This window comes from Steroidobacter sp., from assembly GCF_036402275.1.
In the GTDB taxonomy this organism is placed as follows: Bacteria; Pseudomonadota; Gammaproteobacteria; order Steroidobacterales; family Steroidobacteraceae; genus Steroidobacter.
The window spans coordinates 1-57,671 of sequence record NZ_DASWTF010000052.1; the positions used below are offsets into that span (position 1 = coordinate 1).

Sequence of the window (57,671 nt, forward strand, 5' to 3'; positions counted from 1 at the left end):
CTTGTGCTTGATGATGCTCTGATTTAAAACATTCATTGCGGGGTTACTCTTCTTGGTTAGGTGATTGCCTGGTAACAACCATCGAACCGGGTAACCCCGCTCTTTGCAAGAGGGGTGTCAGATCAAGTCGAAACTAATACACCTGAGTGATGCTGCGAATCTTTCCAACGACGTCATCGACACGAGCGTCGACCGCATGAGTCGCGCCCAGCTCGGCCGCGAGAGACAACCGCGCGGGATTCTTCTCCACGGCGATGATCGTCGAGCAGCTAGCAATGCGAGCAGCCATAACGGCAGCTAAACCAACGCTGCCCGCACCGAAGATCGCAATGCTCTCGCCACGACGGGGACGCAAGACATTGACCACCGCGCCAGCCCCAGTCTGCATGCCGCATCCGAGCGGCCCCATCAGCTCAAGAGGAACATCCGTCGGAACGCGAATCGCGTTCGACTCCATCACAAGAGCATGCGTGCTGAACGCACTCTGCCCAATGAAGCGCGAAGACAACGGCTGACCTTGGCCATCGCGCACGAGCGCACTCCCATCCGCGCGCTGCCCACTGAAGTTGAGCCGAGCGCTACGTGAGCAGTAAGCCATGCGATCGTCATGGCAGTACTCGCAATCACCGCAGTAGGCATACGAAAGCACGACCGCGTCGCCCGGCCTAAGCTGAGCAACTCCCGAGCCTACTTGCTCAACGATCCCCGCCCCCTCATGCCCCAGAATGGCCGGCAACTTGAACCCAAACGATTGATCGAGCGCGCTCAGATCCGTATGGCACAAACCGCAACCGACGATGCGAACCAGCACCTCCCGCTCCCGAGGTGCGTCGATCTCGACCTGTTCGATTTCGAACGCACCCGGGCGACGGACGACCGCTGCGGTGGCAACAGGCACTAAAATGACATCCGCAGCGTGACACCATAGGTGAGCGGAGCGGACACATATCCGTTTGCGTCCGCCCCTTGAAGCGGCGAATTGAAGTGCTGGGTCACGTAGCGCTGATCGCTGCAGTTCTGGCACCACGCAGTCACCGACCAGGAATTGTCCTGCGCCTTCAAACCCAGGCTGAGATTCAGCTCGGTCTGCGCATCGCGCCGGAGATCGTTGGAAGTGGTGGTGAACTGCTCACCCGTATGTGTAGCAGCGACACGACCAGTCAGTGCCAGGCTTCCGGTCAGTGGCTGATCGAGATTGATCGAGACATTGGCCGCAAGATCGGGCGCCAACGCAAAGTCACGCCCGGAGAGATTCAGGATCAAGGCCGACTCGCCAAACTCCGCCTCCGCAAGCCACGTGGCATCCAAGCCCAACGACAGTGCATCAGTGAGCTTGAAGGTGTTCTCCATCTCCAAGCCATACACCGTCGCCTCCGGCGCATTCACAATGGTGAATTGCGTGCCGAGGAACTGCGCAACCTGCAGATCTTTCATTTCATCGTAGAACGCAGCGAAGTTGCTGCGCGCCCGGCCGCCGGCATATTCCGTCTTCAAGCCGAGCTCATAGCCATCGATGTACTCGGGCTTGTAAGTCGGATCGAGCGGCGTCGCCCCAGGGACCTCGGCCGGATTGTTGAGCCGCGTGCCGGCAGCGGTATTGTCGATGTTGACGCCACCCGCCTTGAAGCCGCGGCTGTAACTCACATAGCCCATCACGTCAGGCGTGAACTGATACTGCAAACCTAAAGTACCGGTGACCGCCTCGTCCTCCTGTTTCGCGCTGAATTCCGGGCCGGGCTGCACGCCCAGCAATCGGAACGCGGCATTCGGCAGCGGCGTAAACAAGAAGCGGCGGAACGCTCCGGTTTTGTCCTCGCGCGAATACCGTGCACCCACGATGAGCTTCAACGGATCGGAAAGCTCGATGCTCCAGTGCGTGAACGCCGCGTACGACCGGCTGCTCGCAGGCAGAACCGCGTCGCTCCAGAGACCTTCCGGTGCCGCGCCGGTGCCGGGCGGCAAGCCGGCCTGTGCGAAGAACAGCACATCGAAGAACGCCTGCGCCTGATTGCCCCAGAGCAGCTGATGCGTGGCATCGATGTCTTCATCGGCGAAGTACGCGCCCACGACGTAGTCAGCGGCCGCCAACCGGCCGTTATATGTGAACTCCTGCGAGAAGAAGTCCGTCTGAAAGCCTTCGTTGATCGTGAGTATGTTGGCGCCAGTGAAGTCCGCATCCATCCCCTGCTGTTTGATCTTCCAGCTGCGGTACGCGGTGACCGAATGCGCCGAGTTGCCGTCGCCCAGCTCCCAATCCGCCTGCAGCACCACGCCCTTGTCGGTGAGATCCTGGCGCGTGTCGTTGCTCAGCACCTGCTCATAATCATCGAAGTCGGCAGACGGAGGATTCAAGCCGCGAGCACGAACCAAAGTATCGATGAAGGGCTGCAGCGGGCCGTCGACGTCATCGACCTGACCGTAACAGCAGTTGCTTTTCTCCTCCGAGTAGTCGGCGATCAACCGTAGAGTCACCGAGTCGCTCGCTTCCACGAGCAGCTGCGCCTTGGCGGCGCGCGGCTTGCGTTCGTTGTAACTATCTTCGGTGTTGGGGTTCTCGATGAACCCATCCGCTTCAGACCACAGCGCCGCGACTCGCATGGCTGCGCGATCGCCCAGAGGAACATTCATGACACCGCGTGCGAGCAACGTATCGTAGTTGCCATACGTCAGCTCGAACTCCGAATTGAGCTCGCCCAACGTGGGTCGGGTGCTCGTGATGAGCAGCGCGCCTGCGGAGGTGTTCTTGCCGAACAGAGTGCCCTGCGGCCCGCGCAGCACTTGCAGGCCATCGATGTCGAGCCAGTTCTGCAGCGCCTGTCCGCTGCGCGTGCGATACACGCCGTCGATGAAAACGCCGACGGCGCCTTCGAAAGCACGGCTGTTGCCAACGGTGCCGATGCCACGAATACGAATGTTCGCGCTGTTGGCGGCGTTGTTGCTCGTGTCGAAGGAGATGCTGGGTGAAATCGCCTGGACGTTGGAAATGCTTTGCACGCGCGCGGCTTCGAGGGCTTCCGCTGTCACCGCAGTCACTGCGACCGGCACTTCCTGTAAGTTTTGCTGGCGACGCTGAGCGGTGACGATGATCTCTTCAGTCGGCGAAGCCGCGGTCTGAGCCGAAGGCGTCTCACTGGACCCCTGAGCCCCCGCCACTCCGGCCACACACACCAGAGCAGCCAGCGCCGCCGCCCTACGAGCCTGATCTCCAGCTCGCCCCCGCTGCCCAGACGCATTGGTCATCGCACGTCCCCCGTGACTTATGTATGAACAGGCGCCCGCCGCGGATGGCAGGACCTTTATGGCACAAGGATGCCGCCGGACGACCTGAGCCGGATTCGTCGGAACTGACGATATGAGGCCGGCAGCGACTCAGGCGATAAGGTTCAGCTTGCGAGCGACGGCGATGGCCTGAGTGCGGTTATGCACGCCGAATTTGGCGTTGATATTGCGTAAATGCGTGCGCACCGTGGTCTCGGAGACGAATAGCCGCCCGGCGATAGCGAGGTTCGACAGCCCCTCGGCGAGCAGCCGCAGGATCTCCAGCTCCTTCTTGGTCAACGCCTCGGTGGTGGCGGGACTCGGTGCGGGCGCTTCGACCTTTTCGGGGCGCTGCCCCGCCAGGCGCTTCAGATACTCGGCCAGGTTGGCCGTTTCATCCAGCTCGTTCTGCTGAGCCACCGACAATCGTTGTAGCAACCTCTGCATCGGCTCGCCTTCATCGAGGAAGATCCGGACGAAGCGCTCCCGCGCGCCCAACCGAAGCGCGTCGCGAGCCATGCGCAGGGACGCTTTGGCATTGCCCGCCCGATCCAACGCCAGCGCCAGCAGGATCCGGAGCCTCAAGGCGCGTCGATGCCGCTTGGCATTCTCGGCGCGTTCCAGCTCCTGCTTGAGCTGACTCACAGCGTCATCAGCCGCGCCAGTGTGAATCATCAAACGCAGCTGCGCTTCCAGCAGCGTATCCATATCGTTACCGAACAGGGCCCGTGACATCACGGGAGTCCAATCGACCGCCGCCCGCGCTCTTTGCAACGCCTCGCGAGCGCTCTTGGCATCATCGCGCCAAAGAGCGAGGCGCGCCCGCTCCAACTGCGCGTTGGCCACCAGGCGCGGCAGGCTCATGCGAAGACCGAAACTTTCCATCTCGGTGACAGCCAACAGCGCGCGGTCGTGATCGCCCGAGTGATGCGCGATGCGCGCCAGCGCGCGGTGCCCGCAGATGAGATGATCCGTCATCCCGAGCTCCTGCATCAGCGGCACATACACACTCAACAAGCGCTCCGCCTCGGTGAGCTCGTCCTGCTCATACAGCACTTCGGCGAGCAGGATGCCGGCCATGGCGTTGCCGTTGGTGTCGATGAGGAATTTGCGCGAGCCGACGGCGGCCGAATGTTTGAAGCGCGCGGTGGCCTGTCTCAATCGACCATGAAGCAGGTCGATCGCGCCCTCCACGCACTGAGCGAAGATCGTCATGAAGGGGCCGGCGGGAGAGCCTTGCTGCACACGACTGCGATCGAGCAGCTCGCGCGCGCTCGTGTACTTGCCCATGATCATCAACAGATTCGCATGCGAGGTCCGCAGCAGGCTGAAAGCGAATGCCTGCTCGGCAGTGACCTGGTCCAGCGCGGCCTGCGCAGCGGTGTAGGCTTCATCGAAGCGATCGAGCATCGTGAGAAGCATCGGTCGCAAGGCAAGCGCATGCGCCTGCAAATGCGGCGACAGTGGACCTTGCGCCTCGATGCGCTCGAGCAGTTGCATGGCCTCTTGACCGCCGCGCGTGAATGACAGCGACCAGGCATGAATCAACCGCAGATGCGGCCAGTTCGCGAGCTCCCGCGCCGGCACGGAATCGAGCAATCGCACGACCAGCCGGATTCGCCCGCCTTCGAGCAACTGCTCGGCGATGCGCTCCAGCATCGGCAGCGCATAGTCGTAATCGCCCGAAGCAAGCGCGTGCTCGACGGCCGGCACCGGCCGGTTCTGCGCGTCATACCATCGTGAAGCGGCACGATGCAGATCCGCGATGTCCTGAGGGTAGAGACGCTCCAGCTGAGTGCGCAGGAACCCGGCGAACAGGCTGTGATATCGAAACCACTCGCCGTCCTCGCTGATGCGCTGGACGAACAGATTCGAGCGCTGCAGGGACTCCAAAATCTCGCGACTGTCGTGTTGACCACGTACGGCGTCGCACAGCTGCGCGTTGAAGTGATGAAGCACACTCGTGCGCACCAGAAACTCGCGCACGCTCTGGCTCTGCTGAGACAGAACTTCCTCGGCGAGATAGTCCGCGACCAGAACATTCGATCCGGAGAAGTGCGCAACCAGATCGACGGAGCGTTCGCTGCGCTCGAGCGCCAGCGACGCGAGCCACAACGCGACCGGCCAGCCTTCGGTCGCGCCTTGCAAGCGCGCGATATCGGCGCCGGGGACATTCAAGCCGCGCTTCTCGCGCAGATAATCACCTGTCTCGGCGACCGAAAACCTGAGCTGCATCGGATCGATCACAAGCAGCTGTCCGCGCGCCAGCAGACGTGGCGCGCCGATGTCCAGCATGGTTCGCGAGCCGATGACGATGCGCCCGCCTTCGGGGAGGTTCTCGATCACCTGCCGGAGCACGGCGAAAGACGCCGCGCTCTGAACCGACTCCGCGTCATCGACGAACAGCACGAAGGGCGTCGGCGTGCAGGCGATCCGCTCCATCAGATCGAGCGCGACGATGCCGGCGGCGGCATCGCTCTCCGGCTCGTTCGTCGCGGTGGATGCGCCACTGAGCAATCGATCGAAGGACGCGTCCAGAAAGGCGAGAAAGCGACCGACATCGTTGTCCGCCGCATCGACGGTCAGCCAGCTGGTCGTGATTCCCTGAGCGCGCAGGCCGTTCATGACCTGGAGCATCAGCGTGGTCTTGCCGAAACCCGCCGGCGCCTGGATCAGCACCACTTTCTCACTGGCGCGGCCGACGCGTTCCTGCAACTCGTTGCGCGGAATTTGCGAAGCGGGCAGCGTTGGCGGCGTGGTTTTAGCCAACAGCAAATGATTGCGCACGCCCGAGACGTTGTCAGAACGGTTTTTCGGCAATCCCAAGTGCATCTATCGACCCGCGGCCGCTGACCCACCGATCCCCTGAAGTATATCGGCCCAGTTGAGCCCTTTTGGCGGCCGCTGCAATCGTCAGTTCCGACGAAGTGTCGCGTCCGCCCGCGCTTCAACAATACGGGATCGCTCCCCCAAGGACCCGATCATGCCAGAAGCTTACATTGTTGCTGCCGTTCGCACCGCAGGCGGACGCAAAGGAGGCCGGCTGTCCGGCTGGCACCCCGCGGACCTCGCCGCGCAGGTGATCGACGCGACGGTGGCTCGCGCCAAAGCGCCGCCGGATGCAATCGACGATGTCATCATGGGCTGCGTGAGCCAGATCGGCGAACAAGGATTCAACGTGGCGCGCAATGCCGTGTTGTCCTCGTGCTTGCCCGAGAGCGTGCCCGGCACGTCCGTCGATCGGCAATGCGGCTCGTCGCAGCAGGCGATTCATTTCGCGGCCCAGGCGGTGCAGTCCGGGGCCATGGATGTGGTGATCGCCGCCGGCGCCGAAAGCATGTCGCGCGTGCCCATGGGCTTGTCTGTCACGATGCCTCAGAAGCAGGGCTTTGGCTTTTATGTCAGCCCGGGAATGGCAGCTCGTTATCCCAATGTGGAGTTCAGCCAGTTTCTGGGTGCGGAGATGATGGCGCGCAAGTATGACTTGTCGAAGGATGAGATGGATGCGTTTGCGCTCGTGAGTCACAGCCGCGCCATCGCGGCCACGCAGGCGGGCGCGTTCCACAACGAGATCGTGCCTGTGCAGATTCGTCGTGCGCCGAGTGCGGCGCCTGCAGGCGAGCCGGTCACTGAGAGTACGGATGATCTGCACACGATCGATGAAGGCATCCGATTCGATGCGAGCCTGGAGGGCATTCGCAACGTAAAACTGCTTGCCGAGGGCGGGCGTGTGACGGCGGCCACGGCCAGCCAGGTGTGCGATGGCGCGGCTGCCGTCATGATCGTCAATGAGAGGGGACTGAAGACGCTGGGGGTCACGCCACTGGCGCGCATCCACCATATGAGTGTCATGGGGCATGATCCGGTGATCATGCTGGAAGCGCCGCTGCCCGCCACGGTGAATGCGCTGTCCAAAGCGGGCATGAAGATTGGCGATATCGATCTGTTCGAGATCAATGAAGCGTTCGCACCGGTGCCGCTCGCGTGGTTGAAGGTGACCGGCGCCGATCCGGCCGGACTCAACGTGCATGGCGGCGCGATCTCGCTCGGTCATCCGCTCGGCGCCTCGGGCGCGAAGCTCATGACGACGCTCGTGCATGCGCTTCATCGTCATGGCAAGCGCTATGGGTTGCAGACGATGTGTGAAGGCGGCGGGATGGCGAATGTGACGATCGTCGAGCGGCTGTAGCCGCTCGGATCGCGGGAGCGAACGCACAGTTGCAGCCTTCCAAGCTGACGATCGGCGGCGATGTCATGTTTCCGAGGAAACGCGTGCAGCGGCTCTACCTCTTCGGCTCGATCCACTCCGCCCAGCCATCCAGCGCTTCAACGTGATCGCCGTTCGCCCGCAACGGATTTATTTCGAGCGACAGCAACTGTGGGCCGAGAGCGAGCGCGGCGTTCCCGATGGCGACGATGACGTTCGCGACAGCGTCGCGATCGACTGCGGGCGTTCCGCGAAAGCCGTCCAGTAATGCGCGCCCGCGAAGCTCATCGAGCATCGACAATGCGACTTGATGCGAGATCGGTAGCAAGCGCAGGCTGGTATCGCGCAGTACCTCGACCCAGACGCCGCCGAGCCCGACAGTGATCACAGGTCCCCATTGCGGGTCCCGCATCGTTCCGACGAAAAGCTCCACGCCGCCTGTGCGCATGGGGGATACTGAAACGCCTTCGAAGCGGGCGTGAGGGGCGGCTTCGCGAGCCCGCGTCATGATGTTTTCAAACGCGGCGGCGACTTGGTTGTCGCCCGTCACATCCAGGACTACGCCGCCGACCTCGGTCTTGTGAGCGATGTCGGGTGAAGCGATCTTCAACGCGACAGGCCCGGCAAACTGATGCGCACAACGGACCGCCTCGTCAGAAGTCGTTACTACCTGCGTCGGCACGACGGGAACGCCGCGACTGCGCAGATATTCCATCACTTCGCGTTCGGAGCCCGGCCGCGCATCGGCCACGGAGGCAGCGACCGCAGATGGTTGCCGTACCTCGCGCGAAAGTTTGGACCACTCGAAGGCACGCGCCACGGCCCGGATGCCGTGCTCCAATCCGCACGGCAGATAGTTGCAGCCACTGGCGTCGAGGATTTCCTGGCTCAGCTCGCTGAAAGGCCGAACCGTGTGACTGATCAGGAATGTGGGACACGATGCGCGACTCTGCGCCGCCGCGACGCCATCCAGAAGATGACGTAGAACCTTGCTGTCATCGGCAGCGGTGCCAGGAACATCCAGCACGGCGAGCACGGCGCTGAACGCGGACTCGGCGGACATCGCGTCGAGGGACTTTTCCAATAATGACGGGTCGAGCAGCGCGCCGCCCGTCACATCCAGCGGATTGTGTGGGGTTCCGAAATCGGGCAGGTCGGCGGCCAGGCGCGCTGTCGTCGTCGGCGATAACGCCGGCAAAGACACTCCGGCATCAGCGGCGCGATCAGCGGCGATCTCGCACAAGCCACCGGAAAGTGAGATCAACCCCAACCCGCCTTCAGGCAGCGTTCCCCACCGCGCGAGCACCTCGGCGGTGAGGATCAAATCTTCCAGCGACGTAACGCGCACCAGGCCAAGGCGGCGGCACACGGCATCGAAGACGCGATCATCGCCAACGAGCGAGCCCGTGTGCGCCTGCGCCGAACGCGCGGTGACTTCACTGCTGCCGACCTTCAACACCACGATGGGCTTGCCTGCCTCCGCCGCCCGCAGGCAGGCGCGAGTGAAAGCTTCAGTGTCGCGCACGGATTCGAGAAACAACGCGATCGCGCGAGTCGCCGAGTCATCGACGAGATAATCGATGACTTGAGCGACGCCGATGCCCGCTTCGTTTCCGGTGGACACCATGTAGGTGAGGCCAATGCCCTGCCACTGCGCGAAATAGGACATCTGCGCAGCGAGCGCGCCGCTCTGAGAAACAATGGCGATCTTCGCCGCGGATGTGCCCGGATCTTCGACGCTGGCGCGACCGGCAAAAGCCTTTGATCCTGACTCAGACTGAGCACGAGCAGCGTGTCTGTCACTTGCGCCTGCATCGGTAACAGGCGTGCCCCTCGCAGGCTGGGGCCGCAAGCTCACCGTCCATACCGGCGCACACGCTATGAAATTCACGAAGCCGAGGCAGTTCGGCCCAAGCAAAGAGATGTTGTGTTCGCGCGCCAAAGTTGTGAGCCGGCTCTGCAACTCGCGACCGGCGACTCCGGATTCTGCAAAGCCGGCGCTCAGAATGATCGCGTTACGAATGCCGGCGGCGCCGAGTTCCGACACCGTGTCGAGCAGCGCATCGGAAGGCACCATCAGCAGCGCAACATCGACGGGCTCACCGATCTCACGCAGCGAGCTCAGTGCCGGATAGCCCAGAACCTCCCCGCCCTTTCGATTGACGAGGAACACCTTGCCGTCATAGCCGAGCGTGCGCAGATTCGCGAGCGCGGCCCGCGTCCAGACCGAGCGCTCGGTGGCGCCCACGAATGCGATGGACCGCGGGGAAAACAATGCTGTGAGTGGATGTGACATTCGCGCACGGGCTGATGCGTCAGCTCAAGACTCCCAAATCACCGGTCGCGCCAGCTCGCGCCACTGCGGCGCGCGAGTGAGATAGCGGTTCTCGATCTGGCTGCGACGGACCTTCATGGTGGGTGTGAGCAGGCCGCTCTCGATGGTCCACGGCTCCTTGACCACGACCAGGTACTCGACCTGCTCATGGTCCTCCAAGGAAACGTTCACCTGCTCGAGCAGAGCGGCGAGCTCCCGTTCGAGCTGGCAGCGTGCAGCGCCGTCTTCGACCGTTTGTCGATACTTATCGGCGGCCAGCATCGTCAGCGCAAACGGCTGCGGCTCGCCGGGACCAGTGACGCAGATCGCTTCGATAAACGGATGCGCACCCAGCCGGTTTTCGATGGGAACCGGCGCGACGTACTTGCCTTTGCTGGTCTTGAACAGTTCTTTGACGCGACCGGTAATCCGCAACCGGCCCGCCTCGTCCAGCTCACCGCGATCGCCGGTGCGAAAGAAACCATCCGGCGTCAGGTACTGCCGCGAGTCTTCATTGGAGCGGTAGTAGCCGAGCATCTGTCCGGGGCTTTTCACGAGAACTTCGCCGTCCTCGGCGATCCGGCATTCACAGCCAGGAAGCGGCACACCGACATAGCCCGGCCGCACGTCGCCACGACGGCACGCGTGTGAAGTCGCGGCATTCTCCGTCATGCCGTAGACCTCGATCAGATCCAGCCCGAGCTCGCGATACCAGGCAATGATCTGCGCGGGCAGCGGCGCAGCGCCGGTGAAACCGATATGAGCAGCGCCGAGCCCCAGGCCCGCGAGAATGTGCTTCTTTGCAATGGGCCCTTGCACCGGATCGGCGAACAACGCTTGCTGTTTCTCCGGCGGCAGCTGCGCATTCACGGCTTGATAGAACTTGGTCCACAACCGCGGCACCGAAAAGAAACGAGTGGGCCGCGCGCGCTTCAGATCCTGAGCAAACGTTTCCAGCCCGAGGTTGAAGAACACCTGGAAGCCGAACACGAGCGAGGGCACCTCCAGCGCCACACGCTCGGCGATGTGCGCAAGCGGCAGATAGGACAGCATGCGATCCTCGGGATTCGTCTTCCACAGCTCCGCGGTCGTGAGACAGGGGGCCGTCAACGACCCGAAACTATGCATGACGCCCTTCGGCTGCCCCGTCGTTCCCGATGTATAGATGATGGTCGCGAGCTCGGCCGAGGGCCGCTCGACGATGTTCTGCACCGGCTCGTGCGCGGCGATGATGTCATGCCATCGCCTAGTGACGCTCTCGGGTGACATCGGCAATCCGATCTGCGGCAACGAGGATGGCAGCACGGGCCGAACTTCCTTCCAGCTGTCGGCGACGCCATCAAGCCGTCCGATGAAGATCAATCGGGCGTCGCAATGACGAAGCACATAGTCCGCCGTCGCGGAACTCGCGGTTGGGTACAGAGGCACGCTCACATGGCCCGACATCCAGATCGCCAGGTCCGCCATGATCCAATGCGCGCTGTTCTTGCCGTAGATCGCGATGTTGCTGCCTGCCGGCAGCGATAAGGACTGCAGATGGGCCGCCATGCGACGCGCCTCGTCCCAAACTCGAGCCCAGCTGTACTCGATGATTTTTCCGTCGGGCTGCGGCTGCGTCAGATAGGTGCGATCGGGCGTGGCCTGAGCCCAGTGTTGCAGGCGATCGAGCATCACAGCGTCCTCGCGATCAGTTCCTTCATGATTTCGTTGGTGCCGCCGTAGATGCGGCTGGCGCGATTGTCGATGAAGGCGCGCGCGATGGGATACTCCAGCATGTATCCGTAGCCGCCGTGCAATTGAACGCACTCATCGACGACGCGACATACTAACTCGGAGGCCGTCAGCTTGGCGGTGGCCGCCACTTCGGGCGTCAGCTGGTGTTGCAGGACCAACTCGAGGCAGCGATCGATGAAGACCTGCGTCACCGCGATCTGCGCCTTGAGCTCGGCGAGCTTGAAGCGCGTGTTTTGATACTCCGCCACGGACTTGCCGAAGACCTTGCGCGAGCGCGTGTAGTCGATGGTCCAGTTCAAGGCCGCCTGCGCGGCCGACACGGACAGAATGGCAATAATGAGCCGTTCCCAGCCCAGCTCCTTCATGAGCATGGCGAAGCCCTGCCCTTCCACCCCGCCGAGGAGGTTCGCGCGCGGCACGCGGACGTTCTCGAAGAACAACTCGCAGGTGTCCTGGGCTTTCATGCCGACTTTCTTCAGCGGCGCAGCCTTGGAGAACCCTGGTGTACCGTTCTCGACCAGAAACAACGAGATGTCGCGCGACCCCGTGCCCGTGTTGCCGGTTTTGGCCACGACCACGACGATGTCGGAGAGGTAGCCGTTGGTGATGAATATCTTGTTGCCGTTGATGATGTAATCGTCGCCGTCGCGCTCGGCGCGAGTTTTCACGGCTTGCAGGTCCGAACCGGTGCCGGGCTCGGTCATGGCGACTGCGCCAATCGCCTCGCCGCTGGCCATCTTCGGCAGCCACTCACGTTTCTGCGCTTCGGTACCGAAGTTCAGAATGTAGTTGGCGACGATGTCAGAGTGGATCGAGAAGCCCGGACCGTTCACGCCCGCGTAACTCGATTCCTCCATCAGGATCGTGCTGTACAACCGATCGCCGCCCATGCCGCCGTACTCTTCGGGCACGGCAATACAGAGGAAGCCCAGCTCGCCCGCACGCCGCCAGACATCGCGATCCACGTGCTGCTGCTCCTCCCAACGCGCATGATGCGGAACGCACTCCTCATCGATGAAGCGACGGACGTTCTTGCGAAACTCATCGTGTTCGGCAGTGAAAATCGTGCGAGCAAGCATGGTGTGACCTCAGTAATACTTCCGTCGCTCACGCGCCATGGCGCGCATCGTCGGTGTGGCGAGATATTGCGGGCCGAGCGCGGCATAGCGATCTGAAAGCTCGACCACTCGATCGAGCCCCAGCCAGTCCGCGTATTTCAGCGCTCCACCCAGATACGCCGGCAAGCCCACGCCGAGTAGCAACGCCATGTCCAACTCGGCAGCGCTGGCGACGATGCCTTCCTCGAGGCACAACGCCGCTTCGATGATCAGCGGCAACATCATGCGCTCGACGATCTCGGTATCGCCGAACGGTTTGGAACCGCTTGCTTGTACTTCCCGCAACAACACGCGCACGTCCGGATCGATGTGTTTGACGGGCTTGCCCATCGCGCTGGTTTCGTAACGATAGAAGCCCAGGCCGTTCTTCTGCCCGAGCCGGCCGTGCGCCACCATGACCTGCAGCGGATCTTTCCAACTGCGACGCAGCCGCTCCGGGAAACCGGCGCAGATGATCTCCGCGACATGCACACCGGTGTCCATGCCGACGACATCGTTGAGATATGCCGGCCCCATCGGCCAGCCGAAGGACTCCATGGCCGCGTCGATCTGCAGATAGTCGGCGCCATCGGCGAGCAGTCTGCCGAACGCCTGCATGTATGGCGTCAGAATGCGGTTCACCAGGAACCCCGGCCCGTCGCGCACGACGATGGGCGTCTTGCCCATCGACAGCGCGTAGCTCACGACCGAGCCAACGGCCGCATCGTTGGTCTTCGCGCCACGGATCACTTCGACCAGCGGCATCATCGGCACCGGATTGAAGAAATGCATGCCGACGAAATTTTCCGGACGCGCGAGCGGCGCGGCGAGATCGTCGATGCGCAGGCTGGAGGTGTTGGATGCGATCACGGCATCAGATCCGATCTGCGCCTCGACTTCGCGCAACACCGCATGCTTCACCTTGAGATTCTCGACCACCGCCTCGACGACCACGTCCGCGGAGTTGAAGTCCTGATAACTCAGCTGCGGCACGATCGAGGCGAGCACGCTATCCGCCTGACCTTGCGTTATTCGCCCGCCGGCCACTTGTTTGTGAAGCAGCTTGCGCGCCTCGTTCATCCCGAGATCGAGCTGCGATTGAGCGATATCCTTCATCACCACCTGAATGCCGCGGCTCGCGCTGGTGTACGCGATGCCACCGCCCATGATGCCGGCACCGATGACCGCGGCGCGCTGAACTTTGCGCCCCGCGCTCGCGTGACGCTTGGCGGCCTTCTTCACCTGCTGCTCGTTCAAGAACACTTGCACCAGCGACCCAGCCGCCTGCGTCTTCGCGATCCTCGCGAACGCCGCCGCCTCCAGCGCCAGCGCGGCGTCGCGGTCGGCGGACATCGCCTCCTGCAACAGTTCGAGCGCCGACATCGCCGCGGGCTGATGTTTTGGTATGCGTGCCGCCAGCGTTCGCTTCGCCTCGTCAAAAATGGCGCTGGCATCCAGGCCTTGAACGTTCACCGGCCCCATCTTGGCCGAGCGACGGGCGCGCCAATCGAACTCGCCGCGAGCAGCTTGATCGAGAACATGCAGCGCCGTCTCGCGCAATGCTTCTGGCGTCGAGACAAAATCGACGACGCCGGCTTTCTTTGCTGCCTCTGCCTTCGAAGGCTCACCGCCCACGATCCAGCGAATCGCAACTTCGATCCCGGCGATGCGAGGCAGCCGTACTGTGCCGCCGAAGCCGGGAAACAGACCGAGCTTCACCTCGGGCAAACCAACGTGCGCATCAGTCGCCATCACACGGTAGTCGGCAGCAAGCGCCGCTTCCAATCCACCACCCAGCGCGAAACCATTCAGCGCCACGACGACAGGCACGGGCAATGCCTCGAGCGCATGGAACACGCGATTGGACGCCATGTTGCTGGACATCACTTCCTGCTGCGGCTTGCTGAACAACTGGCCGAAGCCGCCGATGTCCGCGCCAACGATAAAGGACTGCTTGGCGCTCGTGATCAAAACACCGCGCACTCCACTCTGCGCGCCGATCGCCGCAATCGCCTGCTGTAACTCATTCACCGTGCGCTTGTCGAACTTGTTGATCGCATCGCCCTGGCGATCGAAGCAAAGCTCCGCAACGCCGTTATCGAGCGCACTGACGCGAATCGATTCGCCCTGAAACATTGGGTCTCGCCTGGTCATTGAAAGAAATGGGTGACGTGCCGCAGGCGCTCGCGACATTCGCGAACCATGCGCTCGATGAGCTCGGCGCACGTGGGAATGTCCTCGATCAAGCCGACGACCTGGCCGGCCGCGATGACGCCGCCGTTCGGATCGCCCTGCACGAGCGCCTCGCGTCCCCGCTGACCCGCGACCAGGTGTCGGATGTCCTCGAATCGACAGCCCTTGGATTCGGCTGCGACGACTTCCTCAGAGATCGCGTTTCGCAGGACGCGCGCAGTGTTATGCATCGTGCGAAAGATCAGACGCGTGTCTCGTTCGTTCGCCGCCACGAGCGCCTGTTTGATGTTTTGGTGAATCGGCGCTTCGCGCGTGGCACAGAAGCGAGTGCCCATGTTCACGCCATCCGCGCCCAACGTGAGTGCAGCGGCCATCCCGCGACCATCGCCGATACCGCCGGAAGCAATGATGGGCACCGATAAGTGACGCGCGGCCGCCGGTATCAGCACCAATCCACCCACATCGTCGTCGCCCGGATGCCCGGCACATTCGAAACCATCGATGGATATCGCATCGACGCCGTGCTTCTGCGCCGACTGCGCGTGTCGCAACGACACGCACTTGTGGATGACCTTGAGACCCGCCGCGCGGGCGATGGCGATGAACTCCGGCGGAACCTTGCCGGCTGTTTCAATGGCCGCCACTTCGGAGCGCACGATGACATCGAGATAACGCTCGTACGGCGGCGGATTGATCGACGGCAGCATGGTGAGATTCACGCCGAACGGCAGGTCGGTGAGCGTTCGACATCGGCCGATCTCCTCCCACAGCGCTTCGGGCGTGGGTTGTGTCAGCGCCGTGATGATGCCGAACCCACCGCCATTGGAAACGGCAGCCGCAAGTTCTGCGGTGCCCACCCACATCATGCCGCCCTGGACGATGGGATAGGTCACTCCCAGCAATTCGGTAATGCGCGTGTGCAGAGGTCCCCCCGGGGTCATAGCAGCGGTCGTCTGATGTTTCGGCGTGCAGCCGTGCCGCCGCTTCGTCGGTTCTGACGATTTTCGCCGCCAGCCCGGCGTGCAGGATGATTCGCACAGTAAGGCTCCAGCATGGCAATCGTTTCACCGCACCGAATTCCCGTCATCGTCGGCGTCGCCGACGTCATCGACCGGCCAGATCACCTGGCCCACGCTCGCGAGCCGGCTGCCTTGATGGCGGATGCGCTGCTCGCAGCCTTGCAGGACGCCGGCCCCTTGTCGCCAGCAGCGGTGGATTCCCTGGACATCGTCGCGGAACATTCCTGGCCCTATGCCGAGCCGTGCGATGTGCTGGCCGCACGAATGACGCACAAGCCGAAGCGTTGTGTTTACGGCAAGGCCGGCGGTGAATCGCCAGTGCGCTTCATCCATGAAGCCGCGTTACGAATCGTGGCCGGCGAAAGCACCGTCGCCGCCATCGTGGGCGCCGAGGCGCAATATTCCGTTGCCGCGGCAGCCAAGGAATCTTTCGAACTACCCTGGTCGCCGCGCGATCCGAAAGCGACGGTGTTACGTGGCAAGGATCTTTGTCATCCCATCGCCATCCGGCATGGGATGACGCAGCCGGTTCATGTCTATCCCCTGTATGAAAACGCGGCCACCGCGGCGTGGGGACAAACGCCAGCGCAAGCGCTGCGCGAGTCCGCGCAACTCTGGTCCGACTTCTCGGCGGTGGCGGCGGCAAATCCATCGGCATGGCTGAGACAGCACTACACTGCGGAACAACTCGCCACGCCCTCCAGAGACAACCGACCCGTCGCCTGGCCGTACACCAAGCACATGGTGGCGAATCCTTTCGTGAATCAGGGTGCAGCCGTCGTTCTGACGTCGCTTGCGAAAGCGCGCGAGTTGGGTATTTCCGAAGATCGATACGCGTACATCCATGCCGGCGCGCATGCTGTTGAGCCCAGGGATTATCTGCAGCGAGACCAATACCAGCGCTCGTACGCGCAAGAAGCCGTCCTGGAAACGATGCGCGACGCCGCGGGCAGCACGGGCCGATTCGACTCGATGGAGCTGTACAGCTGCTTCCCCATCGTGCCGAAGATGGCGAGACGAGTGCTCGAGTTGCCCATCGATGCGCAACTCACCTCGATCGGTGGGATGAGCTTCTTCGGCGCGCCCCTCAACAACTACATGACGCACGCAGCCGCCGGTCTCGTAAGACGGATCCGCAATCGTCGCGAGGCGCTCGCGCTGCTCTACGGCCAGGGTGAATTCGTCACCAAGCATCACGCGCTGCTATTGAGCGCAGCACCGTCCCGAAGCGAGCTTTCGAGCGGCGACGTGCAAGCGTTGGCAGATCGCAAGCGCGGCCCGATCCCGGAGCTGACCGACGCTTACTCAGGCCCGGCCGCGCTCGAAACATTCACCGTCGTCCACGGCCGCGGCGAAGCACCCGAGTTCGGTGCCGTGATCGCCCGCACTCCCGATCAGCGTCGGCTCATGGCTCGCGTCGCGGCGAGCAACACCACGACGCTACAGGTCCTGACCGACTTGTCCGCGACTCCCGTCGGACAGATCGGCCAGGTGAGCCGCGGCCTGGATAACCTTCTTCATTGGACAGTGGCATGACTGAGCCCGTACTGATCGAACATCGCGACAATGTCGCCATCGTGACTTTGAACGCGCCGGAAAAGCGCAACGCGCTCGGGCTCGCGTTGTATCGCGGCCTGTCACAAACATTGACGACGTTGCAGGACGACCCGTCGATTCGAGCGCTGGTGCTGTACGGAGGCAAACATTTCTGCGCCGGTGGAGATTTGTCGGCGCTCGATGCCTCACCGCTTGCGATGCGAGAGGCGATGCACATAGGTCATCGCGCCGTTCGAGCGCTGGTCGGCGGCCGCCTGCCAGCTGTCGCGGCTGTCTCGGGCAGTGCGTTCGGCGCAGGGTTCTCGCTCGCGATGGCGTGTGACTTCGTCATCGGCGATTCAACGACCACGCTGTGCGCGGCTTTCGGCAAGGTCGGCCTCACGCCGGACTACGGCCTCATGTGGACGTTGCCCCAACGAATCGGCATCGGACGCGCGCGCGAGCTTCTGATGTTGTGCAAGCAGGTCGGCGCCGAAGAAGCGCTCTCGATGAATCTGCTGGATCGGCTGATTGCACCGGGCGCAACGCTCGACGCAGCGGTCAGCCTTGCGAAGGAGCTCGCGGCCGCCCCTCCCGGCACCATCGCCACGACCAAGGCCATGCTGTCGCGATCGCCTCTATCGCTCGACACGATGCTCGCATGGGAGGCAGACACCCAATCTCTGCTGGCCCGTACTCGCGATTTAGCAGAAGGCATCCGCGCCTTCGCGGAACGGCGACCGCCCTCTTTCCGGGGAGAGTGATCAGATGTTGAACGCGGCTGCCGAAACGATGCGCGCCGAAATAGAAACAGTGCCGCAGTACTGGCCGCGCCTCGCCGCGTATCTGGCCGAACTTGGCATGCAACTGGATCTGGATGTTCCGCCACAGCAGTTCGCGGGCGGCTTTGCCAACCTGAACTATCTGATCAAGCTGGACGGCCAACCCGCCGTGCTACGCCGGCCGCCGAAGGGACCGCTGCCCGCCGGCGCTTACGACATGGCGCGCGAGTTCCAGATCCTCTCGCGACTGTGGCGGGCGTTTCCTCTTGCGCCACGCGGATTACATCTATGTGAGGACGGGCGCATCATCGGCGCTCCCTTTCAGATCGTCGAATATCGAACCGGCGTGTCGTTGCGCGACTCGCTTCCGGCCCCGCTCGCCGGCGACGCGGCGGTCGGCGCGGCGCTTGGCAACACGCTCACTGACATACTCATCGAGTTACACCGTGTGAATCCCGCGGCAGTCGGATTGGATACGCTCGGCAAGCCCAGTGGCTTTCTACATCGCGCCACCGAAGGCTGGATCAAGCGAGCCAGCGTCGCGGTCGAAGGCTGGGGCTCCTCCACTACGTTGCAAGTCATCATCGAGCTGGCGCACTGGTTACGCGAGCATTGCGTGCCCGACACGAGTCACGGTCTGCTCCACAACGATTTCAAGCTCGACAACGTTCTGCTCGATCCCGCGAACCTGACGCCGCTCGCCGTCCTGGATTGGGATCAGGGCACACGCGGCGATGGATTGTTCGATCTCGCAGTCCTGCTCAGTTACTGGACCGAGCCCGGCGACCCGCCAGCGATGCATCAAATGGCGCAGATGCCGACCACGGGTGCGGGCTTTCCCTCGCGGCAACAGGTTGCCGAACGATACGCGTCGGCGCTGGGCCGCGATCTCACACCGTTCCGCTTCCATCGCGTGCTCGCACAGCTGCGCACGGCCGTGATCTTCCAACAACTGCACGTCCGATGGCGACGAGGCGAAACACGAGACTCTCGCTACGAGCGTTTCGGCGAGATCGGCGAAGGGCTGCTGCTGTTCGCGCGTTCGATTGCCCGCGGCGAAGTGTTTTAAATCCCGCCCAAACAGAAACGCCGCGTAACCGACCTTCGAGAAGATCGATTACGCGGCGCAATCAGCTCATCACAACGTCTTTATATACTCGATCAGCGCCCAACGCTCGGCATCAGTCAGCGACTGCGTGAAGTCGTGGCCGCCGTTGCCGTTGCCGTACAGATAGCTGTTGTAGACCATGCGCGACTTGATCTGCTGGTCCGTGATCGGCGGCGGCGACTGATACGCGAGGTTCAGATACTGAGCCGCCACGTTGTCCCACATCGAGAACAGGATATCGATGGTCGCCATGTCGTGCGTGCAAGGCAGGAATGGCGAGGTGAAAATGTTGTTGCTGCAGTTCACCGCCGTGTACTTCCAGCCAAGCTTCTGGAAGTCATAAGCGGCGTAGCTGTAGTCATAGCCTTGATTCTTCCCGAACACGCCGGCGGCGGTGTACGGACGTTTCCAGACCTTCGGACGATCGGCGGGCTTCAACACGCCCCACAGATCCGGCACGCTGCCGTTGTGGAAGTATGGCGCCGTGGCCCACGAGCCATACAGCGGCGGCGCGACGTAGCCGAACGGATCGATCCACTCATTCGGGCCTACCGGTGAATAGACGGGCCCGCCGTTGTTGTAGATGGACCGGGGCACGCGACGCAGTTCGCTTGCGACGATGCTCTCGGATGGATACCCCGTGAAATCCGGGCTGAGCGAGTTGTATCCCCACCAGGATGCGTTCCAGGCGCGGCGGCTGCGCTCGTCCGCCATCAGCTGCATGCGCCGAGGATCGGTGCGAATAGTCTCGATCGGCGTGATCACGCCAGCAACGCCTTTCAAGCGCGGATCCGGCAGATAGGCAGGATCAGCGGCGTGCCGCGGAGAATACACACCGTGACAGCTCGCACACGAGCCATTGCCCTCCGGCTTGGGAATGGCGCCGTTCGCTCCATTCGCCCACATGTCGCGCTCGTGGAATATCACCGCGCCCTGCTGCGCCAGGGCCGTGTTGATGGTGCGCGGGTATGTAGCCGGTGAAAGCGAGATCAGGAAGTTATTGATGTCCTCGAACTCGTCTTCCAGATCGCGACGTGCCTGAGCATCGCGGAAGATATTTGCAACGCCGAACGCCATTTCCGAGTGCACGTTGTCCGATGACAATGCGCCATCCCAGAACTGCCGCGTCTTGAACGCGCGATTCCACCAGGCCGGCGCCTTGGTCATGCCCGCATGCGGACTGTCCGCGACATACTCCAGCACGCTCGGCGCCAGCATCAGGTTGTCCATATCGAACAGCGCCGGCAGCAGCGAGATCAGACCGATCGCGTCGGAACTGCCGCGGCCGGTGCTCCAGGGAATGGGCAACAAGTTACCCAGCGACGTGATGGGCGTGGTTCGGAACATATCCGAGGCCAGCAAGCCCGCATCGTTGGCGCTGTTGGGCAAGCCCCATTTGAAGCCCGCTTCACTGGTCGTGCCGAGCCGCGAGTCGTGACACGCCGAGCACGACGCGCCGATCAAGCCCGTCCAGCGGCCGTTGTCGTCCTTGCCCTGGATCAGGCCGAGCGGCAACTGGCCGCTGCCGCCATTGGTCTGGTTCGGATCCTCGCCAGGCAGCGGGTAAGGATTACTAAACGGCGACGGATACAAACCGTAGCGTTTGGCGACCTGCTCATCGAAATCCGAGGGACGAACCAGATAACCCCATTGCCGATAGATGAAGTGATAACTGGTGGCCAGCGCCATGGGTTGGAAAAATTGGCGCTGTTCCAGATTCACCCGCCCGCGCTGGGCGCTGGCGCGAAACTCGCCGCACGTCGTCGGCCGCGGCGGCAGACGATTCACGAACGGCGCCGGCGGATTGTGAAGATCCACGAAATAAGCGTTGAACTGAATGGCCGCGTTCGGATTGGTGTTCACACCCGCCTTGACCAGCGAGCGCGGATCCACCGGCAGCGGCGCGCTGTCAGGCTTGCCATTACAGCCAACCATCAGCGGCGCGCGTATCGCGGCCTGATCGAGCAGCGGCAAGTCGGCCTGGCCGCTGGCACTGTGACATATGAAAACGAGAGGCGTAGTGGCCATGGCCATCCACGCCCCGCGTAGCGCGGAGCATCTTCCGATCATGATTCCCCCTGTCCGTCCTGCGAATGAGTTTTGGACAGGGTGAATCTAGCCATCGGGGCTGGGGCTAGCTTCGTCGGAAGGGACGATTTCGGAGCTGAAATTCCGCAAACGGCAGCGCGCGCCGCAATCCGGCGCGCGCTGTTTCATGATCCGCGAGTCTACCTCACCGATCCTGACGTAAGGCAGCCTGGGCATTGCCGCCGCTTGCGGCGGTGATGAACAGTGTGTAAACGGCGTCCTGGTCGAAGTCCGCCGACTCGTTTGTGTACAGATCGTTGGTCGTGACGGCGCTCTCGACATCGATGCGCTGGTCCGTGCCACTGTCCACTTCGGCATAGATGGAGGCCGCGCCCACCGCCGTTCCTTCGGTGACCGGACCGAAGTTGACCAGCAGGTTGAGGGAGTCGCTTTGCGTCGAATAGCCATTCAACAGCCGGATCTTGGTTTTGCCTTTATTGGTCGGCAGGTGATTGTCGTCGGAGACCAGCGTCACGCGTACGCCGCTCGCGTCGTTCCATAACAGCAAGGTGTAATCGGCGCCTGCAACCAGCGTCTGATTCGCGACTGTGACGGGCGTGCCGCCGACGCCCAGAGTCACCGCCACGCTGCCAGCCTCCACTTCGGCATAGTCGCTGATGAAGCCGACACCTCTATTGATGAACAGCTGAGTGCCTGCGACGCCCAGCGTCGCCGTGGACCCAGGCAGTACACCGACGGCTCCTCGTATGCGTGCTTTGGTATTTTTGAATGTGGTCAAGCTGCCCTGCTGGGGCAACAACAACGCGTCGACCAGTACGCCGCCGCTGGTTTCCGTCAGAATCAGCGTGGCCACCGTATTTTCATCCAGCGTGATGCTCGGCACATCCAGGCGCAGATCCGAAATGTCATTGGGCCCGGTGATCCGCAACCTATAGGTGCCACTTTCGTACGTGGTGCTCCCGTCCGTGCCAGCGAACACCGGAGCCGTATCGTTGAGATCGAGGTCCGGATCCGTCAGGTAGATGTCCACACCGCCGGCCTCGGACGCGTTCAGCGACCGGATGATGGAGATACCGTCGTCGTCGGGCTCCTCGATGTCCTCAGGGATTGCTGTCGCCGCAAAGCGCCCGACCGGGCCCGAAAATACATAAGTGGCATTGGAATCGTCCGCAAGCTGCTGGTCGCCGTTCGTCAGCAGCGTGCTCCCGACGCCGGCTCTCTTGTACTTGATGTCGTACGTGCCGGATGGAACGCTGACGTAGTCGCCCAACGTGCCGAATACGACATTCGAGCTCTTCAAGTCATCGGTATCCGCGTCTTCCTCGGTGACGTAGAAATCGAGCGCTGGATAGCCCGTGCTCACGTTCAACAGCCGCACGCGCGCGTCGTTATTGTCGTCGCCGCTGCTGCAGCCACTCAATAGCGCCACCGCCGAGGCAAGCAGAATGGCGGGCAGCCGTAGTAGATATCTCATGAACTCTCTCCGAGTGAAGTCTTGGGTCAGAACGCGTTACCGATCGAGAACTGGAAGCGCTCCAGGTCGTCGCCCCAGTTTCGATAGGTCTCGGTCTGGTATCTGATGGGAATCGCGTAGCTGAAACGGAACAAGCCAAGAGGCGCCAGCCACTGCACGCCGATGCCGACCGAAGCGCGCAGCTCGCTCAGGTCGAAGTCGTACTCCTTCGGTTGACCCAGCTTGTCCTCGAACTCGACGTCGCCGACGTAAAACGAGTTGCCGAAGTCGAAGAACAGGCTGGCCCGTGCGCTCTGCGCGAATTTCTTCGGCATGGGCAGCAGCATCTCGACCTGGCCCGAGACGGCCGCATCGCCGCCGTAAGGATTCGCGAGCGAATCGCGAGGACCGAGCGTCGACTCGCTGAAGCCGCGCACCGAGTCCGGACCGCCCGTGAAGAAGTGCAGATTGGGCGGCAGAGCGCTGGTATCGCCGAGCGGCCGTGCATAGTTGAGCTTGGTGTTCAGAACGAAGTTCAGATCGCGCAACAACGGCACGAAGCCGAAACGGAAATACTGCTGATACTGATACGAGCTGCGCAGGTACTCGATGGCGTTGGCCCCGCCCGTCGGCACCGTCGTCGAGACATGAAAACGATGCAAGGAGCCTTGCGTCGGGAAGATCGCGCGGTTGCGGCTGTCGCGAAGCCAGCCAGCGGACACCTCGACCGCGTCATATTCCGTGCCCAACAAGAAATCGCCGTCGAGGGAACGCAAGTACGAGCTGCCGTTGTCCGTCACCCAGTCCTTGAGCTGCTCGGAGCTGCTGTCATAGGTCGCCAGCTCCGCGTGCAATAGCGAAGTGCCGAAGCTCACATGCTGCAGCTCGGTGATCGGATAGGAGAAGTCGACGCCGCTTGCGTAAGTCTCCGTCGAGAATGCCGAAAAGCTCGAAGTCAGCTGTTCCACGTCGCGATATGAAACACTCGCCGTGCGAGTGACGCCGTCGACCGTGATGTAAGGATCCGTGTGGGCGAAGCTGTAACTCCTGGCGTACTCACCCCCGTTGAACTCGGCGCTGACTCGCTGGCCGGTGCCCATGAAGTTCGCATGCGTGACGTTGCCGTTCAAAATGAACGACTGAGACTCGGAGTACCCGATGCCGCCGCCGAACTGGCCGGGCAGTCCCGGCTCCACCGTGACATCGACATCCACCAGGTCCGGCGTGCCCGCCACCGCGTTGGTTTCGATCTCGACGTCCTTGATGAAGGGCAGCCGCTGCAGGCGGATCTTGGAACGATCCACCGCGGAGTTCGAAAGGTAAGCGCCCTCCAGCTGTCGCATCTCGCGCCGGAGCACATCGTCATTCACATCGGAGGTGCCGAGGAAGTTGATCCGCCGCACGTAGACTCGATGACCCGCGTCGACGACCATGGCCAGCGACACTTGTTTCTTGTCCTTATCCAGCTGCGGCACGGCGTCGACCTTGGCGAAGGCGTAACCATCGAGCCCCAGCCGCAACTTGATCGCCTCGCTCGATTGCGAGATGAGCCGCTGCGAATACTCTTGCCCGGGCGCGATCGATAACAACCGGCGCAGCTCACGTTCCGGAACTTTCATGTCGCCGGCGAGCTTGACCTCGGAGAGCTGATACACCTCGCCCTCCTCGACGTTGACGGTGATGTAGATCTCATCCTTCTCGGGCCCGATGGCCACCTGGCTCGACGTGATCGCGAAATCCGCGTAGCCCCGATCCATGTAGTAGGAGCGCAGCGTTTCCAGATCTCCAGTCAGCGACTCCTTGGCGTAGCGATCGTCCTGGCGATACCACGACAGCCAGTTCGGCTCGCGCAACTGCAACTGCCCGAGCAGTTCGTCCTCTTCGAAGCTCTTGTTGCCCACGATGTTGATGTTCTGGATGCGCGCGCGCCCACCTTCATTGATGTCGATGGAAACGCGCACCCGGTTGTCCGGCATCTCCTCGGCGGTCGTATTGACGCGCACGCTGTACTTGCCGCGCGAGAAATACTGCTCGGTGAGATATTGCTTGACCTCATCGAGCACGGACTTGTCGAAGCTCTTGCCGGTGGCGAGACCCACGCCGCGCAGCGACTTCTGCAAGTCCTCGGTCTTGATGTCCTTGTTGCCCTTGATGTCGAAACTCTCGATCACCGGTCGCTCCAGGACCGCGACGATCAGCGCGCCGCCTTCGCGCCGCAGCTCGACGTCCTGGAAGAATCCAGTCGCATAAAGCGTACGGATCGCCTCCGCGACGCGCCGCCCGTCGAGCCGGTCGCCGATGTTGATGGGCAGATAGTTGTAAACAGTTCCTTCGGAAATTCGCTGCAGGCCTTCCAGGCGGACTTCCTCGACCACGAACGCAGCGGCTCCCACACCGCCGTCGTCCGCGGCCGCGATAGCGGATCCAGCACGCAGAACCGCGAGCCCGCCAAGAAACATCGCCTTCAACACGCGCAAATCAGTCTGGCCACGCATTGCATAACATCGCATCTCACACCACCACACAGCGGGCGGCAGATTAGCGATGCCGGCGGCTCCGAAACTTTTCGATTGTTTATGACTTTGTAATCAACTGTTGCAAGCGGAAGGCCGGAGTCACATTGCGCAACCGTAGAGACCGGTGCGAGCGCAACTGCTTCAGCGGCGGTTCAGACTGAGAAGCAAAACTTCGCAACTCGCCAAGCAATCAGCTCCGGTTCAGACTTTCATGCCCGACCTTCCGCACATCGTCATCGTGGACAGCGATCTCCAGGTTCGCGGCCTGCTGTCGAGCTATCTGCAAAGCAATGGCTTTCGAGCGACCGCGGTCGCGGACGGCAAAGCGCTCGATCGCCTGCTCGATAGCGAATGCGTGGATCTGATCGTGCTCGATCCGATGCTGCCGGGAGAAAACGGTGTGTCGATTTGTAAGCGGCTACGCGCGGAGGCGCGCGTGCCGGTGATCATCCTGACCAGCAGGCGCAGCGAGCCCGATCGCATTTACGCTCTGGAAATCGCGCAGGATTACGTCGCCAAACCGTTCAACCCGCGCGAGCTGCTGGCCAGAATCAAAAACGTGCTCGGCCGCTGGGATTTCAGCGCCAATCGCATCCCGCACAAGCCGGAACGCTATCGTTTCGCGCGCTGGACGCTAGACACGATCTCACGAACCTTGATCGACCCGAGCGGCAATCGGCGGCCGCTCGCGGGCAGCGAATATCGCCTGCTCGAAGTGCTCGCCTCGCAAGCCAATCGGGTGTTGAGCCGGGATGAGCTGATGGAGTTGACCAAAGGGCGCGAAGCAACCGCTTTCGATCGCAGCATCGATGTGCAAATCAGCCGGCTGCGACGGCTGCTCGGCGAAGATGCGCGTGCGCCCTCGATCATCAAAACGATCTACGGGGAGGGTTATGTCATAGGCGTGCGCGTGGAGACCGAGTAGTCACGGTCGATCGTCCAACGCCTTGAGGCGCGGGAATGCCTTGCATCCCAGGGCGAAATACTTTGCATCGCGCTCGGTGCCGATCGACAGATATCCCAAACGATCCGCGGCCGCGAGCGTCGAATGGCTGCCCGCGAACGGGTCGTACACGATGCCGATGCCGAGCGGCAGCGCGGCCCGCACAACCTGACGCAGGAATCGCTGCGGCTTCAACGAAGGATGAGGCGCGATTTCCCGCTCGACGCCACGAGTCGGCGAACAGGTGATGACATCCTTGAACGGCTCCTCGTTCGAGATCCGGCGCAGCCCGCCCGTGCCCCACTTACGTAGGTTTTCAGCCGCCGTGCCGTCGAAAGGTTTTCTGAAAATGCCCCAAGGTTCCCAGCACGAACGCGCCATCATCGAGACATCGGAGAACTCCTGCTCCGCCCCCTTGGGCCGGTCGCCGCCCCGCAATGTTTGCACGAGCCGGATCAGCTCACCGCGCTTTTCAAACCCCGCGCGCTGGAATGCATGAAACGTCATCGTCGACAGCAGGGGGTTGGAGGCAAGAAACACGTGGCCGCCGGGCACGAGAGCACGATTGAGCCCATAGGCAAGCGCGCCGAAGAAGTTACACAACGCGCTGATCTCCTCCTGAGACAGCACCGTAAACCTCGGCAGCGGCTGGCGTTTGGCCCCGTCGAACGACGGAGGAATACGCCATACGCCGCCGCGGCCGGCGCGCAGCTTCACGTGATTCTTCGCTTCGTATTCGACGATGCCATACGGCGGATCGGTAACGACGGCATGGATGGAATGTTCCGGCAGCTCGGCCAGCCACTGAATCGCGTCGGCGAGCACGCCGGTCGCGCGTTCGGACAGATGCTCGCGGCGTTGCTCGCCATGCTCGCGCACGCGTTGCCACTGTTCGTTCTGACGCTCCAGCAGCGCGGCCCGCCACGCTCTCGATCCGGCGCGCGCCTCATTGGTGGCGCTCACTAGAGTTTTCATTTGTGGTTGGTCCGTCGCCCTGGAATTCGCACGCTCGCCTCCAAGCCTCCACCTTCGCGATTACGCAACCTCAACGCTCCACCCAGGCTCTTGCTCAATTGCTGTGCGATCGCGAGCCCCAGACCCGCTCCGCCCGTCTCCTCGCCACGCGAAGCCTCGACTCGGTAGAACGGTTGCAACACCGTAGTCAGTTCGTGCTCGGGAATGCCCGGCCCGCGATCCAGCACCGAGAATGTTACTTCCTCACCCTCCTCCCGCACCACGATCTCGGCCGCGCCGGAAAATTTTAGTGCGTTGTCGACCAGATTACCGATGACCCGCCGCAAAGCCTGGGGCCGCAGGATAATAGGATGCAGGAGGCGGCCATTTAGTCGCACGTTCTGTTTGGCATCCTCATAATCGCCCACCAGACTGTCCATCAGAGCGTTAACATCCGCGAGCACGGGGGCCTCAGTCGCGGCATGCACGCTGCGTGCATACGCGATGCCCTCACTGACCAGGCGCGACATGGTCGTCAGATCCCGCTGCAGGCTGTCACGGAGCGCATCGTCGTCCATGAGGTCGGTGCGCAGCCTCATGCGTGTGATGGGCGTCTGCAGGTCATGAGAAATGGAAGCGAGGATCTGCACGCGTTCGGCCATGTGCGCAGCCATCCGGTCCTGCATGGCATTGAACGCGGAGGAGGCACGCGCTATTTCGTCGGTGCCTTTGGCTTCGAGCCTCGTCATCTGCATGTCGGGGCCGAGGGAATCGGCGGCCTCGGCCAGCTTGGTGAGTGGACGCGTCGCGAGCCGCACGGCCACCCATGTGCAGATCAGGATGGCGGCGAACTGCACAGCGAGAATGATCGGCAACCATCTGCTCATGGGCACGAGTGACGGAAACATTTCGATCAGCAGCGGGCTGCCGTCGCTCAACTTCACGTGTACGCGCAGATGTCCCGGCTCGCCAGGCACCGGACTCGCCCGAACCTCGAACTGTTTGCCGACAGCGCGTTCGATCGCCGCCGCGAGTCGAGCCGACAACGCCGTGTCCGGCTGGCCAACGGCACTCTCTCGATCATCCGCCGCGGGCAACATGAATCGATACGTGCGACGCCCGAGCCGATCGAGCCATTGCGGCCGCTCATCCGCCGGCAGCCGATCCAGCCAGGCCACGGAGCTGGGAACATCCAGCTCGGTGTAACTCACCAGCATCGACTCCCAGGTCTGCGAGCGCTCGTAGAGGAACAACCCGAACGTCAGCACGTGCGAGGCGATCAAACCGATGAGCAGGATCAGGAACAAGCGGGAGAACAGACTGCTTGGCCAGATCCGGCGCACCGCCGTCGTGTCGGTCACGTCGCGGCCTCCAGAATCTGCACCGCTGTCGCCAGCACGTAGCCTTCATTACGCACCGTCTTGATATAACTAGGCTCGCGCGCATCGTCCCGCAGCCGCTGGCGCAACCGGCTCACGATCAGATCGACCGATCGATCGAAAATCTCCGAATCTCTTCCCTGAGTGAGGTTGAGCAATTGATCGCGCGTCAGCACCCTCTGCGGATGGTCGAGGAACACATGGAGCAGTCGATACTCGGCGCCGCTCAACGCAACGACCACACCCTTCTCGTCGATCAGGTGTCGCGCGACGGTATCCAGGCGCCAATCGCCAAACGCGATCACCTTGCCCGCCTCGGTGATCTGCATGTTCGGCGGCAACATCCGCGTGCGACGAAGGATGGCTCGGACGCGTGCGAGCACTTCGCGCGCGGCGAAAGGCTTGGACAGATAATCATCGGCGCCCATCTCGAGTCCCACGATTCGGTCGGTCTCATCGCCGCGGGCCGTCAACATCAATACCGGAATGCTCTTCCACTTGCCGGCGCGCAGGTCCCGGCAGAGCGACAGCCCGTCGGCGCCGGGCATCATGATGTCAAGCACGATCAGGTCGATGCTGTGCGATTCCAACATCGCGTACATCTCGCGGCCGTTCGCGGCGGCCGAGGCTCGCAGGCCGTTCTTGGTCAGATAGGTGGCGAGCAGTTCCCGAATCTCGCGGTCATCGTCGACGATCAGGATGTGGTCGGGAGTATCCATGAGCTGACAGGGGTTACCGGGCATGGGCCAGTCCCCAAGATACCGTGCCAGCGGCGGCCGGGCTTATAGATTTGTAGCGTTTTGTATCGGCGTGCGCGTCTGATACCGCGCGGCTACAACTCACCAGCAGGCATTGATGTCTGGCGTTCGAGCGCCGGCCTGGTTGAGGGTGAGCACGCCGCACTGTGCATCGAGATGGGCCTGCGATCCGCCCGGAGTTGCCCGCACGACATAGCTTCGCCCATCCCCGCTGACGGTGAAGTCGAACGTGTACATGTCGTTCTCCCTCGCACAGCCCATGGCGGGCGCGCCGCCGGTGTACGTGAGATTGGTCGTGTAGAAGCGCTCCATGAACTGCGAGTACTGCGACAGGCACGCCGCCGCAGCGCTGCGATGAGCACGCGCCACGTAGCGCTGATAGGACGGGTACGCGATCGCCGCGATGATTCCGACGATAGTCACCGCGATCAGCAGCTCGATTAACGTCACGCCGCTTGTCCGTTGTAACGCGTGCAAATGTTTCTTACGAGCCATACCCGACATCCCTGTCAGTTCATGATCTCACGCCAGCTCATCCGGACCGCCCCGGTTCCGGGTGCTTCAATCCTGACCCGATCGAGCTCGCCGTCGTCGACGTTCGCATCGTCCACGTTCGCGTCGTCCACGCGCGCGTCGTCGACGTTCGCGTCGAGCATGTTCGCCTCGAGCATGTCGCCCGTGATAGTGGGTTCGTTCAAGCCGTCAGCGAAGGCGACGGCACGTTTGACCGTGGTCTGCAGAACGACAATGGATCGGCCGACGGCGTCGGCGGGCGCGCTACTGCGCGCAGTCACGCGATAGAAATCGAGGTCGAGATCGCCTTCCGAGCGGCCCGTGCCCATGAACTGGATGAAATATTCCGGCGTGCCGGGTGTCCTCGCGTCGTTCACGTCGTGCTCGGGTTCCACTGCGATCCAGTTCGCGTTGGTGCCCGAGTGTGTGTTGTCTGGAAGCACCGGGCACGGCGTGCCCGCAGTGGCGGCAGCAGCACAATCCACGCCGCCGAGATCGGCGATCTGTCCACTGCTGGCGATCTCTGCTTCGGCGGCGCGCAGCGCGGCTTCGGCGCGCTGAAAAGCAAGCGAGCGGTCGTACATATTCGCGCTCATGCGCTCCTGCAGGTTCGTCCCGCGTACACCTGCCAGTCCGATGAGCGTTGCGAGCATCAACAGAATGAGCGAGATCGCCAGCGCCACGCCTCGTTGTCGATGACGTGACGAGCGCATGTCAGCCCGCCCGCCGCCCATCCAACTGCGAATCGGCATCATCGCCGTTGCACAAGCGGTCATGGCACGCGATTCCTCAACGTGACGATGTTCGTGAATTGACGCTCCAGCCGGCCGGAATTGTCGGTCGGACCGGTGACGATGCGTGGATCCGCACTTCGCAGCGTGAGCGTGATCGTCACGGCACTGACGGCAGCCCAGTCGCGAACATCGCCGGCCGCGCGAAACTCGCCACTGACGTCTGCTCGGTAACGCAGCTGCATGTCAGTGACGCCGGCCACGATCTCTTCGGGCGCGGTGGCTCCCAGCCTGAGCCGATAGAGCGAACGCCCTCCTTCGGCCGGCCGACCGTTGTCACCTATGTACCAATCGACGGCGGCGACACGCGCGAGCTGCGAATTGGAACCGTAGACATAGGAGTTGCCAGGATTGCCGCAAACCGTTGGATACCCCAGGCCGTGCGAGCAATTTCCAGGGCTGACGGTATCGCCGGTGTCCTCAAAGGTGACGTTGGCGCTGCTGTAATTCGTGGCTTGAAAAATGGCCGCATGGTCGAAGTCGCAGACCATCAGGATATCGGCCTCCTCGATCTCGCTGGTCGGCGCGCCGATACGGAAGCTGGCTGCAGTGAGCTCGTGTTGGACGATTGAATGCCCCATTCCCTCGATCCCTTGCAGCAGGATCGAATCCGTGCCGGGCACGCGGTTGTCCGGCGATGCGGTTCCGAAGTCGACGGCCCCATCGGCTTGGGCCCCGTCGTAACCCTGCAGACCGAACCAGCTTTGCCACCACTCCCCTTCGTCGTTGAGTACGTTCGCCACTCGGCCGTCGTTGTTACAACCGGTGACGCCCGCTTGCCGCACGTCGCGCGCCAGCAGCTCGAAGGCGGTGCGCGCACTCTCCTGAACCTGCGACAGACCTTCGTTGATGCGGTAACTCTGGCGATTCGCCAGGATCACGCCCAGCGCGCCGCCGATCACAACCACGCCGAGCAACATCGAAATCATCAGCTCGATGAGCGTGAATCCGCGGGGCTTCACAGCCGCACCTGAGTGGTGATTTCTAACAGCGTGTTCGTCTGCCCCTCGACGGCCGCCGCGGCGCGCTGATCGTTCCAGCGGACCGTGATCGTGCAGAGATCTTCCTCGCAGTCGACGTTCCCACTGGCGCCCGGACCGAGCGCATCCACCAAACTCGCGCGCCAGGTCGCGAGCGCCGCCGTCGCGAACGGCTCCTCCCGAGCGCCCTCAGCAGAAGTATTGAAACTGCCGGCAACCGCGTTCGCGCGATCGGCACGCATGGCCTCGACGATGGAGTGCGTGTGGACCACGGCGAGACTGCGCTCCATGGAGCTTTGATTGTTCTTCAAGCTCCACAGCTGCAGCCCCGCGAGCCCCAGCATGCCGAACGACAGCACGACCACCGAGATGAGTACTTCGATCAGACCGACTCCGGTCTGTACCCGCCTGCCGCCGAATGGATCTCTGGCGCCTTCCATGGCCCGTGATTCCCTGCTGATGCGCTGACAGCAACGATACGGGAAGAAGCGGCCGCCAAGATGCGTGTATTTCTCGTAGGGAGCCTCGCAATCGCCGCAGAAGCGGCGATCGATCACAGGTAACGTGTTTCCTTCGGCTCGTGCATCCAGTCGTAATCCCGACCGTTCAGATAACGAACCGGGATCGCGACCAGATCCTCATCCGACATCTCGTCCAGGCAGGCAATGTTGATGGACACGAACGGCCCACCGAGCTCCGGCACGTCGCCGCGACTGAAGGATCGCAGTCCGCAGTGTTTGCAGAAGAGGTTGTGACCCTGCTTCGAACCGAACTGGTAATCGGACAGCTGGTCCGCGCTGCTCAGCAGCCGGAACGCCTCGGGCTTGATCACCGTGCCCCAGTAGCGCGTCTTTCTGCAGATGGAGCAATTGCATTTGGTGGTTCCTTGCGACAGATCGATGTCCGCCTCGTAACGAACCGCTCCGCAATGGCAACTGCCCCGGTAGGTCTTCAACATTGGCCGCTCTCCTTCGAGTATGGATATGCTTGATGCGAGGCAGTGTACTGGGCACTGCTGTCAGATCCTGTCAGCAGCCAATGAACAAGACTGAACGCCTGTTCGCACTCATCGACGCATTCCGTCGCCACCGCCGCGCGGTCACGGCCGCGGTCCTGGCCGAGGAAATGGGCGTGTCGTTGCGGACCATCTACCGCGACGTGCAGACGTTGATCGGCCTGGGCGCGCCCATCGATGGCGAAGCCGGCACGGGCTATCTGCTACGACCGGGCTTTTTCCTACCGCCATTGATGTTCGATACGGCCGAGCTGGAAGCGCTTCGCCTTGGGGCGCGCTGGGTGGAACGGCAGGCGGACGCCGAACTGGCGCAGGCGGCCAGCAATGCCATCGCCAAGATCGCCATGGCGACACCGGACGATCTGCGCGACCAACTCGATGGGGTCGCGCTCTATGCCTTTCCGCAGCCGACCGAACCTGCGCGCCTGGCCGTACTGCCGACGGTGCGCGACGCCATCCGCAACGAGCAGAAGCTCTCGATCGTGTATCGAAGCGAGGACGGCGCGCGGACCGATCGGATCATCTGGCCACTGGTCATCGCGTTCTACCACCAGCCCTCCCTGGGCGCGTGGTGCGAGCTGCGCCAGGACTATCGCACCTTCCGGGTCGACCGCATCGAAAACGCCATCGCCACCCAGATACAGTTGCCGGAGCGCCGCGCGACGCTGTTCAAAGCGTACCTGGAGCACATTTTCTCCAGGGCCGGCGCGGGAAATCCCTGAAGGCTCGCGCCGCCTTCAGCCTCATTGTTGGTTTTTTGCGAACCAGTTCACCTAAGCGCCCCGCTGCTTCGCGCGGCAGCTGCCGAAACAGGTCTGAACCTGCCCGAGTAATGTGTTGTGACGACTGGCACCGATCCCGACCCCTGGCGCAAAAAATACTTCGACAGCCTGGATACGCTGGAAAACGAGAAGCTGCAGTTTCGGGCCATTGAAACGGCGCTGAAGCGAGTCGTCGGTCGTCTGTGCACGGCCTCGCTCGGGCTATCGCCGCAGCTGGACCAACAGATCCGCAAGCTGCAGGCGGTCATCCGCCGTGACGCCGTCGCCGCCGACGATCTGGAGAAGCTGACGCCCGCGCTCACCGAAGCCATCGGTGCGCTCGATCCCCCTGTCGGCAGTGCGCCCGTTATCGCTCAACCGGCCGTCAAGCACCCGGTGGAAATCGATGACTCGCGTTTGCGCTCGATTCTCACAGCCCTGCTGAGCGAGCTACGGCGCGACAGTGAACTGGCGCCGCAGGTGGACACGCTCGAGTCGAAGATCGCTACCTCTTTGACCGGCGCACAGTTGCCGGACGTGCTGGCGACGCTGACCGATCTGGTCGGCCAACGCATTCAACGCATCGAAGGGGCCAAGCAGGAGATCGAAGGCCTGCTCAGCCACATGGTCGGCAAGCTGGACGAGATCGGCCAGTTCGTCGCCGAGCAGCACCACAGCCAGAGTCAGTCGCAGGCCAACAGCGAGACCTTGAACACGCAACTGGTCGGTGAGATCAAGGCCATGGGCGAGACGATGGAATCGACGGGCGACCTGCAACAGATCCGTCAGCAAGTGCGCCACCGCCTGGATTCCATCGACCGGCATCTGCAGGAGTTCCGGCAACGCGAAGCCACGTTCGCCGCGGCGACTCTCGCCCGCAACGAACAGATGCGCTCGCGCATCGCCGAGCTGGAGGCCGAGGCCAAGCGGCTACACAACCAATTGCAGGACGAGCAACGGCTCTCGACCATCGACGCGCTCACCCGGATTCCGAACCGACAGGCTTACGAGAAGCGCATCGAAGAGGAGCTGCATCGCTGGCGCCGCTTCAAGCAACCCATCTGCCTGGCCGTGTGGGATGTGGATCATTTCAAACGTATCAACGACACGTACGGCCATCGCGCCGGCGATCGGGTCCTGCGCGTCGTGGCCGAATGTTTTGCCGGCCGGATTCGCACCACCGATTTCGTCGCTCGCTATGGCGGCGAAGAGTTCGTGATGATTCTGCCCGGCACGCAGCTCGAGGACGCCACGCAGCTCAGTGAAAAGCTGCGCGAGGCCGTCGCCGAGATCGGTTTTCATTTCCGCGGCTCGCCAGTGTCGATCACCGTCTCCAGCGGCGTGACTGCGTTGCTGCCGGAGGACTCGGCCGGCGCGGCCTTCGATCGTGCCGATCAGGCGTTGTATCGAGCCAAGCAGACCGGCCGCAATCGCTGCATAGCCGCTTGATCCGCTGGGCGGGCGCCGAGGATCGACGCCGCCCGCATCGATCACGGAACGATGGCGAAGTCGTCCACTTCACCGCCAGTGACGAGAGCGCCATTCATCTGAGCGGCAATGCCCGGCGCATTGATGTCGACACGATACAGCTCAGCGGCCGCACTCTCCTGATCCGCCGTGTAGACCATGCGATCGCCAGCGTTCGTGTACTCGAACCACATCACGCCCGACGAGGACATCGGCGGGGTCAGCTTGGTGGCCACGCCTGCGCTGGCGAAATCCACTTCATACAGCTCATATGCGCTCGCCGATTCCTGATTGGCGTTGTATGAAATGCGCGCGCCGTCCGGTCGCAGGTCGAATCCGACCACGCCGCCGCCCGACACCATCGGCGCACTCAGTTTGGTTGCAACACCCGGCATCGAGATCTCCGTGCGGTACAGTTCCGGTCGACCGGCGGTGTCCTGCTCGGCGACGTACACGATGAAGTCGCTCTGCGGACCGAACTCATACAACGTGGTCACGCGACCGTTCGCAACCAACGGCGGATTGATCCTGGTCGACACGCCCGGCGCGCTGAGGGTCGCCGTGTAGAGCTCGACCACGCCATCGGTCGTTTGATCCGCGCAATAGGCAACGCGCGTCGAATCCGGGGCAAATCGGAAACGGCACACATCGCCGCCCGTCACCAGCGCTCCGTTGAGCTTCTGGCTCGTGCCCAGGTTTGCCACCGGCGTCGCGTACAGCTCCAGCACATCGTTCGCATCCTGATCCGCGACATACCCGACGTGCTGACCGTCCGGGCTGAAAGTGAACTCATCGTACACGTCACGATCCGCCGCGAGCTGCGGGTTCACCTGCTGCGCCACGCCGGGCGAGGTGAGATTGGTGATGAACAGTTCGAACACTTCCACCGCGTTTTGATCGGCACGATAGAGCACACGGGTACCGTCGGGGCTGAACTGATAGCCGTCACGGACCCAGCCGCCCGCCACCAGCGGCGCGTTCAACTTCGTGGCCACGCCGGGATTGGCGACATCGACTAGGAACAACTCGAAGACGTCGTCCGCCACATCGGCACGGTACATGACCTTCGTGCCATCCGGGCTGATGGCGAAATCGAGCACGTCCCGGTTCGCCTGCAGTGGCGCGCTCAGCTTGGTCGGCGCGCCAGGGTTCGCGAAACTGACCGTGTAGAGCTCATAACGTCCGGAGATGGCCGCATCCGCGATGTAGATGGCGGACTGGCCGTTCGGCGAGGCCGCCCACTGATCCACGCCGCCGCCGCTCACCAGTGGACCATTCAACTTGGTCGAGCCGTTGGGATTGCTGGCGTCGGCCAGGTACAGCTCCCAAGTCTCATCGGTGTCCTGGTCGGCGATATAGATCACCGGATTTGGCGAGGTCGAGCCGGAGCCGGTGTCGCCACCGCCGCCGGGGCTGGGGTTCGGGCTCGGGTTGCCGCTGCCTGTGCCGGTGTCGCCCGAACCGCCGCTCGAAGGGACGTTGTCGTTGCCCGATCCACCGCCGCCGCAAGCCGTGAGCAGCAGGGCTGCCACCGTCGTTGCGAGCACGTTGCCTTTGCGTATATTTGTATCGAAAGTCACAGTCGTTTCTCCACTGATTTGAGTCGTACTAAGATGTCCTGCTCCTGCTGACCCATGCGCAGTGGTCCGCCGGATTGGCTCATGGGAAACAAAAAAAGGTCGCGACATGGCCGGCAGTGATGTGACCCGCCTGCTCGATGCGGCAGGCGGCGGCGAACAAGGCGCCCTGGAAAGACTGTATTCAGCGGTCTACGAGGAGTTGCGCGGGCTTGCGGAATCGAGCATGCGCAAGGAACGTTCGGGCCACACCCTGCAGCCCACGGCGCTGGTCAACGAGGTGTACTTAAGGATCAATCCGGCTTCGGGCGATTGGCAGAATCGTCGACACTTCTTTGGCGCGGCCGCCCAGGCCATGCGTCGGATCCTCGTCGATCATGCGCGACGTAAGCGAGCCGAGAAGCGAGGCGCGGGTCATCAGCGTGTCACATTGTCGGATCTGGACATCAGCGCGCCGGAGGAAGATCTGGATGTGCTCGCGGTGAGCGAGGCGCTCGATCAACTTGCGGCCGAAGATGGGCGGCTCGCCGAAGTGGTGTCGCTGCGCTTCTTTGCCAACATGAGCATAGAAGACACGGCGCGCGCCATGGATCTCTCCCCCGCCACGGTCAAACGCGACTGGACCTTTGCCCGCGCGTGGCTGTGCGAGCACATACAACAACATCGCTAACAGATACCCGTACTGGCCGCAGGTTCAACCCATGAGTTTGCAATCCGAGCGCGAGCTGTTCGACGCCTGCGTCGAGCTGCCGAAAACCAGGCGAGCCTCGTGGCTGGAAGCACACTGCCCCGATCCCGACACGCGCGACCGGGTGACGCGCTTGCTCGCAGCCCACGACGCCGCCGAGCGCGACCGCGCTTTGGAGCGTCGCCTGCCTCCGTTGCCGACGCTGGGTGAACGGCACATCGGACCGTTTCGGTTGTTGGAGCGCGTCGGCGAAGGCGCGATGGGCGAGGTTTATCTCGCCGAGCAAACCAACCCTGTCGTCCGCCGTGTGGCGCTCAAAGTCATCAAGCCCGGCATGGACTCGCGAGATGTCATCGCTCGCTTCGAAGTCGAGCGACAGACGCTGGCGTTGATGAGCCATCCGAGCATCGCGCACATCATCGATGCTGGGACCACGGAGTCGGGCCAGCCGTACTTCGCCATGGAATATGTGGCAGGCATTCCGCTCAACCGGTACTGCGACCAGCATCGGCTCGGCATCGACGCACGGCTGCAGTTGTTTCTGCAGATCTGCGACGCCGTCCAGCATGCCCATCAGAAAGGCGTCATCCACCGCGACCTGAAGCCGAGCAATCTGCTGGTGAGCGAGCTGGATGGGCGGCCAATGCCCAAAGTCATCGACTTTGGCATCGCCAAGGCGGTCACGCCGGGCACTCAGCCGAGCCGCGCGCATACGCGCATCGGGCACCTCATCGGCACACCGGAATATATGAGTCCGGAGCAGGCGCAACTTTCGCCGCTCGATGTGGACACGCGCTCGGATGTTTATTCGCTCGGCGTCGTGCTGCATGAGTTGTTGACCGGAACGCTGCCGTTCAAGGTCGCGAACCACGAGTCGACGCCGGCGCAGCTGGTTCACGAGCTGCTGACGTTCGATCCGCAAGCGCCGAGCACGAAAGTCAAAGCAAACTCGGGCACGCACGACGAGGCGGCCGAACATCGCCAGCTCACGCCCCGACAGTTATCTCTGCGACTGCGCGGCGACCTGGACTGGATCGTCCTCAAGGCGCTGCAGAAGGATCGGAACAATCGCTATGGCTCGCCCGCGGAGCTGGCGGCAGATGTGCGCCGGCATCTGGCGAACGAACCGGTGGTCGCCGGCCCGCCATCCGTCACGTATCGCATGCGCAAGTTCGCCGCACGGCATAGCCTCACGCTGGCGCTGGTAGCGGGCTTGTTCATCGCTGTGCTGGCATTCGGCGGCGTGATGGCGTTTCAGGCGAAAGAAATCGCGCATCAGCGCGATGACGCGCGTTTCCAGGCGCAGCGAGCCGAGGCGTCCAACGAGTTCATGAGTCTGATGCTGGAAGCTGTCGGTCCTGAAGGCCGCCCGCTCACGCCCATCGAGCTCGTGGATACGGGGGTCGAACTGCTCGATAAACAATATGGCGACGACCCGCGGTTTGCCGCGCAAATGTTGTTACAGATGGCTCGTCGCTATATGGATCTCCACAACACCAGCAAGCAGCTTGCCGTCATCCATCGCGCCGAGATCATTGCCCGCGACTTGCAGGATGACGAGCTGATCGCCTCGGTCCAGTGCGCGGCCGTGGAATCCGAGCTCAATGCAAACAACTACAGCGAGGCGGAGCGGCGCGTACAAGCGGCCCGCGATGCCTTGCTGCGGCTCGGTCACGCCCCCGTCTCGACCCGCGTGGATTGCCTGCGCGCCGAAGCTGATATCGCCAACATGCATGGCAATCGCGAGACGGCCGTTGCGCATCTGAAGAAGGCGCAGGATCTGCTGGAGCGCTCGGACGAGACTCGGGGACTCCGGTACAACGCCGTGCTCACCGACCTTGGCGTCATCTACTACAACACCGCTCGTTATAAAGAGTCGCTGGAGATCAATCAGGCCACCCGTGAGGCTCTGGATCGCAATGGCCGGGGCGGCACGCTGGCCAAGGCCATCCTGATCATGAATCAGTCCTCGCTGCTGTATCGGATGGGCGAGATCGAAGAGGCGCGCAAGGTGGGCGAGGAAGCCTTGAAGCGCATCCGTTCCCTACGCGGCAATCGGCCCGTTCCCATTGCATTCGGCGTCTCTTTCGGGACGACACTGCAGCGACTGGGCCAATGGGAAGAAGCGCTCGCGATCCTGAATGAAGCGAGCGAACAGGCGCGCGTGCTCGAAAGCGAATTCTTGCGAGCCCATGCGCATCACCAGCTGGCGCGCGCCCTGCTGGGAGCGAAACAACTCGACGCCGTCGAAGAGAAGCTCGACGGCGCGGAAAAGATCTGGCGCGTCAACGAAACTGCCAATCGCGATCGTCTCGGCGATCTACTGCGCACTCGCGCCGAGCTGGCGTTGGCGCGCGGCCAACACGAAGCGGCCCGACAGGCAATCGATGCAGCTCTCGGCAAGATGAGTTACGCCCCAGGCGCGGACCTGTCTCCTGGCGCCAGTGCCGCTCTGACCACCGCAAGTCACATTTACTTGCAGCTCGGAGACATTGCCAAATCGCTCGCGTTCGCCAAGGAGGCGCTCGCGCTGGCTGAACGCGTGGCTCGCGATCCCACCCGAAGCGCCGACATGGGCGACGCCCTGCTCGCGCTCGGCAAAGCTGAGCAAGCTCGAGGCGATCCCAACGCCACAGCTATCCTGGCCCGCGCGGAGCAAACATTACGGAAATCGCTAGGCCGGTCCTGAGGATCGCATCGGCGCCGGGCGGGTGTAGAATGCCGCCATGAGCACCTCCCCCGAAATCTTCCAGTTCGAGAAGGACTTCGCCGGCGCCCTGTACTGCATCCCCATGGTCGTGCGTCGCAAGCTCGACCTCGCCGGCGTGAAGGTATCGCTGAAACAGTGGAATCGGTTTGCACTCGAAGAGCGCGAGCAGATGGTGGCGCAGCGCTGCGAAACACCCAACGAAATCGACGACTATGCCCGCTACGTAGTGGGCGTGATCGAAAACCGGACGAGCGAGCCCGCGCAGCTGCTCGAGCGCGATGCCGGCGCGGATTGGAATGACGGGTCGACGGTGCCGCAGCGTGTGATCGACTATTCGATCGAACGTGACGTGAGTCCGCCGACGCCCGCTCAGTGGGCGGCGTTGACGCCGCTGCAACGTTTTTCGATTTTCAAACTCACCCGCCCCGGCCACACCAACGAGAACTTCGTACCGGCCATGCGGGAGTTCGGCCTGATTCAGTAATCAGGCCTTCGCGGTCGTTTCCTCTGCCAGGCGCTGGATCGCCGCTCGCACCGGCCCTTCCAGTTCCACGCCGCCCGTTTCTTTGAAATACGCGACGATCGCCGACCGCATCCGCGGATCCCAGAAACGTCGGATGTGCTGCCGGATGCCTTCCGCCGCGACGGCCTGATCCGCCTCGCTGGCAAAGAAGGCGCCGATATCGTTGGCCATGCGAACTAGATAGTCGATGTGCATATGAGCCGCGAAGGATGAGCGTAAACCACGTGCTGATGCTCGCGCGCGAAGCCGATCAACGTGAGGCCAGCGGCCTCGGCCATTCGAACGGCAAAAGCCGTCGGCGCCGAAACAGCGGCGAGCAAGGTGCCACCCACAGTGACCGCCTTCTGCACCATTTCATAACTGGCGCGGCTCGTCACCACGAAATACCCCGACTTGAAATCGCCGCCCGCACGCGTGACGGCGCCGATGACTTTATCGAGCGCGTTGTGACGACCAACGTCTTCGCGCACGAGTTGAATACCCGAGTCCGGCAACACCCAGGCCGCAGCGTGAACGCTGCCGGTTCGCAGATTGATCTGTTGCCGTTCGCGCAGATCCATGAGCGCGGCATGCAGCGATTTCGCATCCACGCGGAGATCGCCGTGCACGGGCGCGGGCTGCCGGATGGCGTCCTCCACCGTCTGCGCGCCACACAGTCCGCAACCGGTGCGGCCAGTGAGATTTCTCTGCCGACGCAGCAACTCGGAAAACTTCGCGGCCGCGATGCTAATGCGCACTTCCAGCGCTCCATCCTCACGCGTCCCTGCTTCGACTGACTGAATCTCGCTCGGCGAGTCGACGATCATCTCGCTCAACGTGAAGCCGACGGCGAGATCCTCGAGATTCGCCGGCGTCGCCAGCATGACCACATGGGGCACGCCATGAAACGTCAGCGCCACCGGCACTTCTTCGGCGACTTGATCCGGAACCCGCTCGATCTCTCCATCACGCCAGCGCTGCACCGTGACTTCACAGCTGGTCGCCGGCGTCGGACTGCTATCAGGCATTTACACCAGAGCTCCGTCGAATCCGCGTGTTGCGCTCGGTCAGCTCGCGATAGCGCTTCTGCCATTCCGAAGGCTGATTGACCTTCACGACCTGAACCGCCGTGACCTTGTACTCCGGACAGTTGGTGGCCCAATCCGAATTGTCGGTCGTGACCACGTTGGCGCCGGACTCGGGGAAGTGGAAGGTCGTATAGACCACGCCTGGCTGAACGCGCTCCGTCACCTGCGCACGCAGCACCGTCTCGCCGGCGCGGCTGGCGATGCCAACCCAGTCGCCGTCGAGAATGCCGCGCACGTCGGCGTCGTGCGGGTGAATCTCCAGCCGGTCCTCATCGTGCCACACGACGTTATTAGTACGACGCGTCTGCGCGCCCACGTTGTATTGAGTGAGGATGCGGCCCGTCGTGAGCAGCAGCGGGAAGCGACTCGTCGTCTTCTCGCGCGTCGGCACGTAGTCAGTGACGTAGAACTTGCCCTTGCCGCGCACGAACTCGCCGATATGCATGGTCGGCGTGCCTTCGGGAGCCGCAGCGTTGCAAGGCCACTGGATGCTGCCCAGCTTGTCGATCTTGTCGAAGCTGACGCCCGTGAAGGTCGGCGTGAGCGCAGCGATCTCGTCCATGATCTCCGACGGATGCTTGTAGTTCATGGGATAGCCCAGCGCATTCGAGAAACGCACCGTCGCTTCCCAGTCTTCCAGGCCGCCGAGCGGCTCCATGACCTTGCGCACGCGCGAGATGCGACGCTCGGCGTTGGTGAACGTACCGTTCTTCTCCAGGAACGACGAGCCCGGGAAGAACACATGCGCGAACTTCGCGGTCTCGTTCAAGAACAGGTCCTGCACCACCACGCATTCCATCGCGGTGAGCGCCGCCGTCACGTGATTGGTGTTCGGATCGGACTGCGCGATGTCCTCGCCCTGGATGTAAACCGCGCGGAAGGTGCCATCGAGCGCCGCTTCGAACATGTTGGGAATGCGCAGCCCCGGCTCGGACTGCAGATGCACGCCCCACGATGATTCGAACAGTGCACGCACGGCGTCGTCGGACACATGGCGATAGCCGCTGAACTCGTGCGGGAACGAGCCCATGTCACACGAGCCCTGCACGTTGTTCTGTCCGCGCAGCGGGTTCACGCCGACACCGACTCGGCCCAGATTACCCGTCGCCATCGCGAGGTTGGCGATCGCCATTACCATCGTCGTGCCCTGACTATGTTCGGTCACACCGAGGCCATAGTAGATCGCGCCATTCGGCGCCGAGGCGTACATCCGGGCAGCGCCACGGACCGCCATGGCCGGCACGCCAGTCACCGTCTCCATCGCCTCGGGCGAGTTCTTCGGATCGCTGACGAACGCCTTCCACTTGTGCCACGAATCCGGCTCGCAGCGACCGGCAACGTATTCGTCGCGCGCAAGCCCTTCGGTGACCACGACGTGCGCGATGGAGTTCATCAGCGCGACGTTCGTTCCGGGCTTCAGCTGCAAGTGATAGTCCGCCTCGAAATGCGGTGTGCGCACCAGAGCGATCTGCCGCGGATCGACAATGATCAACTTGGCGCCCTGACGCAGCCGGCGCTTCATTTGCGAAGCGAACACCGGATGGCCTTCGGTGGGATTTGCGCCGATCAGCATGATCACGTCGGAGTGCATCACCGAGTCGAACTCTTGCGTACCCGCCGACTCACCCAGCGTGTGCTTCAGGCCGTAGCCGGTCGGGGAATGGCAGACGCGCGCGCAAGTATCGACGTTGTTGTTGCCGAACGCCGCACGCACCAGCTTCTGCACCAGGAATGTTTCCTCGTTGGTGCAACGGGACGAGGTGATGCCGCCGACTGCGTCGCGTCCGTACTGTGCCTGAATACGCTTGAACTCGGACGCTGCATAGTTGAACGCTTCATCCCAAGTGACTTCACGCCACGGATCCGTGATCTTGCTTCGGATCATCGGTTTGGTGATGCGATCCTTGTGAGTCGCATAACCATAGGCAAAGCGGCCTTTCACGCAGGCATGGCCGTGATTCGCGTGACCGTCGCGGTTGGGCGCCATGCGGATGACCTGTTCGCCTTTGACTTCGGCCTTGAACGAGCAGCCGACACCGCAGTAGGCGCACGTCGTCGTGACGGCGCGATCGGGCCTGCCGAGGGCGAGCACGGATTTCTCGGTGAGCGCCGTCGTCGGGCACGACTCGACGCAAGCTCCGCAGGAAACACACTCGGACTCGAGGAACGACTCCGACTGGCTCGCCGACACCTTGGATCCAAAGCCGCGCCCTTCGATGGTGAGCGCGAACGTTCCCTGGATCTCATCGCAGGCACGCACGCAGCGGGAGCAAACGATGCAGGCATCCTGATTGAAAACGAAGTAGGGATTGCTTTCGTCCTTGACCGAGTGCTGATGATTGCAGCCCGCGGGCAGGCCATCAGCGCGCGGCAACGCGTAGCGCGACTCGGTGACGCCGGCCGCGGCCGCCATCTCGTGCAACTCGCAGCGATTGTTCGAAGCGGCGCATTCCTGTTCGGAAGGATGATCCGACAGATACAGTTCCAGCACGTTGTGACGCAGCTGGCTCAGCTTGTCGCTCTGAGTACGGACCTTCATGCCGTCCGCGACGGTGGTGGTGCACGAGGCGGGATAGCCCTTGCGTCCGTCGATCTCCACCAGACACAGCCGGCAGGAACCGAACGCTTTCAACGTGCTGGTGGCGCACAGCTTCGGAATCTGATTTCCGAGCATGGACGCCGCGCGCATGATGGAGGTGCCTTCCGGCACCGTGACCGTGAATCCGTCGATCTCCACGGTGACTTGCTTGACGGCCGGATCGTCGGATGCGACCGGCGTGCCTGGATCAATGTAATCGAGCGCGTGCATGGCTTGAAACTCTCCGGCTACTGCACCGTCTTGCGAAAATCTTCAGGAAAATATTTGAGTGCGCTCTGCACGGGGAACGGTGTCATCCCGCCCAGGCCGCACAGCGATCCGTGCAGCAGGGTGTCGCACAACTCCTCGACGAGCTGCAAATTGCGCTCGCGATCGATGTTGGCGATCACGCGGTCCATCAACTCCACGCCCCGCGTCGAGCCGATCCGGCACGGCGTGCATTTGCCGCAGGATTCCTTGGCACAGAACTCCATCGCGTAGCGCGCCATGCCGGCCATGTCCACGGTATCGTCGAACACCACCACGCCACCATGTCCTAATAACGCGCCGATGCTGGACAAGGCTTCGTAGTCGATTGCCGTATCGAACTGCGAGGCCGGAATGTAGGCGCCCAGCGGACCGCCTACCTGTACGGCGCGAATGGGCCGGCCCGAGGCCGAGCCGCCGCCGTAGTCATAGATGAGCTCACGCAAAGTGAGCCCGAATGCTCTTTCGATCAGACCACCGCGCTTGATGTTCCCGGCCAGCTGCAAAGGAATCGTGCCGCGCGAGCGTCCGGTCCCGAAGTTTTTGTAGAACTCCGCGCCCTTGGCGAGAATCACCGGCACGGATGCCAGGGAAATCACATTGTTGACGATGGTCGGCTGGCCGAACAAGCCTTTGATTGCCGGCAACGGCGGACGGACCCGGACCTCGCCGCGCTTGCCTTCCAGGCTTTCGAGCATGGACGTTTCCTCGCCGCAGATATAGGCGCCGGCGCCGAGCCGCACTTCGAGCTCGAACTGCTTGCCGCTGCCGAGGATGTTGCTGCCCAGATAGCCAGCGGCGCGGGCCGCGGCAATCGCCTCGTTCAGCGCCCGATGGGCGTGCGGATATTCGACACGCAAATAGATATATCCTTGAGTCGCACCCACCGCGACGCCGGCGATGGTCATGCCTTCGATGAGCATGAGCGGATCGCCTTCCATGAGCATGCGATCGGCGAATGTCCCCGAATCGCCTTCATCGGCGTTGCAGGTCACGTATTTCTGTTGAGGCGGCTGATCGAGCACCGTCTTCCATTTGATGCCGGTCGGAAAGGCCGCGCCCCCACGACCTCGCAGGCCGGATTCAGTGACGGCCGCGACGATTGCTTCGGGTGACATCGCCAGCGCGCGCTTGAGACCTTCATAACCGCCATGGGCAACGTAGTCCTCGACGGAAACAGGATCGGTGATGCCGACGCGAGCGAATGTCAGACGTTGCTGACTGTGGAGTTCCTTGATCTCGTCGGTGAGGCCCAGGTGCAGGCGATGGCCACGGCCCTCGAAAAAGCGGGACTCGAAGAGGCTCGTGACGTCTTCGGCAGTCACGGGGCCGTACGCATGCCGCCCCCCTTCGGTCTCGACCTCGACCAACGGTTCCAGCCAGAACAGGCCACGCGAGCCGTTGCGAATCAGCTGAATCTCGACGCCACGCCGCAGGGCTTCGCCCTGGATGGCGATTGCAACCCGCTGGGCGCCCAGCGAGAGCGCAGTCGCGTCTCGCGGTACATAGACTTTGATGCTCATGACAGTGGCGCGATCAGTGCGTCGAAGGTTTCGGGAGTGACGCGGCCGTGCAATTGGCCGTCGATCATCATCGCCGGGCTGCAGGCGCAGTTACCCAGGCAATACACCGGCTCGAGCGTGTAGCGGCCGTCCGCCGTCGTTCCATGGAACGCGACGCCGAGCTTGCGCTGGGCATGTTCAGTCAGCTGCTCACAATGCATGGAGCGGCAGGCCTCGGCCTGGCACAGCTGAACGATGTGTCGGCCGGCGGGCGCTTGTCTGAAGTGATGGTAGAAAGTGACGACGCCGTGAACGTCGGCCCGTGACAGATTCAAAGCGTCGGCGATGACGGGAATCGCTGCGGGCGGTACGTAGCCGAGCCGATCCTGAACCTCGTGCAACACCTGAAGCAAAGGACCGGGGCGTCCCGAGTGCGCGGCGAGCGCAGCTTCTATCTGCTCCCTCGCATGATCATCCAGAGGATTTCGCAAAGCCCGATCTGCATTCATACGCTCGCCCCCTCACGGCCCGGCCCTACTCACGAGGGCTCGAACTTGACCGCAGGGGATTGTGACACCGATGTGCGGAATCGACCACGCTGAGCACGCCTACATGGATATCCCGTCAGGAATCGACGCGCGCTCCCTGCCTGCGTTGTGCGAATGCGCCTCATTCTGTCGATCGCGGGCCAGGGCGGCCCCGCGTGGTACACACATGTGACACTTATAATGTGTGTCCGGCGGGGCCGGTTGCGCTCAACTGTCGAGCTGGTCGCGCACGCTGTCGCGGCTGACCAGCTTGTTGAAGCGGCCTTCCTCCTGGTACAGGAGCGCCAGCTCGTTGGCGTCGAAGGAGTCGAAGAACTCGTCCCAGGAGATCTTTTCCAGCGACTCCTGCCCGGAAAAGCCGGTGAAATCGATACGCAGGATGCCGGGATCGTTCTTACCGCCCGTGCCCTTCACATGCGCGGGGCAGCCGCCGTTCTGTTCCACCCATTGGCGAATGGTGTCGTGGTCGACTGTGGCTCGTGCTGCTGACATGGCTTGGCTCCTCTGTGAGACCTCACGTGTGCGTGGGTGTTGGTCTAACGCATCGTCGTTGGATGATGATCCGCCGTGTTTCGGAGGCGTAGGTGGCTCGCAGCGGCAGAGTCAGGGATGTTCTCCCGGCACCGCGACGCACGCCGTCGCTACGCTTCGCTCGCGCTGGCGCGCGCGACGTTGCTGTACTTCCCTGTAGCTGCTAAGCGGAAAAACGTCCTGTTTGATCCATTTGCCGGGAGAACATCCCTGACCCTGCCGCTGCCGACAGCTCAGTGGTGGCGTGAGGCCGGGGATGTCAGCGGGCGTTCGCCTTCGTTGCAAGCACGCCGTCGCCGTGAAGTTTTGTTTTGAAGCCGCTGTGTTTGAGTCGGCTGGCGACTTCGGTGGGTACGTCGCGGCCGGTGGTGAGTTTGTTGGGCGAGCCGGTGTAATGGAACATTCGTCCGCCGCGCTTCATCACCCGCGCCAACTGATCGTAGAACGCTTGTGAGTACAGCTCGCCTGCAATGCCGAAGCGCGGCGGATCGTGCAGGATCGCATCGACGGAGGCGTCCGGGATCGAACTGATTTGTTCCGTCACGTCGCCCTGGGTGAGCGTGAGCACGCTCCCTGGCTGCGGTGACCAAGGATTCAGACTCCGCAACCAGACGACATCGGGATTCTTTTCGAAAGAAAGAATGCGCGCAGCCCCACCCTCCAAGCACCAGGCCGCGAAATAGCCCAGCCCGCCGCACGTATCGAGCACGATCTTCCCTCGCGGCTCGATCAACGCAACCTTGGCTTTCGCATCCTCGTACGGCGACACCTTCTCGCTCGGTAGCATCTTGATGCCGTCGATCTCGAACGTGGGTGCGCCCCACTCCGTCGGCACGAGCTTGATGAGCGAAGCGCTGTAATGCGACACCACCGCGAACTCGCTGCCGTTCCAATAGTAGATCGTTCGCTCCTTGCACTTCTCCAGATACGGATAGCGTTGCCCAGCGGATGTCCATCCAATTTCATCGACCGTTACAGTCGTGGTCGTGCGATCCAAGTCGAGCGAGCACACAACTTCCGCAACGCCTTTGCGCAGCCCACGCAGCAGTTGCTCGTGCACTTTCGATGTCAGCAGCGGGCCCATCGTCGTTTCAATCGATCCTGTCATGCGCGACATGATACCGAGCCTGCCACATCTAAGCTTGCCCTAAGTTTGCAGGACTACCGTGCCGAGGCATTGAGCAAAGGAGCACGGTCAATGCAACTGAACGTGAACGGTGAACGCCGCGAGGTCGATGTCGATGACGACGCGCCCTTGATGTGGGTGCTGCGGGAAAAGCTGGGACTGACCAGTGTGAAGTTTGGCTGTGGCGTCGGCGTGTGTGGGGCCTGCACCGTACACATCGATGGCGTCGCTCAGCGCAGCTGCACGACGCCGCTGTCTGCCGTGGCAGCGTCCAGCGTGGTTACTCTCGAAGGCTTGCCGGGCAGTGCCGGCATGCAGCCGGGTCAACTGCATCCCGTGCAAACCGCATGGATCGAGCAGCGCGTGCCGCAGTGTGGCTACTGCCAGCCCGGCATGATCATGGCCGTCTCTGCGCTGCTCAAACAAACGCCGCAACCGACAGACGCGCAGGTGAACGAGGCGATCACCAACCTGTGTCGCTGTGGGACGTATCCTCGCGTGCGTCGAGCCATCCAGTCGTTGTCGCGGAGCTGAGCATGGCGATCTCACGACGTAAGTTTCTAATCGGCAGCGGCGCGGTCGTCGGCGGTGGCGTTCTCGTCGGGTACGTGGGTTACAGCTCCGCCGAGTCGAACACTCACGAACAAGCCGCGAAGCTCACCGAACACAATGGTGCGAGGTTGCTCGCGGGCTGGGTAACGATCGCTCCAGATGATGTCATGACCGTGCTGGTCCCGCACGCCGACTTCGGACAAGGCACGCATACAGCGTTGGCGATGATGCTGGCCGAAGAGCTGGATGCCGATTGGTCGAAGGTGCGCGCGATACAAGCGCCGGGGGACGACGCATTCGCCAATTGGTTTCTCGCCGAGGCGTTTAGCTTGCAGCCCGGCGTGCTGCTCGACAGCGGTATCGCCGATCCTATTTTCAAGATCGTCGCGCGTCGGCTGGGATTGCAAATCACTGGCGGCTCGACTGCCGTCCGCTGCACCGGCGAGTTCGGCTTGCGCCGCATAGGCGCGGGCGCGAGACAGATGTTGATCCGTGCCGCTGCGAAGAAATGGTCTGTTAGCGCCGATAGCATCACGACGAAGGACAGCGTGGTTATCCACGCGGCCAGTGGACGCACACTGCGATATGGCGAGCTCGTCGATGCAGCCTCGCGCCTCTCCGTTCCGAGTCGACCGCCGCTCAAACCTCGCGAGCAACATCGCCTGATGGGCCAATCGGTATTGCGACCGGATATTCCTCTCAAGGTGACTGGATCATTCAGCTATGGCATCGACGTGCGGCTGACGGAGTTGCGCTATGCAGCCACCAAGGCAGCGCCGGTCCACGGTGGCAGGCTCATCGCCGTGGACGTCGAGCCGGCAATGAATATGAAGGGCGTCGAAACCGTGATGAGACTGCCCGACTCCGTCGCAGTCATCGCTCGCGAGCCGTGGCAGGCGTTGCAAGCGGTGGCGCGCCTGGACCCGCGCTTCTCGGCAGGCGATGCGTCGGCAGTCTCCACTGATAGCTTGTATGCGGACCAACTCATCGCACTCGATCGCGCCAAGCGCGAACAGATGTTGAAGATTGGCTCCGCCAAGAAGACGCTAGAGGGCGCACAGAAAAGAATCGAGTCGACGTACCGGGCGCCCTTCCTGCATCACGCCCAGATGGAGCCGATCAACGCCACCGCCCAATGGAAGGACGGCGAGTTACACGTCTGGACCGGTGCGCAAGACGCCATCACGACCCGACGTTTCCTCGCCGAAACGGCAGGCGTATCGACCGACGCCATTCATCTGTACACGCTACCCCTGGGCGGCTCGTTCGGTCGCAAGACGGGCCCGGACGCGGATGCGATCTACTACCCGCAACTCGTTGCGATCGCTAAGCAGTGCGCGCCACATCCTGTGAAGTTGATCTGGAGTCGTGAGGAAGACACCGCGCAAGGCTGGTATCGCCCGCAGGCGACCACTCGCATCACCGCGGCGCTCGGCCCGGATGGTCTGCCGATTGCGTGGTCGGAAGTATTCACGGAGGGCCGGCCCGGACGCTCCATCGCCTATCCCATTCCTTATGAGATTCCGCATCAGCTGTTCGAACAGGTGCGCGCGCCTCATCACGTTCGCATCGGTCCGTTACGCAGCGTCAACAGCACCCAGCATGGTTTCTTTCGCGAAAGTTTCATCGACGAACTGGCTCACGCCGCGAGACAGGACCCGTTGCACTACCGGCTCGCATTGATGAAGAACGACGCCCGCGTGCAAAGAGTATTGAAAGAAGCGGCCGAGCGATCCGATTGGGGACAGTCGCTACCGCCGGGCCGAGGCCGAGGCGTCGCGCTTCACATCGAATACGAAAGCGTCATCGCCCAGGTGGTCGAAGCCTCCTGGGAACCGACTGGCGTCAAAGTTCATCGCGTCGTTGCGGTCGTGGACTGCGGCGATCTCGTGCACCCGGACACCGCGGCTCAGCAAGTGGAAGGCGCAACCATCATGGGGTTGTCGAACGCGGTCGCCGAGCAAATCAACATCGCCGAAGGCGCGGTGGTCGAGAAGCTGTTCTCCGACTATCGCATTTTCACGTTGGCCGACACACCGACGATTGAAGTTCATTTCCTCGGCAGCGACGCGCCGAGAGGCGGCTTGGGCGAGCTTGGCGTGCCCGCAGCTGCGCCGGCACTGGCGAACGCGATCTTCGCAGCCACTGGCCTGCGTGCTCGCCGCACGCCGCTGAACTCAGCCATTCGCGAGCTGCAAGTGCTGACAACCGACGCACTGGCTGCACTCTGAAACAAACGCACCGTGGGCGCTCGCATCTGACGCGAGCGCCCACGCGCAGTGACTACGGCATCTTCACCCGCATCGGCATCGGCAATGACGCCGTGCGGCTCGGCATCGGCGCGCGATCGGGCGCTGCAAGTCCGGTGACCAGCTCATCGATGCGCACCGAGCTCCCGGTCTTGAAGCATTGATTGGCGGCGACACCGATCAGAATGGAATACGCGCCGCCGCGCTCATCCGACGCACGCTTGTATTTGTCGGCCGGCGCGTCACCGAAGATTTCGGTCAACATCACGTCGTCGCCACCGCCGTGCCCGCCGGTCCCCGTCCAGGTCTCGATTTCACGCGGTGCGCCCCGCAACGGAATGATTCGCGTGGTCACGCCGTCGTCCTTGATCTTGCCTTGCGTCTCATCGGCGCCCGCGACACCGGCCTGCTCGACCACCGAGTGTTCGATGCGGCCCTTGGTGCCGTTGAAGGCGATGTGATAACCCTCCCACGAGTTGAAGGCGTTCAACGAATAGCTGAGCGTGACGCCCGTGTCGTAGCGAACCACGACATTCATCGTGTCCTCGATGTCGATCTCCGGACGCCACACGCACTTGTCGCGGAAATAACCATCGTGCTGCTCGTTGTCGAGATACAGCGCCTTGAGTCCCGGATCGGCCGCCAGATCGAAATAGAAATTGCATGCGCTCTGCTCGGGGCAGGTCCGGCAACGCTCGTGATGGCTCTTCAAGCCCATACGCCTGGCCATGGTCGGCGTGTAGAACTGACGCTCACCCACCGCGACGACGGACTGCGGCTGCGCGCCCAACCACCAGTTCACCAGGTCGAAGTGATGCGTGGCTTTATGAATCATCAAGCCGCCGGAGGTGGCCTTGTTACTGTGCCACCGCCGGAAGTAGTCGGCGCCGTGCACGGTGTTCAACAGCCAGTTGAAATCGACCGACAGCACTTCGCCGATTTCATTGTTCATCAGCATGTCTTTGATCTGCGTGCGCGGCGGTGAATACCGATAGTTGAACGTCACCCGCACATGCTTGCCACTGCGCTTGCACGCATCGAGGATGCGCTGTGCCTTTTCGGCCGTCGTGGTCATCGGCTTTTCGGTGATGACGTCGCACCCCGCATCCAGCGCGCGCACGATGTACTCGTCATGCGTGGCGTCCGGCGTCGTCACGATGACGGTGTTCGGCTTGGTCTCACGAATCATCCGGTCGAAGTCAGCGGCCTTATAAGGCTTCGGCTTGCTCGCGCCAGTGGCGGAAATCGTTTTGACGGCCAGGGCCGCACGGCCCGCGTTGGTATCGCTAACGGCCACCACTTCATTGGAGTCGCGAAATTTGCCCGTGATTGCACCGGTGAACATCCGCGAGCGCGAGCCCAGTCCGACCACCGCGAAACGCTTCCTGGGCGGGGCCGCATAGGCAGTCGTTGCCAAACCAAGCGCGGCGACTCCGGCCGACTTGATCAGCGCGCGGCGATCGAGCCCGGAAGGATCTTTGTCGTTCATGCATAAACCCCTTGGAAAATAGGCATTTCAGCGCAGTCCGCAGCGCTCCTTGGTAGCGCTCGCGAGCGGCCTCGGCAGAGACATTTGTCTGCTTTATTCCAGCACGTCGATCGAACCATGCCAGCTTCCGTCGAGGCTCGCATGCGCACTCAACCTCTAGCCAACTCCGATCAACTATGATAATTCTCGCTCATTGTCAGTCACGGCGGCAACAAGTGGTAGCGATATCACGCAGGAGTGAGTCGAAGGCAGCGGCTGATAGAAGCCGGTCACCATCAAAATGATTCAAATCCGCTCACGCTGAGTGCAGCAACTGCGGCGCGAGCGCGGAACACAAATTTTCTCTTCATAGGGGGCTATGAAATGGTCAGGAGATCGAAGCATCGCCGGTGCGCGGCTGCGCTCGGCTTTGGTGTGGTATTCGCGGGTTCTACTTTCGGTGTGCAGGCGCTGGCGCAAGACGCACAGAACCCGGAAGTGGAAGAAGTGCTGGTGACGGGTTCGAGAATCGCGCGCGAGGGTCTCGACACCTCGACGCCAGTCAACGTCATCGGCGTGGAAGAAATCAAACTCTCGGGCGCGCCCAACGTCGAAAAGATCCTGAGCGATGCGCCACAGTTCGTCGCATCCACCAACGGCGGCGCTTCGGCGAACACGGTGCCAGGCGGCACTGCCGACGTGAACCTTCGCGGCTTCGGCGCGTCACGCAACCTCGTGCTGGTCAACGGCCGACGCTTCGCGATCTACGGTCCGGAGCAAGTCACCGACCTCAACACGATTCCAACGGCGCTGATCGAGCGCACCGAAGTCGTGACCGGCGGTTCTTCAGCCGTGTACGGCTCGGACGCCATCACTGGCGTCGTCAACTTCATCATGCGCGATGACTTCGAAGGCGTCGAAGTGACCGCGCAAAGCAGTTGGGACAGCCCGACCACCACGCCGACCTACAACGTCGATCTCACCGTCGGCGGCAATTTCGCCGAAGGTCGCGGCAATGCCGTCGTGTCCGTGAACTATCTCAATCGTGGCGCCATCACTCGCGGCGAACGCGGTGAGTGGGCATTCGACTCGCTGTCCGACGGTTGCGTGACACCGGAATCGTTCAGTCGCGACCACGCCGGCGTGCCAGTCGCCGTGCCCCAGAACTCGACTTGTCGCGCGCAGGGTGGCGTGCCCGGTTTGATCGCGGGCGGCAGCGGCGATATTCCCAACGGCCGCTTCACGATCGGAACGGCCTCCAACGCAGGCATCGTCAACGCGCTGAATGCGGCCGGACTCGGCGGCATGGGCCCGCGTGGCTTCACGTTCGACGATGCCGGCACGACCGTGCGCCCGGCGCTTACTCCGCAGGACGATTTCAATTTAGGTCCGGATAATTATCTGCAGGTGCCGCAGGAACGCTGGATGGTGAATGCGTTCAGTCATTACGACTTCACCGACAAGGCCACCGGCTACCTGGAATTCCACTTCAGCAACAACCGCGTCGATCAGCAGCTCGCGCCGACCAATATTGGCGGCCCGTTCCTGTTCAACATCAACAACCCGTATCTCTCGGGAGAAATGCAGGAAGTGCTGCGTCAGTTGGACATCGCGGAGACCGGCCCGACCACCGTGGTCACCGGCACCAGCTCGCGAGTGAACAACCCGAACGACGGCTTTGCGACGCTCAACGTCGGCCGACGACTGGTCGAAGTGGGTCTGCGCGAAAACGTCTCCGATCGCAACGTCTGGCGCATGGCCTTGGGCATGCGGGGCGACATCGGCGATGTTTCCGACAGCTTCCTGCGCAATCTCGCCTACGATGTTTACTACACGTTCGCGCGCACCGAGGAAACGAGCCGCCAATCGGGCAACGTTTCTCGCAGTCGCTTTCAGACTGCCCTGCTGTCCAACGGCGGCGCGGCTCCACTGTTGAACATCTTCGGCCAGAACATTTCGCCCGAGGCCGTCGACGCCATCTCCATCGGCGCGACCAACGTGACCGAAGCAGAGCTGCAAGTGGCGGCCGCGACGCTGTCCGGTCAGCTGATCGATCTGCCCGCCGGCCCTCTGGCATTCTCGGCGGGCGTCGAGTGGCGTTATGCCTCATCGCAGTTCGTGCCGGATGAGTTTCTCCGTTCGGGCGACGTGGTCGGCTTCAATCCCGGCCTGCCGACCGAAGGCGACGTGACGGCGAAAGAAATCTTCGGCGAGCTGCGCATTCCGTTGTTGAGCGGCATGCCGTTCGTCGACACACTGGCCGCCAACGCCGCGATCCGACGTTCGGATTACGATCTGGAAGGCGTGGGTGCGGTGTCGACTTATCTATATGGTCTCGATTGGCGTTTGAATGACGACGTCGCATTCCGCGGTCAATTCCAGCGCGCGATTCGAGCACCGAACGTCGCGGATCTGTACGGCGGTCTGCGTCAGAGCGTCGAGCCAGCGACGGATCCTTGCTCAGACAGACAGCCTGCCTCGGGGCGGACCGACGCCGTGCGCGCATTGTGTATCGCGAGCGGTGTTCCGGAGAGCGCAGTGTTCGGGTCCGGCGTGCAGCCGAACACCATCATCCCGGCGTTGTTCGGCGGCAATCCGAATGTCGGCGAAGAAGAGTCGGACACTCGCACCTTCGGTGTCGTGCTCACGCCGCAGGCGTTGCCGAAACTGGCGGTGACTCTCGACTACTTCGACATCACGCTCGACGGCGCGATCGCGCAGTTGGGCGGCGGCCTGAACAATACGTTGAACCTGTGCTTCAACATCATTCAGGACATCAACAGCGAGTTCTGCCAGGCCATCAATCGCAATCCGGTGACCGGCGAAATCAGTGTGCCGTTCTACGCGGAGATCCGGCAGGCCAACACCGGCGGCTTGGAAACCTCGGGCTTCGATCTGCAGGCGCGTTACGGCTTCGACTTCGGTTGGGGCCTGTTCGGCAACGGCAGCTCGCTCAACATCAACACGGCATGGACGCGCACGGATGAGTTCACGCTGACGCCGGTGCAGGCGTTCCCGAACGTGAAGAACCGTTGCGTCGGCTCCTTCGGCACGACTTGCGGCGAGCCCATTCCGGAGTTCAAGGGCGTGACGCGCTTCACCTGGACGACCGGACCGTTGAGCCTCAGCTTGCGGCATCGATACATCGACGACGTGACGGTCGATCGATACCTGCTGCCGAAACGCGCGGGCGCGACACCGCCGGCCTATGCGGACCTGGTGAATCCCAAGCTCGACGCGATGAACTATTTCGATCTCTCGTTCTCGCTCGATGTGGGCCGCTCCATGGAAATCTTCGGCGGCATGAACAATCTGCTCGACGACGACCCGCCGCTGGTCGGCAGCTCGCAGATCCGCGCCAACACGTGGCCTGCGACCTACGACTACAACGGTCGCACCATGTTCATCGGCGTGACGGTCCGCACGTTGTAGTTGAAAAGGTGTCGGCGTGACAGTCACCCCCATGCTGTCACGCCGCCACAGGGATGGTTCCACATGAAGCCGATTGCGTTTGCTCTCGCCGGCGCGCTGGCGCTGGCCACGGCGTTTGTCACTACCGCGAGCGCCGCCGATCCGCCGCCCATTTACCGCAATCCGGTTTTGCATTCGGATTATTCCGATCCGGATGTCATTCGCGTCGACGACCGCTATTACATGGTGGCGTCGACATTTCATTTTTCGCCGGGCCTGCCGGTGCTGAAGTCCAGGGACCTGGTGCACTGGACGCTGATCGGCCACGTGCTGTCGCGGCTCGACTTTCATCTCAGCTATGACCTGCCCGGCCCGGTGGAATTCGACGACACCACCGAGCGCGTTCCTTTCAATACCAAGATGGGCCACCGCTACGCGGCGGGCGTGTGGGCGCCTTCGATCCGCTTTCACAATGGCCGCTTCTATGTGTACTTCGCCACGCCGACCGAAGGCGTGTTCATGGCCAGCGCAGCTCGCGCCGAGGGCCCGTGGAGCGCGCCGGTCAAGGTCATCGATGAACCCAACCTGGAAGATCCCTGCCCGTTGTGGGACGACGACGGGAACGCCTATCTGATTCATTCGCGCGTCGGCGCCGGTCCGTTGATACTGCGCAAGATGACGGCGGATGGAACCAAAGTGCTCGACGCCGGAAAGGTGATCGTCGAGGACAGGCAGCGGCTGCCGATTCTCGAAGGACCGAAGCTGCTCAAGCGCGATGGCTACTATTACATCTTCGCGCCGTATGGCGGTGTTGGCGAAGGCCCGCAAGCTGTCATGCGCTCCCGGAACATCTACGGGCCTTATGATTTTCGCACCGTGCTTTCCAAAGGCACGACGCACGTGCAGGCGCCTCATCAAGGCGGCTATGTGGAAACGCCGTCGGGCCAGGGCTGGTTCTTGCACTTCAACAGCACCGGCGCATACGGCCGCATCGTTCACATGCAGCCGGTGCGTTGGGAGGATGGCTGGCCGGTGATGGGCGAGTTGTTGCCTGGCGCGCCGCACGGTCAGCCTGTGTTGTCGCATCCAGTGCCCGATCTGGGTGGGAAGTTCGATCCGGTCTCGATACAAACATCGGATGAGTTCGACCGATCGAGCTTGGGCGTGCAGTGGGAGTGGAATCACAATCCCGCCAACACTCACTGGAGCTTGAGCGAGCGGCGCGGATTTCTGCGTTTGAAGGCGCTGCCGGCGCCGAATTTCGTCAGCGCGAAAAATACGCTGACCCAGGTTCTGCATGGACGGTCGTCGCAGATCACGACGCGCATCGTGGTGAAGGAGATGCGCGACGGTCAGAAGGCGGGGCTTGCGATGTTCGGCAAGCGGCCCAGTTGGATCGGATTGACGCAACAGTCCGGTCAGCGGCGACTCACTTTCTCTTACGCGGGCGCCGATACGCCTGGCGATGTCATCGCTGGTGAGTCACTGCTACTTCGGGTCAATGTCGACGACGAGTTCGCGCGCTATTCGTATAGCGTGGACGAAGGCAAAACCTTTAAACCTTTCGGGTCGCGGGCGAAGCTGATGTTTAGCTGGTGGAAGGGGGCACGCCCTGCCCTGTTCACCTACACATCGAATAGTGGCGGCATCGCCGACTTCGATTGGGTGCACGTCGAAGACACCAGCATCGACCGGCAAGCGCTGGTGAAGCGGCACAATCCGACGCTGACTCGGATCGATCCGTCATCGCCGCTGATGGTCGGCAACGGCAACATCGCGTTCACCGCGGACATCACCGGTCTGCAGACGTTTCAGGAGCAGTACTCCCCACTGTCACCCCTGCTGACTCAAGCGCAGTGGGCGTGGCACAGCTTTCCCAATCCCAAGGGATTCAAGTACGAGGACAGCCTCGTGGCCGTGGATGTGCGAGGTCAGCCGCAACAGTATCCCTGGTTGAAGGATTGGTCGGAGGCGAAGCGGCCCGAGATCCAATGGCTGCGGGAGAATCCGCATCGCTTTTCGCTCGGACGGTTGTCGCTGCATCTTT

Annotated in this window: 42 protein-coding genes (1 of these 42 running past the window's edge); 14 read left to right on the top strand and 28 right to left on the bottom strand. The window is 62.5% G+C overall.

The features are described 5' to 3' along the window. Nucleotides 1-133 precede the first annotated feature (133 nt). The 3 genes from VGD45_RS30525 to VGD45_RS30535 form a co-directional block, all read right to left on the bottom strand. Nucleotides 134-898, bottom strand: a complete 765-nt coding sequence (locus tag VGD45_RS30525; protein ID WP_331159192.1) for an alcohol dehydrogenase catalytic domain-containing protein — start codon at nt 896-898, stop codon at nt 134-136. Further along, the gene (locus VGD45_RS30530) at nt 898-3,240 is read right to left on the bottom strand and encodes a TonB-dependent receptor (RefSeq protein ID WP_331159193.1); all 2,343 of its coding nucleotides are present in this window, start codon (nt 3,238-3,240) and stop codon (nt 898-900) included. The genes VGD45_RS30525 and VGD45_RS30530 overlap by 1 nt, the downstream gene beginning before the upstream one ends. A gap of 129 nt (nt 3,241-3,369) precedes the next feature. After that, entirely contained in the window at nt 3,370-6,090 is a 2,721-nt protein-coding gene (locus VGD45_RS30535) for a LuxR C-terminal-related transcriptional regulator (RefSeq protein WP_331159194.1), read from the bottom strand. Nucleotides 6,091-6,241: 151 nt separating this feature from the next. Between VGD45_RS30535 and VGD45_RS30540 the strand changes: the two genes are divergently transcribed. After that, a complete protein-coding gene (locus VGD45_RS30540; RefSeq protein WP_331159195.1) occupies nt 6,242-7,447 on the top strand; it encodes an acetyl-CoA C-acetyltransferase in 1,206 nt (401 codons plus the stop codon). 94 nt (nt 7,448-7,541) lie between these two features. Here VGD45_RS30540 and VGD45_RS30545 read toward each other — a convergent pair whose 3' ends face one another. From VGD45_RS30545 to VGD45_RS30565, 5 genes are read right to left on the bottom strand one after another with little or no spacing between them, the layout of a single operon-like run. Then, complete coding sequence (locus VGD45_RS30545) at nt 7,542-9,761, bottom strand: acetate--CoA ligase family protein (protein WP_331159196.1); 2,220 nt, start codon at nt 9,759-9,761, stop codon at nt 7,542-7,544. Between the two features lie 24 nt (nt 9,762-9,785). Continuing rightward, entirely contained in the window at nt 9,786-11,450 is a 1,665-nt protein-coding gene (locus VGD45_RS30550) for an AMP-binding protein (RefSeq protein WP_331159197.1), read from the bottom strand. Beyond that, nucleotides 11,450-12,592, bottom strand: a complete 1,143-nt coding sequence (locus VGD45_RS30555; RefSeq protein WP_331159198.1) for an acyl-CoA dehydrogenase family protein — start codon at nt 12,590-12,592, stop codon at nt 11,450-11,452. The genes VGD45_RS30550 and VGD45_RS30555 overlap by 1 nt, the downstream gene beginning before the upstream one ends. A 9-nt stretch (nt 12,593-12,601) precedes the next feature. Further along, nucleotides 12,602-14,746, bottom strand: a complete 2,145-nt coding sequence (fadB, locus tag VGD45_RS30560; RefSeq protein ID WP_331159199.1) for a fatty acid oxidation complex subunit alpha FadB — start codon at nt 14,744-14,746, stop codon at nt 12,602-12,604. A 14-nt stretch (nt 14,747-14,760) separates the two neighbouring features. After that, entirely contained in the window at nt 14,761-15,726 is a 966-nt protein-coding gene (locus tag VGD45_RS30565) for a nitronate monooxygenase family protein (RefSeq protein ID WP_349263396.1), read from the bottom strand. A gap of 129 nt (nt 15,727-15,855) precedes the next feature. On the opposite strand from VGD45_RS30565, the gene VGD45_RS30570 reads away from it, so the two are divergent. The 3 genes from VGD45_RS30570 to VGD45_RS30580 are packed head-to-tail and all read left to right on the top strand — an operon-like array spanning nt 15,856 to nt 19,209. Further along, entirely contained in the window at nt 15,856-17,358 is a 1,503-nt protein-coding gene (locus VGD45_RS30570) for a hypothetical protein (RefSeq protein ID WP_331159201.1), read from the top strand. Beyond that, nucleotides 17,355-18,122, top strand: a complete 768-nt coding sequence (locus VGD45_RS30575) for an enoyl-CoA hydratase/isomerase family protein (RefSeq protein WP_331159202.1) — start codon at nt 17,355-17,357, stop codon at nt 18,120-18,122. The genes VGD45_RS30570 and VGD45_RS30575 overlap by 4 nt, the downstream gene beginning before the upstream one ends. 4 nt (nt 18,123-18,126) lie before the next feature. Next, a complete protein-coding gene (locus VGD45_RS30580) occupies nt 18,127-19,209 on the top strand; it encodes a phosphotransferase family protein (protein ID WP_331159203.1) in 1,083 nt (360 codons plus the stop codon). Nucleotides 19,210-19,278: 69 nt separating this feature from the next. Here the strand turns inward: VGD45_RS30580 and VGD45_RS30585 are convergent, their stop codons facing one another. From VGD45_RS30585 to bamA, 3 genes are all read right to left on the bottom strand, one after another. Next, nucleotides 19,279-21,276: a hypothetical protein gene (locus VGD45_RS30585; protein WP_331159204.1), complete on the bottom strand. Its 1,998-nt coding sequence runs from the start codon at nt 21,274-21,276 to the stop codon at nt 19,279-19,281. A 205-nt stretch (nt 21,277-21,481) separates the two neighbouring features. Continuing rightward, nucleotides 21,482-22,771, bottom strand: coding sequence for a DUF4397 domain-containing protein (locus VGD45_RS30590; RefSeq protein ID WP_331159205.1), 1,290 nt, complete (start codon nt 22,769-22,771; stop codon nt 21,482-21,484). Nucleotides 22,772-22,797: 26 nt separating this feature from the next. Then, nucleotides 22,798-25,245, bottom strand: coding sequence for an outer membrane protein assembly factor BamA (gene bamA, locus VGD45_RS30595; RefSeq protein WP_331159206.1), 2,448 nt, complete (start codon nt 25,243-25,245; stop codon nt 22,798-22,800). Nucleotides 25,246-25,477: 232 nt separating this feature from the next. Between bamA and VGD45_RS30600 the strand changes: the two genes are divergently transcribed. Next, nucleotides 25,478-26,191: a response regulator gene (locus VGD45_RS30600; protein ID WP_331159207.1), complete on the top strand. Its 714-nt coding sequence runs from the start codon at nt 25,478-25,480 to the stop codon at nt 26,189-26,191. Here VGD45_RS30600 and VGD45_RS30605 read toward each other — a convergent pair whose 3' ends face one another. The 8 genes from VGD45_RS30605 to VGD45_RS30640 form a co-directional block, all read right to left on the bottom strand. Continuing rightward, nucleotides 26,192-27,184: a DNA-methyltransferase gene (locus tag VGD45_RS30605; protein WP_331159208.1), complete on the bottom strand. Its 993-nt coding sequence runs from the start codon at nt 27,182-27,184 to the stop codon at nt 26,192-26,194. Continuing rightward, nucleotides 27,181-28,524 (bottom strand): ATP-binding protein, encoded by a 1,344-nt coding sequence (locus VGD45_RS30610; RefSeq protein ID WP_331159209.1) that lies wholly within the window; start codon nt 28,522-28,524, stop codon nt 27,181-27,183. Before VGD45_RS30610 ends, VGD45_RS30605 begins: the two co-directional genes overlap by 4 nt. Continuing rightward, a complete protein-coding gene (locus tag VGD45_RS30615) occupies nt 28,521-29,261 on the bottom strand; it encodes a response regulator (protein ID WP_349263397.1) in 741 nt (246 codons plus the stop codon). The genes VGD45_RS30610 and VGD45_RS30615 overlap by 4 nt, the downstream gene beginning before the upstream one ends. 120 nt (nt 29,262-29,381) lie before the next feature. Continuing rightward, a complete protein-coding gene (locus tag VGD45_RS30620) occupies nt 29,382-29,795 on the bottom strand; it encodes a type IV pilin protein (protein WP_331159211.1) in 414 nt (137 codons plus the stop codon). Nucleotides 29,796-29,809: 14 nt separating this feature from the next. Further along, nucleotides 29,810-30,589, bottom strand: a complete 780-nt coding sequence (locus VGD45_RS30625; RefSeq protein ID WP_331159212.1) for a pilus assembly PilX family protein — start codon at nt 30,587-30,589, stop codon at nt 29,810-29,812. Next, on the bottom strand, nt 30,586-31,566 hold the full coding sequence (locus tag VGD45_RS30630) for a prepilin-type N-terminal cleavage/methylation domain-containing protein (RefSeq protein ID WP_331159213.1): 981 nt from the start codon (nt 31,564-31,566) through the stop codon (nt 30,586-30,588). The genes VGD45_RS30625 and VGD45_RS30630 overlap by 4 nt, the downstream gene beginning before the upstream one ends. Then, nucleotides 31,563-32,024: a type IV pilus modification protein PilV gene (gene pilV / locus VGD45_RS30635; protein WP_331159214.1), complete on the bottom strand. Its 462-nt coding sequence runs from the start codon at nt 32,022-32,024 to the stop codon at nt 31,563-31,565. The genes VGD45_RS30630 and pilV overlap by 4 nt, the downstream gene beginning before the upstream one ends. A gap of 113 nt (nt 32,025-32,137) precedes the next feature. After that, nucleotides 32,138-32,542: a GFA family protein gene (locus VGD45_RS30640; protein WP_331159215.1), complete on the bottom strand. Its 405-nt coding sequence runs from the start codon at nt 32,540-32,542 to the stop codon at nt 32,138-32,140. 80 nt (nt 32,543-32,622) lie between these two features. On the opposite strand from VGD45_RS30640, the gene VGD45_RS30645 reads away from it, so the two are divergent. Beyond that, entirely contained in the window at nt 32,623-33,321 is a 699-nt protein-coding gene (locus tag VGD45_RS30645; RefSeq protein ID WP_331159216.1) for a YafY family protein, read from the top strand. 117 nt (nt 33,322-33,438) lie between these two features. After that, nucleotides 33,439-34,809 (top strand): diguanylate cyclase, encoded by a 1,371-nt coding sequence (locus VGD45_RS30650; RefSeq protein WP_331159217.1) that lies wholly within the window; start codon nt 33,439-33,441, stop codon nt 34,807-34,809. A gap of 41 nt (nt 34,810-34,850) precedes the next feature. Here VGD45_RS30650 and VGD45_RS30655 read toward each other — a convergent pair whose 3' ends face one another. After that, nucleotides 34,851-36,407, bottom strand: a complete 1,557-nt coding sequence (locus tag VGD45_RS30655) for a hypothetical protein (RefSeq protein WP_331159218.1) — start codon at nt 36,405-36,407, stop codon at nt 34,851-34,853. A 106-nt stretch (nt 36,408-36,513) separates the two neighbouring features. Here VGD45_RS30655 and VGD45_RS30660 point away from each other — a divergent pair, with 106 nt between their 5' ends. The 3 genes from VGD45_RS30660 to VGD45_RS30670 are packed head-to-tail and all read left to right on the top strand — an operon-like array spanning nt 36,514 to nt 40,286. Further along, the gene (locus VGD45_RS30660; RefSeq protein ID WP_331159219.1) at nt 36,514-37,074 is read left to right on the top strand and encodes a sigma-70 family RNA polymerase sigma factor; all 561 of its coding nucleotides are present in this window, start codon (nt 36,514-36,516) and stop codon (nt 37,072-37,074) included. Nucleotides 37,075-37,105: 31 nt separating this feature from the next. Then, nucleotides 37,106-39,781 carry a serine/threonine-protein kinase gene (locus VGD45_RS30665; protein ID WP_331159220.1) on the top strand — a complete coding sequence of 892 codons (2,676 nt, stop codon included), beginning with the start codon at nt 37,106-37,108 and terminating at the stop codon, nt 39,779-39,781. 37 nt (nt 39,782-39,818) lie between these two features. Beyond that, a complete protein-coding gene (locus VGD45_RS30670) occupies nt 39,819-40,286 on the top strand; it encodes a nitrate reductase associated protein (protein WP_331159221.1) in 468 nt (155 codons plus the stop codon). Here VGD45_RS30670 and VGD45_RS30675 read toward each other — a convergent pair whose 3' ends face one another. The 7 genes from VGD45_RS30675 to VGD45_RS30705 form a co-directional block, all read right to left on the bottom strand. Next, nucleotides 40,287-40,496 carry a formate dehydrogenase subunit delta gene (locus tag VGD45_RS30675; protein WP_331159222.1) on the bottom strand — a complete coding sequence of 70 codons (210 nt, stop codon included), beginning with the start codon at nt 40,494-40,496 and terminating at the stop codon, nt 40,287-40,289. It abuts the gene before it with no gap. A 5-nt stretch (nt 40,497-40,501) separates the two neighbouring features. Then, nucleotides 40,502-41,332 (bottom strand): formate dehydrogenase accessory sulfurtransferase FdhD, encoded by an 831-nt coding sequence (gene fdhD / locus VGD45_RS30680; protein WP_331159223.1) that lies wholly within the window; start codon nt 41,330-41,332, stop codon nt 40,502-40,504. Beyond that, nucleotides 41,325-44,201: a formate dehydrogenase subunit alpha gene (fdhF, locus tag VGD45_RS30685; protein WP_331159224.1), complete on the bottom strand. Its 2,877-nt coding sequence runs from the start codon at nt 44,199-44,201 to the stop codon at nt 41,325-41,327. Before fdhF ends, fdhD begins: the two co-directional genes overlap by 8 nt. Nucleotides 44,202-44,218: 17 nt before the next feature. Next, nucleotides 44,219-45,760, bottom strand: coding sequence for an NADH-quinone oxidoreductase subunit NuoF (locus VGD45_RS30690; protein ID WP_331159225.1), 1,542 nt, complete (start codon nt 45,758-45,760; stop codon nt 44,219-44,221). Next, complete coding sequence (locus tag VGD45_RS30695) at nt 45,757-46,248, bottom strand: formate dehydrogenase subunit gamma (protein WP_331159226.1); 492 nt, start codon at nt 46,246-46,248, stop codon at nt 45,757-45,759. The genes VGD45_RS30690 and VGD45_RS30695 overlap by 4 nt, the downstream gene beginning before the upstream one ends. Before the next feature lie 246 nt (nt 46,249-46,494). Beyond that, nucleotides 46,495-46,779, bottom strand: a complete 285-nt coding sequence (locus VGD45_RS30700; RefSeq protein ID WP_331159227.1) for a hypothetical protein — start codon at nt 46,777-46,779, stop codon at nt 46,495-46,497. A gap of 298 nt (nt 46,780-47,077) precedes the next feature. After that, nucleotides 47,078-47,935 (bottom strand): class I SAM-dependent methyltransferase, encoded by an 858-nt coding sequence (locus VGD45_RS30705; protein WP_331159228.1) that lies wholly within the window; start codon nt 47,933-47,935, stop codon nt 47,078-47,080. Between the two features lie 81 nt (nt 47,936-48,016). Between VGD45_RS30705 and VGD45_RS30710 the strand changes: the two genes are divergently transcribed. Together VGD45_RS30710 and VGD45_RS30715 are read left to right on the top strand one after the other, a co-directional pair. Continuing rightward, nucleotides 48,017-48,478 carry a (2Fe-2S)-binding protein gene (locus tag VGD45_RS30710; RefSeq protein ID WP_331159229.1) on the top strand — a complete coding sequence of 154 codons (462 nt, stop codon included), beginning with the start codon at nt 48,017-48,019 and terminating at the stop codon, nt 48,476-48,478. A 2-nt stretch (nt 48,479-48,480) separates the two neighbouring features. Further along, nucleotides 48,481-50,727, top strand: a complete 2,247-nt coding sequence (locus VGD45_RS30715) for a xanthine dehydrogenase family protein molybdopterin-binding subunit (protein WP_331159230.1) — start codon at nt 48,481-48,483, stop codon at nt 50,725-50,727. Nucleotides 50,728-50,779: 52 nt separating this feature from the next. Here VGD45_RS30715 and VGD45_RS30720 read toward each other — a convergent pair whose 3' ends face one another. Further along, nucleotides 50,780-52,234, bottom strand: a complete 1,455-nt coding sequence (locus VGD45_RS30720; RefSeq protein WP_331159231.1) for a Gfo/Idh/MocA family oxidoreductase — start codon at nt 52,232-52,234, stop codon at nt 50,780-50,782. 363 nt (nt 52,235-52,597) lie between these two features. Between VGD45_RS30720 and VGD45_RS30725 the strand changes: the two genes are divergently transcribed. Then, nucleotides 52,598-55,645, top strand: coding sequence for a TonB-dependent receptor domain-containing protein (locus VGD45_RS30725; protein WP_331159232.1), 3,048 nt, complete (start codon nt 52,598-52,600; stop codon nt 55,643-55,645). Nucleotides 55,646-55,708: 63 nt separating this feature from the next. After that, nucleotides 55,709-57,671, top strand: the 5' portion of a protein-coding gene (locus VGD45_RS30730) for a glycoside hydrolase 43 family protein (protein WP_331159233.1). Its footprint extends 1,811 nt past the window's final position; the window shows 1,963 of its 3,774 coding nt (coding positions 1-1,963); the start codon lies at nt 55,709-55,711; its stop codon lies beyond the right edge, outside the window.

Bases quoted from the DNA above. Each gene is read 5' to 3' on its own strand.
- VGD45_RS30530 (WP_331159193.1), bottom strand. From the start codon at position 3,240: ATGACCAATGCGTCTGGGCAGCGGGGGCGAGCTGGAGATCAGGCTCGT.
- VGD45_RS30535 (WP_331159194.1), bottom strand. From the start codon at position 6,090: ATGCACTTGGGATTGCCGAAAAACCGTTCTGACAACGTCTCGGGCGTG.
- VGD45_RS30540 (WP_331159195.1), top strand. From the start codon at position 6,242: ATGCCAGAAGCTTACATTGTTGCTGCCGTTCGCACCGCAGGCGGACGC.
- VGD45_RS30545 (WP_331159196.1), bottom strand. From the start codon at position 9,761: ATGTCACATCCACTCACAGCATTGTTTTCCCCGCGGTCCATCGCATTC.
- VGD45_RS30550 (WP_331159197.1), bottom strand. From the start codon at position 11,450: ATGCTCGATCGCCTGCAACACTGGGCTCAGGCCACGCCCGATCGCACC.
- VGD45_RS30555 (WP_331159198.1), bottom strand. From the start codon at position 12,592: ATGCTTGCTCGCACGATTTTCACTGCCGAACACGATGAGTTTCGCAAG.
- fadB (WP_331159199.1), bottom strand. From the start codon at position 14,746: ATGTTTCAGGGCGAATCGATTCGCGTCAGTGCGCTCGATAACGGCGTT.
- VGD45_RS30570 (WP_331159201.1), top strand. From the start codon at position 15,856: ATGGCAATCGTTTCACCGCACCGAATTCCCGTCATCGTCGGCGTCGCC.
- VGD45_RS30575 (WP_331159202.1), top strand. From the start codon at position 17,355: ATGACTGAGCCCGTACTGATCGAACATCGCGACAATGTCGCCATCGTG.
- VGD45_RS30580 (WP_331159203.1), top strand. From the start codon at position 18,127: ATGTTGAACGCGGCTGCCGAAACGATGCGCGCCGAAATAGAAACAGTG.
- VGD45_RS30585 (WP_331159204.1), bottom strand. From the start codon at position 21,276: ATGGCCACTACGCCTCTCGTTTTCATATGTCACAGTGCCAGCGGCCAG.
- VGD45_RS30590 (WP_331159205.1), bottom strand. From the start codon at position 22,771: ATGAGATATCTACTACGGCTGCCCGCCATTCTGCTTGCCTCGGCGGTG.
- bamA (WP_331159206.1), bottom strand. From the start codon at position 25,245: ATGCGTGGCCAGACTGATTTGCGCGTGTTGAAGGCGATGTTTCTTGGC.
- VGD45_RS30600 (WP_331159207.1), top strand. From the start codon at position 25,478: ATGCCCGACCTTCCGCACATCGTCATCGTGGACAGCGATCTCCAGGTT.
- VGD45_RS30605 (WP_331159208.1), bottom strand. From the start codon at position 27,184: ATGAAAACTCTAGTGAGCGCCACCAATGAGGCGCGCGCCGGATCGAGA.
- VGD45_RS30615 (WP_349263397.1), bottom strand. From the start codon at position 29,261: ATGGATACTCCCGACCACATCCTGATCGTCGACGATGACCGCGAGATT.
- VGD45_RS30620 (WP_331159211.1), bottom strand. From the start codon at position 29,795: ATGGCTCGTAAGAAACATTTGCACGCGTTACAACGGACAAGCGGCGTG.
- VGD45_RS30625 (WP_331159212.1), bottom strand. From the start codon at position 30,589: ATGACCGCTTGTGCAACGGCGATGATGCCGATTCGCAGTTGGATGGGC.
- pilV (WP_331159214.1), bottom strand. From the start codon at position 32,024: ATGGAAGGCGCCAGAGATCCATTCGGCGGCAGGCGGGTACAGACCGGA.
- VGD45_RS30640 (WP_331159215.1), bottom strand. From the start codon at position 32,542: ATGTTGAAGACCTACCGGGGCAGTTGCCATTGCGGAGCGGTTCGTTAC.
- VGD45_RS30645 (WP_331159216.1), top strand. From the start codon at position 32,623: ATGAACAAGACTGAACGCCTGTTCGCACTCATCGACGCATTCCGTCGC.
- VGD45_RS30660 (WP_331159219.1), top strand. From the start codon at position 36,514: ATGGCCGGCAGTGATGTGACCCGCCTGCTCGATGCGGCAGGCGGCGGC.
- VGD45_RS30665 (WP_331159220.1), top strand. From the start codon at position 37,106: ATGAGTTTGCAATCCGAGCGCGAGCTGTTCGACGCCTGCGTCGAGCTG.
- VGD45_RS30670 (WP_331159221.1), top strand. From the start codon at position 39,819: ATGAGCACCTCCCCCGAAATCTTCCAGTTCGAGAAGGACTTCGCCGGC.
- VGD45_RS30675 (WP_331159222.1), bottom strand. From the start codon at position 40,496: ATGGCCAACGATATCGGCGCCTTCTTTGCCAGCGAGGCGGATCAGGCC.
- fdhD (WP_331159223.1), bottom strand. From the start codon at position 41,332: ATGCCTGATAGCAGTCCGACGCCGGCGACCAGCTGTGAAGTCACGGTG.
- fdhF (WP_331159224.1), bottom strand. From the start codon at position 44,201: ATGCACGCGCTCGATTACATTGATCCAGGCACGCCGGTCGCATCCGAC.
- VGD45_RS30690 (WP_331159225.1), bottom strand. From the start codon at position 45,760: ATGAGCATCAAAGTCTATGTACCGCGAGACGCGACTGCGCTCTCGCTG.
- VGD45_RS30695 (WP_331159226.1), bottom strand. From the start codon at position 46,248: ATGAATGCAGATCGGGCTTTGCGAAATCCTCTGGATGATCATGCGAGG.
- VGD45_RS30700 (WP_331159227.1), bottom strand. From the start codon at position 46,779: ATGTCAGCAGCACGAGCCACAGTCGACCACGACACCATTCGCCAATGG.
- VGD45_RS30705 (WP_331159228.1), bottom strand. From the start codon at position 47,935: ATGTCGCGCATGACAGGATCGATTGAAACGACGATGGGCCCGCTGCTG.
- VGD45_RS30710 (WP_331159229.1), top strand. From the start codon at position 48,017: ATGCAACTGAACGTGAACGGTGAACGCCGCGAGGTCGATGTCGATGAC.
- VGD45_RS30715 (WP_331159230.1), top strand. From the start codon at position 48,481: ATGGCGATCTCACGACGTAAGTTTCTAATCGGCAGCGGCGCGGTCGTC.
- VGD45_RS30720 (WP_331159231.1), bottom strand. From the start codon at position 52,234: ATGAACGACAAAGATCCTTCCGGGCTCGATCGCCGCGCGCTGATCAAG.
- VGD45_RS30725 (WP_331159232.1), top strand. From the start codon at position 52,598: ATGGTCAGGAGATCGAAGCATCGCCGGTGCGCGGCTGCGCTCGGCTTT.